Source organism: Neobacillus drentensis (assembly GCF_036965245.1).
Taxonomy (GTDB): Bacteria; Bacillota; Bacilli; order Bacillales; family Cytobacillaceae; genus Neobacillus; species Neobacillus drentensis_G.
On the sequence record NZ_JBALPG010000022.1, the window covers coordinates 42,227 to 92,990 of the forward strand.

The following is a 50,764-nucleotide window of genomic DNA, read 5'->3' on the forward strand; positions in this document are numbered from 1 at the left end:
TTTATACTTTCCTAATAGCTAAAAAAGGTACGGAAATCCGTACCTTTTCAAACGTTTAGCTTTCAGCGTCTAGGGGCTTCCGCTTTTCTTTTTAAAATACTATTTTTTCTTGTAAAAAACTCACCAGTTCTGTAATTGAAATTCGTTTCTGTTCCATTGTATCCCGGTCTCTAACGGTAACCATGTTGTCTTCTTTTGAATCAAAATCATAAGTAATACAGAATGGTGTTCCAATTTCATCATGGCGGCGATAACGTTTACCGATAGAACCAGCTTCATCATAATCAACTGTGAAATATTTTGATAAAGTAGCAAAAACCTCTTTTGCCTCATCAGACAACTTTTTCGATAAAGGAAGTATAGCTGCTTTAAATGGTGCCAGGGCTGGGTGGAAATGCATCACTGTTCTTGTCGTACCATCTTCAAGCTCCTCCTCATCATAGGCATCAATTAAAAAGGCGAGGGTTACTCGGTCAGCACCAAGTGATGGTTCAATACAGAATGGTACATACTTCTCATTCGTTTCAGGATCAAGGTAATGGAAGTCCTCACCTGAAAACTCCATATGCTGCTTCAAATCATAATCCGTTCTCGAAGCAACACCCCATAATTCCCCCCAGCCAAATGGGAACTTAAATTCAAAATCAGTAGTCGCATTACTATAGTGCGAAAGTTCATCTTCGGAGTGATCGCGCAGCCTTAGATTTTCTTTTGTAAGGCCCAATGATAATAACCATTCTTCGGCAAAATGCTTCCAATAGTCAAACCATTTTAGTTCTTCACCTGGCTTACAGAAAAATTCAAGTTCCATTTGTTCGAACTCTCTTGTACGGAAGGTAAAGTTACCAGGTGTAATTTCATTACGGAAGCTTTTTCCGATTTGAGCGATACCAAAAGGCAATTTCTTTCTCATCGTACGCTGCACATTTTTAAAGTTAACGAAAATACCCTGAGCTGTTTCCGGTCGAAGAAAAATTTCATTGGTGCTAGATTCTGTTACGCCTTGGAAAGTTTTAAACATCAAATTGAACTGACGGATTCCAGTAAAGTCATGGCTGCCACAGTCAGGGCAGGCTATATGATGTTCTTCGATCAACTCTTCCATTTTTTCGAATGGCAATCCATCAACAACCATTTCCATCCCTTTTTCATCAAGCGCATTTTCAATTAATTTGTCAGCGCGATGACGTGCTTTACAATTTTTACAGTCAATCATTGGGTCATTAAAGTTACCGATATGCCCGGATGCTTCCCATGTACGGGGGTTCATCAGGATGCTTGCATCCAACCCAACATTGTAAGGGGACTCTTGAACGAATTTCCTCCACCAAGCTGCCTTAATATTGTTTTTAAATTCCACGCCTAACGGACCGTAATCCCAAGTGTTTGCAAGCCCTCCATAAATCTCAGAACCTGGAAAAATAAATCCTCTGTGCTTTGCATGAGAAACAATTTGATCCATAGTTACATTCATCTTTTTTTCTCCTTTTCTAATGAAAATAAAAAACTCTCGTCCCTATGCTTTATAAGCATAGGGACGAGAGTTACCCGCGGTTCCACCCTATTTGCTGCTAGTATTGCAGCCTCCTTAAATCGTGTTCATCAACACGCGATTGCTCAGGAACGCCTTCGTTAGTGCCCTATACCCTAGCTCACACCACCCTAGGTTCGCTTTTATAGAGATGACCAAGTACTACTTTCCGTCACAGCAATTATTATTTTAAACAGAATTTTAACTAAAACTCCAAACATTGTCAACAAGGCAATTATAAGAGGTTGCGAAAATGATCCATGGAATTAAGAAATTTCTTAGTTTTGAGATGAAGCCCTGAATACTCTTCATAGTAGGCAGTAATTACTTTTTTTAATTCTTCCTTCGTTTCGTCTTTAACGGAAATAGTTCCTAACCTTGAAAGATCAAAATAATAAAATAGCCGCAATAAATTAACCGAGGCTGGTGATATTTTAAAATGGTACGGATCCTTATCCAAGCATCGGTGACAAATAAACCCGCCTTCACGAATTGAAAAAGAAAAATGTCCGTCTGTACTGCCGCAAACGGAACATTGATTTAGGATTGGATATAAGCCCATTACATTTAACATTTTCATTTCATAAATATTCATAAGAATATTTGGATCATAGCCCTCATTCATGTAATTCAATGTTTGATAAAGCAATTCAAAATGAAACGGGTTTGGTTTTTTTTCTTCTGTACATTTATCGGTTAATTCAACAATATAACTGGCATAGGCAGTTAAAAAGATGTCTTCACCAATTGAGCGCATGGAGGTATTGATTTCTCCTTGCTGCAGGCTTCCTAAGCCGGAACCTCTTTGTACGAGAAAATATCCATGTGTAAAAAGCTGTGTAATGGAGGAAAGACGGCTGTTAGGCTTTTTAGCTCCCCGTGCCATAATGCCAACCTTTCCCCATTCCCTTGTATATAAGGTTACAATTTTATTAGTTTCACCATAATCTGTTGTTCTAATGACGATGCCTTCGCACTTCTGAAGCATTAAAAGTCACCTTCTTAAATCGCACGCAAGACTTGCTTATGAAACGGGAAAATCGATTTGTGCTAGACCTTCATTCTGATTTCCGGGTATTTCTTGGTTTTCCTTCTCAAGCTCTTTGAAGAGAAGATATGTGTCAATATTACCTGTTTGGAGGAATACTTTCCACGTAAAATCCATCATTGAAAACCCCACCTTTCATTATTTAGACTAGCCTAAAGTTGCATCCCAAGCCTTACAATTATCATAGCCTGCCTTCGCCAAAATCATAAGACGAAATATTTGTTAATGTTGTCCATGCATAATCTTGTCAATAGGGTAATATTTTAATTAGGGTTACTATGTTAGTATTCATCTTCATTGAAGCCATAATCACGAAGCTGGGACATCTTATTACGCCAATCCTTCTGGACTTTAACCCAAAGCTCTAAAAATACTTTTGATCCAAGGAGATTTTCAATATCTACACGAGCTCGTTTTCCAATTTCTTTCAGCATACTTCCTTGTTTCCCAATAATAATCCCCTTTTGTGAATCTCGCTCTACTATCACAGTTGCCATAACATGAATAATATCTTTACCCTCTCGTCGTTCCATTTTGTCCAGCACAACAGCCAATGAATGTGGAATTTCTTCTCTTGTTAAGTGCAGGGCTTTTTCTCTAATCAGCTCAGTAATGATAAACCTTTCTGGATGATCGGTCACCTGGTCAGCAGGATAATATTGCGGCCCCTCTGGTAAGAAGGATTTAATTTGTTCTAATAAACGTTCGACATTATTCCCTTCAAGTGCAGAAATTGGCACAATTTCTTTAAAGGAATATTTTTCTTTATATGATTCAATAATCGGCAACAGATCATCTGGATGGATTTGATCAATTTTATTAATCACGAGAAAGATAGGGGTATCTACTGTTTGAAATTTTTCAAGAATAAATTCTTCCCCACGTCCAAATCCTTCCTCGGCATTTACCATAAATAAAATTAAATCAACTTCTTTTAGCGTATTTTGAGCTACCTTCATCATAAAGTCGCCCAGTTTATGTTTTGGTTTATGGATACCTGGTGTATCAATAAAAATCATTTGAGCGTCCGAAAGTGATAGCACACCTTGAATTTTGTTTCGAGTTGTTTGCGGTTTATCACTCATAATGGCAATTTTCTGACCTATTACTCGATTAAGGAAAGTAGATTTCCCCACATTTGGCCGGCCAATAATGGAGATAAACCCTGATTTATATCCGTTTTCAACCCCATTATTTAACATGTAAATCCTCCGGCGAAAAAGCATTTGGCAATAAATCTTTTACTGTAATTTCTTGAATATCTCCTTGCAGGTTTGTTAAAACCACCTTCATATCGCTCGGACATAATTCTGAAATTACTTGTCGGCATGCGCCACAAGGAGAACACGGACGTTCTGTATCGGCAACAACGGCTAGCATCTGAAAATCCCGATCACCCTCTGAGTAGGCCTTAAAAAGAGCTGTACGTTCTGCACAGTTGCACATACTGTAGGCGGCATTTTCAATATTACAGCCATGATATATTTTTCCATCTGTTGTTAACAATGCTGCTCCTACTCCAAACTTGGAATAAGGAACATAGGCTTTTTCTCTTGCCTTTTTTGCTTCTTCAATTAATTGTTCGATGTTCACAAAACTTCTTCCCTTCCAGCAAGTATCTGCTGTTTCTTTATTTTACCTCAAAAATCAGAGAAAATCATTACTTGTAATAGAAAAATTTAAAAAAGTTAGAATTTTCCCATAAATCAACTTGTCCTCAAATTGAAAGCTGATTAAATCATTTTACCGAATTAACAAATCCTTTTCAAATCAGTGTGAACAATTTCATACCAAATACTAAAACAGATTTAAAACATACGGTAAAAAGATGACAATTCCAATTACAACTGAAAGAGCAGCATAAATTAAGACAGCTCCAGCCGCCAAATCCTTTGCTTGTTTTGCGAGCGGATGATACTCTGCCGTAACAAGATCCACCACTCGTTCGATTGCAGTATTCAATAATTCTAAGGCAAACATCCCCCCAATAGCGAAAAGGATGAATACCCACTCTATTTTTGTAATCGAAAAGTAAAAGGAAACAAGTAACACAATAATCGAGCTTATAAAATGGATCCGCATGTTTCTTTCCTTCCTAAGTGCCAGTAGGATCCCTGAGAAGGCAAACGAAAATGAGCTCATTAATGGGAAAGACTTATCTTGTGAGTCCATACTCATTTAATATTTCCTTTTGAAGTGTGAACATTTCATTTTCCTCATCCTCAGTCATGTGGTCATAACCTAACAAATGCAGAAACCCATGAACTGCCAGAAAACCCAGCTCACGTATAAAGGAATGACCATATTCCATAGCTTGTTCTTTTGTTTTCGGAACAGAAATAATAATATCACCCAGAACACGAGGCATTTGAACTTCAGTTAATTCCATTTCCCCTTCACCAAGCTCTTCCATTGCAAAAGAGATAACATCTGTTGGCATGTCCTTATGTCGATATTCTCGGTTAATCTCCTGAATTCTTTCATTCGAAACAAACGTTATAGAAACTTCACTGCGCTCTTCAATCTCTTGTTTTTTTGCAGCAAAATTGATTAACCTTTCGATTTCAAGTATTTGCTGCTCTGATATTTCATTTGTTTCATCAATACAATCAATAAGTAACGTCATGCTTGATTCACCTTCTTTGTCTTATTCATTTCAGGGTACTCTATTCTCGAGTGAAAGATTCCCTTTAATGTCTCACATAGCGTGTGAGAAACGGTTTCAATTTCCTTGATTGTAATATCACATTCATTTAATTGACCATCCTGTAGTCGGTCAGCCACAATTTTCTTAACCAGAGATTCAATTAATTCTGGTGTTGGCTGAGATAAAGAGCGAACTGCTGCCTCGACACTATCGGAAATCCCAACCACGGCAGACTCCTTTGTCTGTGCCTTCGGGCCGGGATATCGAAACTCCTCGTCCCTTATTTCAGCATCATTTTGAAGTGCTTTATGGTAAAAGAATTTTAGCAATGTTGTCCCATGATGCTGCTCGGCAATATCAATAATTTCTTTAGGCATATGATATTTCTTTAAAATAGCAGACCCGTCTGTGACATGTGCAATAATAATATTCGCACTTTTGTCGGGCGGCAAGCGATCATGGGGATTATCATGATGCATTTGGTTTTCAATAAAAAAGTTTGGTCTTTTAGTTTTCCCAATATCATGATAATAGCTTCCAACTCGAGCCAAAAGCCCATTAGCTCCAATGGCCTCACAGGCAGATTCCGCTAAATTGGCTACCATAACACTATGATGATAGGTTCCTGGAGCTTCCATTAATATTTTTCTAAGAAGCGGATGGTTAGGATTCGAAAGCTCTATAAGCCTCATCGTCGAAAGAATTCCAAAACTAGCCTCAAAGAAAGGAAGTAATCCAATGGTTAAAACAGCAGAACCAATTCCGGAAACAAGGGCGGTAATAAGGTAATACCCATATTCTATCCCTGAAAACTGCCCGTTTGGTAAAAACATTAACGCACATATTGTCAAAACATTGACAATTGCAGCAAATGTTCCAGCTTGTAAAATCTTTGTACGATGATTCTGTGTGTTCAAAAATAGGATAGCTGCTAAGGCACTGAAGAGGATATAAATTCCTTCAGAAAAATTAAGTGTCCCAGTAACCCCTTCGTTAAATAAAATGCTCCCAGAAACCGCCATAATGATCGACATAAGAATTGCAAGCTTTTCATCAACTAAAATCTTAATTAACATTCCTCCCATTGCAGCAGGAAAAATATAACCGATGCCAGCAAAACTAAAAATTTGAAGCACACTAATAATTTTCATAATGGAAATGGTGAGAATGAAAATAATCCCAAACAATAACATGAACGTTTGCCTTTTCTCAGGATGAGATTTCATTTGATAAAAATAATAATAAATCGCTGTAACAATGATGGTGATCAGCACAACCAATCCAATAAATGGTTTAAAAGATTTATCATTATTTAATAGACCGACCAATTTTAATTGCCGATAAATATCTTGATTAATTAACTTACCTTCCTCGACAATAATTTGCCCTTGCAGGATTTTCACTGGTTCTACGCTTTCTGCCGCCTGCTGCCTGAGTTCTTCTGTTGCACTAGGATCATAAAATTCATTTTGAATGACAGCGTATCTGCCTAGGTCAATTGCAGCCAATTTTAAATTATCATTTAAAGTTGTATATTTTAATTCTTCCTCGACCCTTTTTTTAGCATTTTCTACTTCATCAGATGAAATTCTTTTTGTCATAACATTGTTAATCGCTGTAACTGTTAAATCCTTTGCAATCGACAATTCATCATTATTGGCTTGGACTAAAGCAGAAAAAACTTGATTTGAAAGATCCTTCGAAACATTTGCCGTCAATTTAGATTTTAATCTTGTCACTTTATCAGCGACACTCGGTTCCTCTTTAGCAGTTTTACCCTCGATAGATACTTCTTCCTGCTTCTTCATTTCTTCTTTTATTTCATTATTTACCTCTACAGCTGCTTGAAAAATAGATGTGATTAAATCAACGCGATTTTGGGTGTACTCATTTTTCAAGACGTAGACAGGCTGAACCTGGTTAATGGCTTCTTTACGCTTATTTTCAGTACTTTTCTTATCCTCTACTGTCCCAGGGGATCGAATCGTTTTTTCAGCAACCGAAAACAAACTTAAATCCAATTTTTCAGGTTTTACATTACTATACATGGCTCCAAAGAGGACAATTCCTAGTACAAGAAAAAATAATATCTGAAAAAAAGTAATATCGAGTAACTTTCGTATCCGTATGAAATGATGCTGTAGTTTATCCAACTAAATCCCCCCGACCACGGCCCATGAATCATTGTTATTGCGAAAGAATATACAAAATATGCTATATGTAAAATGATAACAGTTTTTTTAAGAAGTTTCACCTTATAATGTGAAACTTCAATCAGGAGAAAGAGTTTTTTCATCCCTCACCGATTGATTGTTGAACCAATCAGGCTTTTACGGGAAGTTGTCCCAACTTTTTCTCATTAGTTCTTTCAAAGTTTTAACTCAGGGGTCTTACTGCCCGTTAATACGGGATAAAAATCAGAAGAACCACGGTAAATGAAAAAGGGATAAACCCTCCGAGGTTTATCCTAGACTTTATTGCTGTATGGCCTTTTTCTCATAGGCTTCGATAATTCTGCCGACAAGTGGGTGACGGACAACATCACTTTGTTCTAAAAAGATAAACGAAATGCCGTTTACATTTTGCAAAATTCCTTCTGCCGCAATAAGACCTGATTTAGCACCCCTTGGCAAATCAATTTGGGTTTGATCGCCTGTTATCACCATTTTCGAGCCAAAGCCGAGTCTTGTCAAAAACATTTTCATTTGCTTATCGGTAGTGTTCTGCGCCTCATCTAAAATAACAAACGCATCTTCCAACGTGCGGCCTCTCATATAGGCAAGAGGAGCAATTTCAATTGTCCCGCGTTCAATTAACCTTTGGGTATGCTCTGCCCCGAGAACATCATGTAATGCATCGTACAAGGGTCTTAAATATGGATCTACCTTTTCTTTTAAATCTCCCGGGAGGAATCCAAGACTCTCGCCTGCCTCGACAGCAGGCCTGGTTAAAATAATTTTATTTACCTGTCCGTTTTTAAGGGCATTCACGGCCATAACTACAGCGAGATAGGTTTTCCCTGTTCCTGCAGGCCCAATTCCAAAAACGAGGTCATTTTTTTTAATGGCCGACACATATTGCCTTTGTCCGAGAGTTTTAATCCGAATTGTTTTTCCTTTTACATTTTTGCCGATTTCTTCGTCGTACAAATTCACAAAATAATCAAGTGTTCCTTTTTGCGCCATTTGGATGGCATATAGGACATCTCTTTGGCCTATGTTTATTCCCTTACGAATCACAAATATTAATCGGTCTAATATTTGTCCAGCGATACTGACCTTATCTTCATCACCTGACAAGCTGAGAGATTCACCTCTTGTGATAATGGAAACACCAAGCTCTTGCTCAATCATTTTTAAATTTTGATCAGAATTTCCCAGCAAGTTAACGGCCTCTGCGGGATTTTCAAGCTGTACATTAATCGTTGTTAATTTCTCTGTCATTCAGGAGTCTCCTTGGAAATCGGTTGTCCGACTGCAATATTTTCAATAATCTTAAAATGAATATCTAATATAACCTTACCATTTTTATACTGTTTGTGTAAAATTTTTTCGTCTATGATCATAGCATCTTCATCTAACTCGCTTTTTATATCTTTTTTCGCCAGCTCAAGCGCATTTTGTTCTGCCTCTTTTTCCGAATAGGTACGCTGGAACTCTTCTCGTTCACGAATTGTTTTATTGATATAGGAAATTGGCAGCTCCCATTTCAGAAAATGAATTTTATGAATATTTTTTTCGGTTTCATATTTCTTGAATGTTGGTTTTCCAAAACCCCAAATAGGTATTTCTACATTCCACAGTGATAGTGAATGCTTTTCCTCTTCTTTGCCAGTAAATACTTTAAAGTTGGTTACTAAAGGGAGCTTAACATGGCTTTTATACCAGGTTTCCCCCCATATCTCACCTTTAGCAGCTATCAATTCGGAAGGCCCTCCTTCTTGCCCGTATACTCCTGAAACAAGTAATTGGCCTTTTTCCACATGGTCATTAATATCAACGACCGGTTGTCCTTTTTCCACGAACCTTTTAAAAATAATAGCTTTCTTTTTGGCAATGAGATTTTGTGGCGCTAATTTCTCCGTTTTTTTCGGCTCATTCTTTTCGACAACCTGCAAATGATAGGTTGTCCCCTTTAATTCCACACCAACCCACGTCAAGGCACCAATATTATCGGTTAATCGTCTCTGAATACCTTCTACATTGTCGACAAAAAATTGTACCTTGCCAATTTTAACGCCCATCTTGTCCAATTCTTTGCGAATTTGATATTCGGTTGCCGGCTTTGCCCCTTTTATTTCAATGCCCCAAATTACATTCGATAAGAAAAAGATGATGAATAAAAAGGCGGCAGCTCCCAACATAACGCCGCTATTTTTCAACAATCTTCGTAGCAAAAATGGCGCCCCGCTTCGTCTTAAAAAGGAAATCTTACAGTTACTTTTTCGTGCATACGGTCTAATTTTCAAGGCATCCTGAACTCTCATTTTAAATGTGATTGTCTCTGTGCCATGCCTTTTTACGTTCCATATATGAAGGCCATTTTTTGTTAACACATTTAAAAAACGCTCAATCCCCTTTCCTAATACTTTCACGGTAACTCTGCCATATAGAAATTCGATCCACTGGTTCTTCATTTTGTTCCTCCCGGATTATCAGTTATATAAATGACCTGATCAATTTTTCCTTCGAGTAATATTTCTTCAGGTAAAATCGTTTTAATAACAAATGTCTTGCCTTTAATTAATAATTGACCTTGCTTTAAAAGTAAACGGAGTTCTTTATCGGTAAATGCCAGCAAGCCGCGGTGATTTTCTATATATACATGGATTTGTCCTATCATGGTAATTCGGGGCAAATCCATCATGACATCTTGAGGAAGATCCATTTTATTAGCCATCCAGTTTCGAACTCGTTGGCCCCATTTTTTTGCCATAAAAAAAGAACCCCCTTTCATCTCATATTTATGAAATGAAAGAGGGTTCTAGCACATCTTTTTCGTTTGATTTCTTAAGACCAAATTAGCCCCTTTTTGCAAAATAAGGTTTTTTAGAGCGTGGCTCTCCAAGAATTTCTGACCAAATAATCCCATTAATTAAAGTTTTTGGATCTGGATCTTTTGAAATAATGATTTCACTTTCGTCCTGTATAGCTTTCATTGTCTGTTCTTTCACCTTTTCACTTTGCAGACGCGATGCGGTCATCACCATACGACTGGATTCAGACTCTTGTCTGACTTGTAGATATTCTTTTTCAAGATTACTATTATTATTTTGCGCCAATACTGCTTTTTGCTCGGTTTTAATGGGGGTGGTTTCAGCTGGTTCATTATTGGTAAGCTCTTTAAATAGTGTTCGAATTTCCTCCATCCCATTTGCTGAAAATGGCTTTTTTTCGGACTGTCCTTGACTGCGTTTTGCTTTTCCAAATATAGTTGAAATGATAGCGACAATAATCATGAATAAAATTGTTTCCAAAATTACACCCTCCTTCTCTACCAAAGTGGGCTTTACTGGTCTTCCTTCTTCTCACCTGTCATTTTCCCAATAGAACCTCTCATATCAGTATCAGCGGAAATGTTTTTAAAGTTCATATAGTCCATCACACCGATATTACCTGATTTAAGCGCTTCAGCCATCGCAAGTGGTACTTCTGCTTCTGCTTCCACTACCTTGGCCCTCATTTCCACTACTTTCGCCTTCATTTCTTGTTCGGAAGCGACTGCCATTGCCCGGCGCTCTTCTGCTTTTGCCTGAGCAATTTTCTTATCGGCTTCTGCTTGTTCTGTTTGCAATTCTGCACCAATGTTCTTACCGATATCCACATCAGCAATATCAATCGATAGGATTTCAAAGGCTGTACCTGCATCAAGTCCTTTTGACAAAACCGTTTGCGAAATTAAATCAGGATTTTCAAGAACTTTACTATGGCTATCCGATGAACCAATTGTTGATACAACCCCCTCACCAACACGGGCGACAACGGTTTCTTCACCGGCACCACCGACGAGGCGTTCAATATTAGCACGAACGGTGATTCTAGCTTTTGCTTTTACTTCAATACCGTTCATCGCGACACCAGCGATAAATGGTGTTTCAATCACTTTTGGATTAACACTCATTTGCACTGCTTCTAAAACATCCCGTCCTGCGAGATCAATAGCGGCACAGCGTTCAAATGATAGTTCAATATTGGCACGGTGGGCGGCAATAAGTGCATTAACGACTCTATCCACATTCCCTCCGGCAAGGTAATGGCTTTCAAGCTGATTGGTAGTGACATTTAAACCAGCCTTATGTGCTTTAATTAACGGATTAACCACCCTGCTTGGTGTTACCCTTCTAAGCCTCATTCCAATTAATGTAAAAATACTAATACGGACTCCTGCAGCAAGTGCCGAAATCCAGAGCATGACCGGTACAAACGTTAATAAGATACCTAAAAAGATTAAGGCAACAACAACTATAGCAATGATAAAAATAGTTCCCCCGGATACAGCATCCATTCACGACAACCCCCTAATGAATTATTTAACTTCTCTAACAACAATTCGGGCACCTTCAACCTTTATTACTTTCACTTTGGTGTTCTGCTCAATAAAGTCCCCTTCACTCACGACATCGATTCGTTCATTATGAATAATTATTGTTCCAGCCGGCCGTAAAATGGTTAATGCGGTTCCTACCTTGCCCAAAAGATCTGTGCGGTTAATATTTGAAACATAGCCATCTTCTTTTCTGGCTGTATCAAATAAAACCATTTTATTAAAAAGAACAAGCTTTCTACCGAAGATCTTAATCATCATAAAGAAAACAAAAATAGAAATCATGATGGCAATAAAGATTGAAACCCCTATTTGCATTGCATCCTCGCCTGCTATAAAAAGGCTTAAAATTAAAGCAGCAACACCAAGCGTTCCAGCAACTGCCCCCGGCAGAAAGAACTCCAGGAAGATAAGCAGGATTCCTACGACAAATAATGTTAATGTCCCATATCCTGCAAGCCCGGCTTGAAAATGCCCATAAAAAAACACAATAAGCGCAAATACACCAATGAATCCTGCTATCCCAAATTTCGTTGAAAAAAGCTCCAACACAATTCCAACTCCCGCAATTGTCAAGAGAACGGTTACAACAATTGGATTAGTAATAAATTCAATCATTCAAGGTCCCCCTTTCTTTCTCTTTCAACTGACCCTATGTATTACGTGAAAAGGGATAAAAAGTTTCATATTTACTAAAAAATAATTTAAAAGACCGCCGGCACTAGGAGCCTGCGGTCTTTATGTCAGAATACTATGAAAGGTGTTGTTGTACAAGTTTATTTACGAGTGACCCATCTGCTTTGCCCTTTACTTTAGGCATAATTGCAGCCATCACTTTTCCCATTTCCGCTTTTGATTTTGCACCGACTTCAGCAATCGTTTCTTTAACGATTTCTGACAGCTCTTCTTCTGAAAGCTGTTTCGGTAAATACAACTCAACAATGGAGAGCTCGGTATGCAATTTATCAACTAGATCTTGACGACCAGCCTTATCAAATTCATGGAGGGAGTCTTTGCGTTGCTTTACTTCGCGAGAAAGGATTGTTAACTCTTCATCCTCGGAAAGCTCTTTTGTTCCAAGCTTGATGGCTTCATTCTGCAATGAAGCTTTTACCATCCGAATGACCGAGAGTTTGTCTTTTTCCTTGTTTTTCATCGCTTGTTTCATATCATTATTTAAACGCTCGAGAAGACTCATGTATTACACCCTCTCTTAAAACTTACGTTTTCTTGCTGCTTCAGACTTTTTCTTACGTTTTACACTTGGCTTTTCATAAAATTCGCGCTTTCTTGCCTCTTGCAAAGTACCAGTTTTTGATACTGTACGTTTGAAGCGACGAAGAGCATCTTCAAGCGATTCGTTTTTACGAACGACGGTTTTAGACATTCTCTTTCCCTCCCTCCGAAACACAACACACTTACATTCAATCCATGTACCTTGCAATTATAATATAACCTTGATACAAGGTCAACTGAATTTCACAATGAGTATCATCCATCCTAAAAAAATTACAGCCAGTCTTAGAAAGTGGCATGTCCCTTCCCTCAATGCCATAGAATGAAGTGAGGGGGGCCTAGACATGCTGTACATATTATTATTTGTACTTTGTATATTATTATTTATTTTTGGAATGACCATTATTAGGTTTGGATTATTTAATTTATCTGCAAATAAATTAAAAACATGGTTGATTAAACTAACAAGCACGCCATTAAAAGGAATGATTACAGGGACGTTCATTACTGCCCTGCTACAAAGCAGCTCAGCTGTTATGGTCATTACAATTGGATTAATTTCAGCTAGAATTATGACCTTTCCACAGTCTATTGGTATTATTCTCGGCACCAATATCGGAACAACGTTTAAAACTGAACTCATTACGTTTGATCTGGATGCTATCCTTGTTCCCCTTGCCATAAGTGGGGCATTTCTCATTTTATTTAATAATAAAAAAACAAGAAGTATCGGAATGCTCCTGTTCGGGATTGCCTCCGTTTTTACAGCTATGAAGGGTTTCGAATTATTAGCACACCCATTAACAACAATGGGTTTTATTAATAAATTTATTTTATCTATTAATGACAATCTTATCTTAAGTCTATTAGCTGGTACTGTTATCACAGCTGTTATCCAATCTAGTACTGCAATGACAGGAATTGCGATGGGATTTTTAACAGCCGGGCTTTTGCAGCTCGATGCCGGCATCGCGATTGTACTTGGAGCTAATATTGGTACATGCATTACAGCAATTATCGCATCAATCGGTGGAGGAAAAGAATCTAAACTAGCCGCATTTGCTCATGTCTGGCTCAATGTAATGGGTGTTTTGCTGTTTATCCCGCTAATTCCGATGCTTACGGAAAACGCACCATTACTTGCCAGTAAAAAGGACGTTCAATTAGCACATATAAGTGTAATATTTAACGTGGCAACCTCATTACTTGTCTTACCATTTGCAACAAAGTTTGGTGAATTGATTTTATATTTACATGATCGCCGGCCTAAACGGCCAGTATCGTGATAAAGACGGCATAATTTGCCGTCTTATTTATAGTATTAGCCTAAGTGGACATTGAGTGACCATTCTACGCTTTTTCCTTCTTCCACGGGCACTGTGATCCTCTCTGAGTGACTGTCCTACGCTTTTTCCTTCTTCCACGGGCGCTGTGACCACTCCATCTATTTAATAATCTGTGGTTACCGTAAGCCCTTTTATGATCGCAACACTTGAACTAGCTCCAATTCTTGTTGCACCGGCTTCAATCATTTTTTGGGCATCCGCTGTACTGCGGACTCCCCCAGAGGCTTTGACCCCAATCTCCGGCCCTACTGTTTGTCTCATGAGGGTAATATCTTCAACAGTCGCTCCGCCTGTTGAAAAACCTGTTGATGTTTTAACATAATCTGCACCAGCTTTTACTGAAAGCTCACAGGCACGGATTTTCTCTTCCTTCGTTAACAGACTTGTTTCAATAATTACTTTCGTAAGTGCCCTGCCTTTCGCCACTTCAACAACGGCACGTATATCTTTTTCAACTAAGTCATCATTTTTATCCTTCAATGCACCTATATTGATGACCATATCCACTTCATCGGCACCATGTTCAATCGCATTATTTGTTTCAAATGCTTTTGTTTCTGAAGTTGTTGCCCCTAACGGAAAACCTATAACCGTACAAATCTTCACACCGCTGCCCTCTAAAAACTCTTTAGCAGAACTTACCCAAGTTGGGTTCACGCATACGGAAAAGAATTTATTCTCATTAGCTTCTTGGCACAAAGTTTTAATTTGTTCCTTCGTTGCCTCTGGCTTAAGTAATGTATGATCAATCATTGCAGCAACATTAGAAGTAGTAGCCATAATTAGCCCCCTTACTTTCCTATTTAATTATCAAAAAAATTTACTGCTGATTTTAGTATGTCCAAAAATAAAAAGGACCTGTGATAGGTCCTTTTTCCTTATATAGCAGCTTCTTCTTTAGTAAAAACTTCTTCCTTAACTAACTCCGTTTCGTCAACAACTCTTACAAATTGGCCTTCATTATACGGGTAGCCTGCTTTTGTTATTTTCACTTTAACAATTTTGCCAACCATATCTTCTGTTGCAGGGAATACAACTTTCAAGTAATTATCTGTATAGCCAACATATTTTCCAGAATTGGCATCTTCCTTGTATTCCTCTTCAGGAATCACTTCTAATACTTCACCTTCAAACAGTGATGCGTATTCTTTTGCAAGCTGATCAGAAAGGGAAATTAAGCGATGAACACGTTCATTTTTCACTTCTTCGTCCACTTGATCTTCCATCCTTGCCGCAGGTGTACCAGTACGCTTAGAATATGGGAAGACATGAAGCTCAGAGAATTTATGGTCTTTAATAAAATTATACGTTTCCATAAACTCTTCTTCTGTTTCCCCTGGGAATCCAACAATTACATCAGAAGTAACAGCAAGACCTGAAAGTACTTCTTTTAGGCGATCAAGTCTTTCTCCAAAGAATTCCATCGTATATTTGCGGCGCATTCTTTTAAGAACCGAATTAGAACCGGATTGGATTGGAATATGCAGATGACGGACAACGATATTGGAGCGGTTAATAACCTCAATTACTTCATCAGTTATTTGGCTGGCTTCAATGGAGGAAATGCGCAATCGCTCCAAACCTTTTACATTTGCTTCTAAATCTCGGAGGAGCATCGCTAAATTATAATCCTTCATGTCTTCTCCATAACCGCCAGTATGAATACCAGTTAACACGATTTCCTTGTATCCCGCATCTACTAGCTGCTGTGCTTGATGGATAACTTCTTTTGGATCACGGGATCTCATAAGTCCGCGGGCCCATGGAATAATACAGAAGGTACAGAAATTATTACACCCCTCTTGGATTTTTAAAGAGGCACGTGTTCTATCCGTAAAGGAAGGGACATCAAGCTCTTCATAAACGCGATTTTTCATGATATTCCCCACACCATTTATCGGCTGGCGTTCCGCTTTATATTGTTCAATGTAGTCAAGCATTTTTACACGATCCTGCGTTCCAACTACAATATCAACACCAGGAATGGCCATTATTTCTGCAGGTGATGTTTGCGCATAACATCCAGTGACACAAATAACGGCATCAGGATTTTTCCTGACAGCCCGTCGGATCACCTGACGGCTTTTTTTATCCCCAGTATTCGTAACCGTACATGTATTGATAATATATACATCGGAATTCGATTCAAAATCAACCCGTTCGTAGCCTTCCTGTTTAAACAACTGCCAGATGGCTTCTGTTTCATAATGGTTCACCTTACATCCAAGTGTATGAAACGCTACTGTTGCCATTTGTAAACTCACCTCAATAGTTCAAAATGATAAGAAATGGCCGCAAGTGCATACAATGGGGCCGTTTCCGTTCTTAATATTCGCGGGCCTAACCCGCATAAGCCAAACCCATGTTCCTTTAAAAGCTGAACCTCTTCATTCGCTAATCCGCCTTCTGGCCCAAAAACCAAAAGTAATGATTCACCTTTGTTTATTTTTTTGAGAGTCGATGAAAAAACAGATGTTTCACCATTTCTGCTCTCGTCTTCAAAGGCTGCTAATTTATAATTAAAATCCTTGCTTTTGGTAAGCAATTCTTTAAAGCTCATCGGACTTACAATTTCAGGCATAAATGCACGATGGGATTGTTCTGCAGCTTCTTTCGCAATCTTTTGCCATCTTTCTATTTTCTTTGCTGCTTTTTTTTCATCCCATTTAACGACTGAGCGTTTTGCTGCAAATGGTAGAAACTGATGTGCACCTAGTTCCGTACCCTTTTGGATAATCCATTCCAGCTTGTCCCCTTTTGGCAGCCCGCTTGCTATCGTAATTGAAATCGGAAGTTCTGTAACCTCATCTTTCCATTGTACAACGTCTGCAACGACACTTTCATCGGTAATTTCTGCAAGCCTGCATACTGCTTGTTTTCCTTCTGGATCAACACAAATGATTTGATCGCCGATTTGCATGCGCATAACCTTCACAATATGATGGCGGTCTTCTTCAACAATAAAAAAACGATCATCATTTGCTTGTTTGTTCACAAAGTAGCGTTGCACACTTTTGCACCCTCTCTAAAACAATTTACTCCTTATTTTACATAAGATAAAACAAGAATAAAAGAAAGAAATAATAAAAAGGGGTCCGCTTTACACCCCTTTTTCATCATTATATCCTTTTAGCAATAATGGCAACCCAATCTTCCATCAGCATCGTTTCGGAAATTTCAAATCCTGCTGCCACAATGGCATCTTTCACCTGATCCTTTTTCTGCTGAATAATTCCAGATGCAATAAACACCCCACCCGGTTTAACTACACCGGCAACATCATCAGTGAATCGTAAAATAACTTCCGCTAAAATATTCGCTACAACCACATCGGCCGAATCTTCTTCTACCCCATCCAGGAGGTTATTTTGGGAAATGGATACTATTTTACTTACCTTATTTAACTTGATATTCAATTTTGCTGATGTTACAGCCACTTCATCAAGATCATAGGCTCTAACATCCTCTGCACCAAGCATAGCTGCAGCAATGGTGAGTACCCCAGAGCCAGTTCCAACATCAATCACTCGGTCACCCGGAAGAACAGTTCTTTCAAGGGCTTGGATACACATAACTGTTGTTGGATGTGTCCCAGTTCCAAAGGCCATACCAGGGTCTAATTCAATGATCAACTCATCACTGCTGACAGGTTCATAAATTTCCCATGTAGGGACAATGGTGAATTTCTCAGAAATTTTAACAGGGTTATAGTATTTCTTCCATGCGGTTGCCCATTCTTCTTCGTGCACTTCACTAATCGTTACATCATTTTTACCTAAATCAATATCATAAATAATGAGGTTATTGATTGATTCCTTAATAGCTTCAACGGTTTCTCCTAAGAAACTGTTAACAGGCAGATAGGCTTTAACAATAACGCCTTCCTCCGGATAATCATCTGGATTAAGTTGGTAGATTTCTCCAAATTGATCTTCCCTTTTCTTTGTCAATTCAAATGGATCTTCAATTACTACACCGCTCGCCCCAGCTTCATGCAATATATGTGAAATAGGTTCGATCGCCTCATTTGTTGTGTGGATACTAATTTCTGACCACTTCATTCTACCAACTCCAATCCTTACTCGCTCTTAAAAGCACGTTTTACTTTTGAGAAGAAACTTTCTTCATGTTCACCAATAGGAGATGAGCCGCTAAGCTCTGCAAATTCCTTGAGAAGCTGCTTTTGTTTATCTGAAAGTTTTGTTGGTGTGATAATCCGGACGATAATGTACTGATCGCCTACGCCATACCCACGTACATTTGGAATCCCTTTTCCTTTCAAACGGAACTTTTTACCCGTTTGTGTACCTGCCGGGATTTTAAGCTTTACTTTTCCGCTTAAAGATGGTACCTCAATTTCATCACCCAATGATGCTTGAACAAACGTGATTGGCATTTCACAATAAATATCATCGCCATCTCTTTCAAAGAACTCATGCGGGCGCACTTGGAAAACAACATAAAGGTCTCCAGCCGGTCCGCCATTAAATCCTGGTTCCCCTTGGCCAGCCATGCGAAGCTGTTGCCCATCATCAATGCCTGCAGGAATTTTAACATGAATTTTCTTTCGCTTTTGCACTTTTCCTTTACCGCCGCAGGTAGAACATTTATGTTTAATTTCTTTCCCTGTGCCATTACAGTGATGGCATGTACGACGATTAACAATTCTTCCAAATGGGGTATTTTGTTCCACATTTAACTGCCCTGTTCCTTGACAATGCTGACACGTCTCCGGTTTCGTTCCAGGCTTTGCACCGGAGCCGCTGCATGTACTGCATGTTTCTTCACGTGGAATTTCAATATCTGTTTCTTTTCCAAATGCTGCTTCTTCAAAAGAAACAGTCATTGTATACTGTAAGTCGGCACCTTGTCTTGGCGCATTTGGATCACGTCTTCGAGACCCGCCACCGCCAAAGAAAGTATTAAAGATATCTTCGAAGCCGCCAAAGCCGCCGCCAAAATCAGCTCCACCACCAAAGCCTTGGTTCGGATCGGTATGGCCGAATTGGTCATAATGAGCCTTCTTTTGATCATCGCTTAACACTTCATAAGCTTCAGCAATTTCCTTAAATTTATCAGCCGCATCCGGCTCTTTATTAATATCTGGATGATATTGTTTAGAGAGCTTACGATATGCTTTTTTTATTTCATCCTTTGAAGCGCCCTTACTTACACCAAGCACTTCATAGTAATCTCGTTTACTCATGATTACCACTCCCGAATCTGTCACATAAAAATTATTCTAACACCGATATTGGTGCTATTGCAATAAAAAAGCCAAAGCAGCTAAACTGACTTTGGCTTTTTCTTTATTTTTCACAGCCTATTATTTATCATCTTTAACTTCTTCAAATTCTGCATCAACAACATTGTCATCATTAGGAGCAGTATTACCGCCCTCTTGACCGCCTTCTTGGGCTTGCTGAGCTTGTGCAGCCTGTTCATAAAGCTTCATAGTTAAAGCTTGAACGATTTCTTGCAAAGCATCCTTTTTAGCACGAATTTCGTTAAGGTCATTTTTCTCAATCGCTTGTTTTAATGCATCTTTCGCATCATTTGCTTTTGTAACCTCAGCAGCATCAACCTTACCTTCTAGGTCTTTTAACGTTTTTTCTGTTGTAAAGACAAGTTGGTCTGCTTCATTGCGAAGCTCCACATCTTCCTTACGCTGCTTATCGGCTTCAGCGTTTTCTTCCGCTTCTCTTACCATTTTTTGAATTTCTTCGTCAGAAAGACCTGTTGATGACTTAATTGTAATTTGTTGTTCCTTATTAGTACCAAGGTCTTTAGCACGGACATTTACGATACCGTTTTTATCAATATCAAAGTTTACTTCAATTTGTGGAATTCCACGTGGTGCCGGTGGAATATCCGTTAATTGGAAGCGTCCTAATGTTTTATTATTTGCTGCCATTGGACGTTCCCCTTGAAGGACATGGATATCAACTGCAGTTTGACTATCTGCAGCAGTTGAGAATACCTGCGACTTAGAAGTTGGGATAGTTGTATTTCGGTCAATTAACTTTGTAAATACACCGCCCATTGTTTCAATACCAAGTGATAATGGAGTTACGTCAAGTAATACGACATCCTTAACATCACCAGTAATAACTCCGCCTTGAATAGCAGCACCCATTGCTACAACCTCATCTGGGTTAACGCCGCGATGCGGCTCTTGGCCTGTTGCCTTTTTAATCGCTTCTTGAACGGCAGGAATACGTGTTGAGCCACCAACAAGGATAACTTTATCGATTTGTGATGGTGATAACCCGGCATCACTTAGCGCTTGACGAGTTGGACCCATTGTCCGTTCCACAAGCTGTGCGGATAGTTCATCAAACTTTGCTCTAGACATAGTTATTTCAAGATGAAGCGGACCAGCAGCACCTGCAGTGATGAATGGCAATGAAATTTGTGTTGAAGTCACACCCGACAAATCTTTTTTCGCTTTTTCAGCAGCATCCTTTAAGCGCTGTAAAGCCATTTTATCTTGTGAAAGGTCAATACCATTTTCTTTTTTGAATTGGTCAACTAAATAATCAATAATCACTTGATCAAAATCGTCTCCGCCTAGGCGATTATCACCGGCAGTTGATTTTACTTCGAATACGCCGTCACCAAGTTCAAGAATAGAGACGTCAAATGTACCGCCGCCAAGGTCATAAACGAGAATCGTTTGATCTTGGTCCGTTTTATCTAAACCGTATGCAAGAGCGGCCGCAGTCGGCTCATTGATGATACGTTCAACTTCAAGACCGGCAATTCTTCCGGCATCCTTTGTTGCTTGACGTTCCGCATCATTAAAGTAAGCAGGTACAGTAATAACTGCTTTTGTTACTGGCTCGCCAAGATAATCCTCAGCATAGGATTTTAAATATTGAAGAATAATGGCAGACAGCTCTTGTGGAGTATAGTCCTTGCCTTCAATATTTTCTTTATAATTTGTACCCATATGGCGTTTAATCGACATAATGGTATTTGGATTTGTAATTGCTTGGCGTTTTGCCACTTCCCCCACTTGACGTTCTCCATTTTTAAATGCAATAACGGATGGAGTTGTACGATTTCCTTCTGGATTAGGAATTACTTTTGGTTCTCCACCTTCTAGTACAGACACACAAGAGTTTGTTGTTCCAAGGTCAATACCAATTATTTTACTCATTGCCTTTTCCTCCTAAAAAAATATGTAGACTTATTGATTTACTTTTACCATCGCCGGGCGAATAACGCGGTCTATTAATAGATAACCCTTTTGAAATTCATCGGTAACAATATTGGATCCATAATTCTCATCCTCACCCTGCATCACGGCATGATGCTGGTGTGGATCAAACTCTTTCCCTACAGATTCAATTTGTTCAACACCTTCTCTTTTCAAGGTATCTAAAATACTGCGGTACACCATATCCATACCATGTAATAACGATTTTGTTTGTTCATTATCAGCTTCTACATTTATGGCTCTTTCAAAATTATCTAATGAAGGAAGTAAATCTGTAATTAATTTTTGTGCTTTATATTTTTCGCTCGCCTCTTGATCTAATCTAGCACGGCGGCGGAAATTATCAAAATCTGCTTGAAGTCGTAGATATCGATTATCTGCTTCTTCCAACTTATCCTTAAGCAGTTGCATTTCTTGCAGCTGTTGATTAGAATCCTGTTGTTCTGTTGATTCCCCCTCATCAAAAACAGGCTCAACCGGTTTTTCTTCAGTAAGTTCAACTTGATCAGTACCTTCGATTTCTACTTCTTCATTTATCGTATTATTTTTCTCATTCGTCAACTTACTCACCTCCCTTAAAGGATTTGTTTACTTTTATATTCATGTCATATCCATGGAAAAAGGGGTGAAACTTTAAAGGCATTTCACCCTTACTCAATATTACCAGTGCTAATTATTTTGATACAGCTTAGTTAATACCGCAGTCAAATCCCTGCTTAAAAATTCGAGCAGGCTAATTACACGTGAATATTCCATTCTCGTTGGACCCAGGATTGCGATAGTACCTAGTTTTTCAGCACCAACTGAATAAGATGCTGTAATTAAGCTGCAATTGTCCATTGCAGTAATATTATTCTCCGTTCCAATTTTGACATGAATGCCTGCTGAATCTTTCCGAATTAAATTATAGATCCATTCTTCTTGGTCAATCATCATCAGCAGGGTACGGATTTTTGAAATATCATGAAATTCTGGCTGACTTAATATATTTGTTTTTCCGCCAAAGAAGAGCTTTTCATGTACTGGCATTTTCAAGGAATCTGCAATCGTATGCAGCATAAGATCATAATTATGAATATGCTGCTTTAAGAGCATTGCCACTTCCTTATAAATCTTATCATTTAGATATTCTAAAGGAACGCCTGCTAACCGGTCGTTTAAAATATTTACTGTCTTTTCTAGATCACTTGGATCCACAGAGGCAGGTAATGAAAACATCCGGTTTTCGACATGGCCAGTATCAGTAACAAATATAGCGACCGCTGTCTCATTGTTTAACGGTATGATTTGGATTTTTTTCAGCTTATTAATACTTACTGCAGGTCCAAGAACAATTGATGTGTAATTGGTTAGTTCCGATAATATTTGTGCAGACCTTTGAATAATCTTTTCAAACTCAAAAATTTTCTCAGCAAAAACCGAGCGAATAATCGATATATCCTGCTTGTTTAAATCCTGAGGCGACAGTAAGTGGTCCACGTAATACCGATAACCTTTTTCTGACGGCACACGCCCTGAAGAGGTATGTGTCTTTTCAATAAACCCCAACTCTTCAAGGTCGGCCATTTCATTGCGAATTGTGGCAGAGCTTAAGGAAATTTCCTCTTTTTTCGACAAACTTCTCGAGCCAACTGGTTGGGCAGATCGAATAAAGTCATCAACAATAACTTGAAGAATTAATAATTGGCGATCTGTTAACAACATTCATCACCTCTGTTAGCACTCATAGTTACCGAGTGCTAATTATACTAATAAATTATCAAAAAAAGGGGGATGGTGTCAATCATTATGTACTAAGAAAAGCGGAAGCGCCTTGAACAGGCGCTACAGCTAGACAACTCCTAAAAATGATTGAAAAACTTCATTACCTAAAAAACAGCCATTTTTAGTTAAATATATGTGATTATTCTTCACTTCTATCCATTGTTTACTGATTAAATCCGTTAGCTCCTGCTCAAATATCTTTTGCGGATCAAAATTAAATTTCTCAATAAAATGAGTAATAGAGACCCCCTCTGTTTTCCGTAATCCGAGGAACATCTCTTCTTCCATTTGTTCTGCTTTCGATACTAAGTGTTCTTCAAAAACAGGCAGGTTTCCGCTGCTTATTTGTTCGATATACTTTTTCAACGGCCCTAAATTTGATCGTCTAATTCCATTCACAAAGCTATGTGCACCCGCTCCAAACCCATAATAATATTCATTATTCCAATAGGTTAGGTTATGCTTGCTTTCATAGCCATGCCTCGAGAAATTGCTGATTTCATATTGATTAAATCCGTGTTTTCCCATTTCTTCCATCAAGATTTCATACATAGTCGCTTCGATATCTTCACCAGGGGTTGGAAGCTTGCCCTTTTTCAATAAGTTATAAAAAACCGTTTTTGGTTCAATGATTAACGAGTATGCCGAGTAATGAGGTATATCGAGAGAAAATGCCTCTGTCAACGATTCTTTAAAGTCATTAACTGTTTGTGTTGGCAAACTGAAAATAAGATCGATACTGATATTTTCAAATCCTACTGTTTTGGCGTTTTCAATTGATTGATATACATCTCTTGCTTGATGAACGCGGCCAATTTTTTTTAGTAAATCCTCATTAAATGTTTGAACACCAAGACTAATTCGATTTACCCCTGCATCTTTTAATATTTGTAATTTTTCTTTTGTTAAATCACCAGGATTGGCTTCAAAGGTAAATTCGCACGTGTTGCTCTTAGGCAAATTTCTATTTATACTTTCACAAAACGACAAGAGCTGTTTTTCATTTAATGAAGTGGGAGTGCCTCCCCCGACAAAAATGGTTTGCAATGAATCTGTCGGAAATTGCTCAAGTGTCACCTTCATCTCTTGATCAAGTGCCTGTAAATAATCATCAACCGGCTGACCCTTTAGAAAAACTTTATTAAAATCACAATAATGACAAATATGCTCACAGAAGGGGATATGAAGGTACGCTGCTTTTATCATGTTTTTCACTTCCTAATAAAAAGAGGCAGGAACTACCTAATATCAGGTAATCCCAAACCCCAGCTAGTTATTATTTTTTTGAATTATTGTCATCCATTTTTAAAACTGCCATAAACGCTTCTTGCGGCACTTCAACGGAACCAACTTGTTTCATCCGTTTCTTACCTTCTTTTTGTTTTTCTAACAATTTACGTTTACGGGAGATATCCCCGCCATAACATTTCGCTAATACATTTTTACGCATCGCTTTAATCGTGGAACGAGCGACAATTTTCTGTCCGATTGCGGCCTGGATTGGTACCTCGAACTGCTGTCTAGGAATAAGCTCCTTCAGCTTCTCAACAATTACTTTTCCGCGATCATAGGCAAAATCCTTATGGACAATGAAGCTTAAGGCATCGACTTTTTCAGCGTTTAATAATATATCCATTTTAACAAGGCTGGATGGTTTATAACCAATGAGCTCATAATCAAAGGAAGCGTAGCCTCTAGTGCTTGATTTCAACTGATCAAAGAAATCATAAACAATTTCAGCCAATGGAATTTCATAGACAATGCTGACTCGATTTTCACCTTGGTATTGCATATCAATAAAGATGCCGCGCTTAAATTGGCACAGCTCCATTATTGCACCAACATAATCATTCGGTGCCATCATCGTAGCTTTTACATATGGCTCTTCAACTCGGTCAATCTTTTGTGGATCAGGCAAATTAGATGGATTATCTACTTTCAACTCTGAGCCGTCTGTCATATGAACATGATAGATAACACTTGGTGCAGTTGTGATTAAATCAATCTTGAATTCCCGTTCAATCCGCTCTTGGATGATTTCCATGTGAAGAAGCCCTAAGAAACCACAGCGGAAACCAAATCCAAGTGCTTGAGAGGTTTCTGGTTCAAATTGAAGAGCAGAATCATTTAATTGAAGCTTTTCAAGTGCTTCACGCAGGTCATTAAATTTTGCCGTATCGATAGGATATAGTCCGCAATAGACCATTGGATTCAGCTTTCGGTACCCCGGAAGCGGCTCTTGTGCCCCATTTTTCGCATTTGTAATTGTATCCCCGACACGCGTATCGCCAACGTTTTTAATAGACGCTGTCAAAAAGCCAACGTCACCGACGTTTAACTCGTCAAGCAGTGTCGCTTTCGGTGAAAAAACACCAACTTCATTTACTTCAAACTCTTTTCCTGTTGCCATCATTTTGATTTTGTCGCCGACTTTAACAGATCCTTCAACAACACGAACATAGGCAACAACCCCTCGGTAAGCATCATATAAGGAGTCAAAAATAAGCGCTTTTAACGGTGCATCCGGATCTCCTGTAGGTGCCGGCACATTTTTTACCACTTGCTCAAGGATTTCTTCAATGCCGATCCCGGCTTTAGCAGAGGCTAAAACCGCTTCAGAGGCATCTAAGCCAATCACTTCTTCAATTTCATTGCGAACCCTTTCAGGCTCAGCACTTGGCAGGTCAATTTTATTGATAACAGGTAAAATTTCAAGGTCGTTATCTAATGCAAGGTAAACGTTCGCTAGTGTCTGTGCTTCAATTCCCTGCGCAGCGTCCACGACTAAAATAGCCCCTTCGCAGGCAGCAAGGCTCCTTGATACCTCATACGTAAAATCGACGTGCCCTGGTGTATCAATCAAATGGAAAATATAATCTTCTCCATCTTTTGCTTTATATTTTAACTGTACAGCATTTAACTTGATGGTAATCCCGCGCTCTCTTTCAAGATCCATTGAATCTAAAAGCTGATCTTTCATTTCACGAGAGGTTAGTGCATTCGTTTTTTCCAAAATACGGTCAGCCAATGTTGATTTTCCATGATCAATATGGGCAATAATCGAAAAATTCCTTATTTTTGCTTGGCGTTTCAGTCTATCTTCTCTATTCATGGTAGTTCACTCCTACTATTCTCGCACATGTACACTATTTTTGATTATATCAGCAGGAAAATCAAGATTCAATATGAAAAAGCGGAAGCACCTGTTTAGTAATGTACACCAGTCACCAGTGCGCTGAAGCTAAACTTTGATATAATTTCAAAGAACGTAAAAATGAGCGGTACCACTACGGTACCGCTAAACTATTTACTCTGTTATCAGTTTAATCAATTTTTTGGAGGCTCCGGAAATTCCATCTGACATTTTCTTTCCCATCGATGAGAAGAAATTAAATGCGCCTATTTCCTCAAGCTTCTTCTTTTTCGCCTCGATATCATGACTGGAAATATCATTACCAAGAAAGGTAGAGCTTATATTATTTCCCGATTCTTGGATGGAGACAGCATTTTGAAAATTTGGGTCGTCATAGCCCTTCATTTTATGAATCCCATTATTGGCCAGTTGCATTCCAGTTAATACAGAGATAAGCATGAGAGCCGCAACGCATATGCTTTTTACCATAAACATTTTCATAGAAATGCTCCCTTACTGCTATTGTTTATCAGTGGATTGATCCACATCCTGATTCACTTTTTCTGCCTGCCAGTAATATTCACTAAACACATCGGCAAGGGCGTCCGCAGAATTATTTAATTCTTCAAACGTATTATCAACGCCGCCAAATTCAATTAAAATCGCTTTATCAGATAAATTCTGATTGTAAACACCATTAAAGCCACTTTTATTTTGGATAGAAACTCCCCAGCTTATTCCTTTATATTTGGTTTCTAAAAGATTATGGAGGTCAGAAGCTAATTTTGCATTTTTTTCATAATCTGGATTTTTACCACCGATGACAAATGAAAGTTTTGCATATTGTTTTCCATTAATAGTAACTGTTGTTTGATCCTTCCGTTTTGCGTCTCTATGAATATCAATAAGATAGGTTAAATCACGATTAGATGCCATTGCAGCTTGAATGACACTTCCAGATTCCTTGTAAGCACTTGGCATTTTTAATCCTTTTTTTGTTAAATTCCCCATTACATCAGTTTTATCGATAACTGTTCCTATTCCCCTGTCTTCCAAGCTTGTTTTTAGCTGATCACCAATTTTAGTGACGTTAATTTGAGAATGGTAAGATAGATTCGGGTTCGTCACACCTTTCAGATATGGTAAATAGGATTCCCGATTATGAGTGAAATAAACATAAACAACCTTTCGATCACCTGTTGTTTGTCCCGGAGATGGGGACGGTTTTTCATTTGACGGTTTATCTAAACCTTCTAAATTCTGCAATGCTGCCTCGCGCTCAGCCTTCATGATTTCTATCGGCGGTGATGACTCAATCGGCATGTTCGTATAATTCGTACCCTCACCAGCAACAAGAATTTTTCCATCAAATTGAAAGAAACCAGGGAGTTCCCTGCCAAGAAGGCTTCTGGGATCATTCAAATTAATATTGCTTGATAGTTTAAACACTAAACCGGTAAGTTTTGGGGTCGATGCCCAATTATTCTCCGCCTTTAAAAAATGATGATTTTCCCAGCCCATTAATTGATAAAGCAATTCTCCATTGACATTCGTAGCAGCTTGATTCACAGAAGATGACATAATTCTATATTGTGGCTTCAACGAGGTTAAGAGCCCGCTAATAGAAAAGACCAGGATCAAAAATAATGATAGAGCCGCGAAAATTTTAAGTAAGCTTGTCCCTTGGACAATCAAAAACATACCAGATGTTCTAGCATTTTTCATTGTTCCACCTCGCATTAACGATTCTAGTAAATCTTATGACATTACTAGAATTGGTAGAACTAATTAATTGGAGGAAATAAGAAAAGCGCAAGAGCCCGTTTTGCGGCGTATAGACTGGAGCGCTTCGACTGAGATAAAGGAAACACGGAGAGCGATAGCGATTCGATGTTAACTTATCGTAGGAGAAGAGCGAAGTCTACTAGCCGCTGGGCGCAGGAGCTGGACAATTCTCAATGTTGATATTTATACTATCTTATCTTTTTAAAAAGGAGCCTTTGCTTAAAAAAGCTGGCTCCTTTTAAATATTATTTTGTATAGTATCCGGCATTCCCTTGGTCGACTGCATGGTGGAGTGAGGCATTCAACCCGTTCGCTATTAGGTTTGCCATATCTTCGATGAAGACATCCACTTCCTTTGGCGTGACCATTAAATTATGTCCAAGTGGAGACAACACCTCATAAATTAGCCTTCTTTTCTCCTCATCTGATAAATTGCCAATCATACCAAGAAATGTCTTCCGGTGCTCTTCTTCTGGTAAATCCTCGTCGGTTAGCTTTCTCTTTTCACCAAAGCTCATACCTGCTGGTGCAAGCGCTCTGGAAGGACGATTTCCTTCCTTCAGTTCCTTTCCAAAATGCTTTAGGATAAAATCAATCGTATCACTTGTAATCGAGACAGCGTCTACAACTGTTGGGACTCCAATCGCAATAACAGGTATCCCTAATGTTTCCTTACTAAGTTCCTTTCTTTTATTCCCAACCCCTGAGCCAGGGTGAATACCTGTATCGGAAATTTGTATAGTGGAATTGACCCTTTCTATCGACCGTGATGCTAATGCATCGATGGCAATCACAAAATCAGGTTTTGTTTTTTCGACAATCCCAAAAATGATATCGCTTGTTTCAATCCCAGTCAGCCCCATAACCCCTGGTGACAGTGCACTAACTGAACGATAACCTTCTTCAACATTTTCCGGCTGAAGCTGAAAAAGATGGCGGGTAATTAAAAGATTTTCACAAACCATTGGTCCTAATGCATCTGGGGTAACATTCCAATTTCCCAGTCCTACAACAAGACACGAATCTGTTTTTTTTATGCCTGAGCCTTCTAAAAAATATGCAAATTCCCTGGCAAAAATCTCTTCTACCTTTTGCTGTACCTCGGTGTTTTGCTGCCTAATCCCTTGAACCTCTATCGTTAAATACCGGCCGGCTTTCTTACCAAGCTGCTGTTCACCTTGTTTTGTTACTTCAACCAATGAGATTTTTGTATCGTTAACATCTTTTTCCTTAATAATGACGCCTTCAATTTGTGAAAGGTTTTCTTCTTGTCCAACAGACCTTCCTGCAAGCACCATTTCCCTTGCTTCAATGGCCAAATCTGTTCGAACAGAGTACTTACTTAAGTCAATCGACTCACCCATTTTCATTCACTCCTAACCCTGTAAATATTAACTACTTCCTATTTTTGCCCCTTTGCACTTAAAACATGCAAATTAGAAACAAGTATTGCAATATAGGCTCCTGTTTGATAAAATACTTCTTGTTCTGAATTATTATGGATGAATGTATGTCGAGTTCATATAGTCTCGATTCTTTGTAGGAGGTGAATGGAATGCCTAACATTAAATCTGCTATTAAGCGTGTTAAAACAACTGAAGCTAAAAATGCTCAAAATACAACTGCTAAATCTGCAATGCGTACAGCTGTTAAGAAAGTAGAAGCTGCTGTTACAGTTAATGACGCTGCTGCTGCAAAAGAAGCATTAGTTGCTGCTGCTAGTAAATTAGACAAGGCTGCTGCAAAAGGTCTTATCCACAAAAATGCTGCTGCTCGTAAAAAATCCCGTCTAATGAAGAAATCAAACGCTCTATAATAAATAAAAGCGTAAAATAAAAAAACGATTCCCTTAAAGGGGAATCGTTTTTTTATTTTTTCAACTGGAACAATAACATCTCAATCAGTAATGATTTATTCATTCCGCCAGTTTTCATCTGATAGTCTGCTTCAGCTAGGAGCACCATTAGGTGTGATAATTCTTCATCGGAAAATTTATTGGCCTGTCCGAGTGCAAGCTTGACCCGGAACGGGTGCGTTTTCAAGTAACCTGCAATTTGCTGTTGTCCATAGCCTCTTCTTGAAAGCTCCTTCACTTGATAGATAAGTCTAAACTGCCCTGCCAGCAAGGCCAAAATTTTAATTGGTTCTTCATTTTGCTTTAATAAATCATAATAAATACGTAACGCTTCATCGAGCCTTCGCTGCACTACTTTTTCAATCAGGGTAAAAATATTTTGTTCAAGCGACCTGGCCACCAGCTTTTCTACTAAGTGAACATCAACCTGCTTTTGCTCGGCAGCATATAATGCCAATTTATCGACTTCACTGGCGATCATAAACATATTTGTGCCCACGAGTGCAAGCAGTTGGTCAATCGCATTTGATTCAAATTCAATCCCAATGCTTTTTGCTCGTTCCTTTACCCAATTTTTTAATTCATGTTCATTTAATTTTTTTGCCTCAACCAATTCAGCGTTTCTTTTCAATTCCTTGGTTATTTTTTTTCGTTCGTCTAATTTTTCATACGGTGCTGATAAAACCATCACTGTATATGGAGCGGGTTCCTTCAGATATGCTTCAAATTTTACTAAATTATGGTCAACCTTCTCTTTTGATTTTTCTGCAGTTAAAAAAATCGGATTATGTAAAAACACAACTTTTCGCTCCCCTAAAAATGGGAAGGTTTCGGCATCCTCTAATGCCACATCGATGGGTGTTTCCTCTAAATCATACGCGGAAAAATTAAAATCCTTCTCTTCTTCGTCTAATATATGGTTTAGCAGTAATTGTTTCGTTTCATTGATTAAAAATGCTTCTGTTCCATATAATAAATAAATAGGAGCAAATTCTTTTTGTTTAATTTTCCGCCAAATTTCTACTACCATTTTGTCCAGCGCTCCCCTTCATCTCACTCACATCTTATCGTAATGAAGCTTGGACGATTTGACAAGTACTTAATGAGAATTGGCACTTGCCTAATAAGTGCCAATTCCCGATCTATAATGAACGCCTGCAATAAGAAAGCCCTAGGAACCTTTATTGCCTGGCGGAGTTCCTTTTGTAATCATAGTGTAGCCCTTAGCGAGTCTAACTATTTTGACAACTCTTGTCATTACAGGAAGCAGTTAAAGGGGTGCTGGATTTTTTTAGACAAATAGCTTATACTATAATTTGAAAATAGGAGGGGTGGACTGTGAACGAATTTGAAAAAAATCCGCAATGTACTCGTAACGATGCGATTGATTCTGGAATAGGATTTGGGGTTTCCTTCGGTTTCTTTGCTTCAATGTTTATTATCGCAACAGTCATTAAGCTAATCGGCTCTTAATGACCGGCTACATACGTTTTATAAAAGAGGCTGCTTAAGAATGCAGTCTCTTTTTTTAGAATTGCTATATCCTATGGTAAATAGGTTGAAAAGGTTCCTGTTCCACGATAAAAACGGAAGGTAATGGCCCCTTGTAAATCAGTTCGATAAATGATGGTATTTGTTGCATTTAACCTATTTAGTACTTCTTGATGCGGATGTCCGAAGCGATTTTTTTCACCCACCGAAATTAAAGCAACTTGGGGTTTTATTTGTTGGATGAAACCCTCGGCACTTGATGTTTTGCTGCCATGATGACCTGCCTTAAGAACATCAATCTTCAAATTAGGAAATTTATTCCTTATTTTCTCCTCCCCTTCTTGATCAAGATCCCCGCCAAAAAACCAACTGACTCCCCCTATATAGGCAATAAAAGCTATCGACCCGCTATTACGTTCACCGGTATAATTCTTTTCAGGCGAGAGGATAAAAAATTCATTTTCATTCATTTTCCATTGATCCCCCGCTGACACTTTAATGACAGGAATTCCTTGTTTCTTTGCCACCTGTATGATAGCTAGTTCTGTTTCAGATGGTTCTGTAACGGAAGGCAATAAAATTTGCTTTACCTCAATCTCAGTTAATATCGATAAAGCCCCGCCAATATGATCCATATCCCCATGTGTAAGGATGAGTTTGTCAATCCGGGTAATTCCTTTTCCTTTTAAGTAAGGAACAACTACGTCCCGCCCCACTTCAAACGGTTTCGTACGCTCTTTCCACTTTTCTTCAGTAAAGCCAATCCTCCCTCCTGTATCGATGAGATAGTTACCTTTTCCATGAGGAAGATGGATCAATATACTATCACCTTGTCCAACATCAATCATTGTCACTTCACCGTACGGGTTTAACCAATTCCAACAAGATTGAAAGGTAAATATCGTGACAGCCAAAACAAGCAGATGAAATCTTTTCTTCGAATAATCCCCAACCTCCCATATGATAAAAATTGCAACAATAAGAAAAAGGTAGACGATCAACATTATCATGTTAGGTTTTCCAGGAATAAAACGTGTAAATGAAAAATCAGCTAAATACTCGATAAGGTGATTGGAAAATTTAATGATCTTTAATAAAAGGTCAATAAGCATTTGAGGAGTTTTTCCAAACAAAAGTTGAATGAAAAACAATACATATAATCCTGGAAGATAGACAAACGAAAAAAGGGGAATATAAAACAAATTGGCTAGAATACCAACCATCGATACTTCAAAAAAATGATAAAGCAATAATGGCAGTGCTGCAAGCTGTGCCGTCACGGATGTAATCAACATCCGTATCCCATTATTCTGATATCCTTTTAGTATATATGGGGCAGACAGAATTATAGCAAAGCTGACGGAGAAGGAGAGCTGAAAGCCAACATCAAAAAGCACCAAAGGAGAAAAAAATAAAAAGAGGATAAACGCCAAGCTAATGGTATCAAGCAGTAAAAGCTTTACATGACTGTTCCATTTTACTGTGATTAAGACAAGGAAAATCATTAGTGCTGCCCGGATCACAGAAGGTGAACCTCCCGTAAGGATGACATAAATAGGCAGCAGAAACAGAAGAAAATTTGTCATGAACTGTCTCGTAAGCCCGAATCGAATCCCAATATAAAAAACCATTCCAATTAACAAGGAAACATGCAGACCGGAAATGGCTAATAAATGGACAATCCCGGTTTTTTGATAATCCCCAAGTAATTCGGGATCAAGCATACTTCTGTCACCAAAAATTAAAGCAGCAGATAGTGAAGCCAATTCAGGAGGGAAATTTTTTTCAAGGTAGCGAATACCAGAAAAACGAAGTTGTTTAATTAACACTAGTGGTGAGGGTTTCAATGTTGAACAATGTTGAAGTGGATTATCCTGAATTTCAACAATCCAATATATTTCCTTTGAAGCTAGATAATTACGATAATCAAAACTATTTGGATTTTTAGCAGCCGATGGTTTTTTCATGGTGCCTGACACCGTGCACAAACAACGATAAAAGCTTTTATTCTTTAATCTATCTTTTTCTATTTCGGATTTGATTTTGTAACGGATGAGGAGTTTTTCTTTGAATTGTTTATCGATTGCCTGCACCTGGAGTATATCACCGTCAATTTTCGGATCTTGGCTATATTCGATCATAAATTTTGTATTTGATTCAGGAATGACAGATTTATTTTTTGTTTTTGACTGTCCTCCTACAAGGAAAAAGCCCGCAAATATTACCATAACCAAGTATATTTGAGCATTCCGGAATCGTTTATATTCAGATAAAACATAAAGATAAATAAAAGTTAAAAGAAAAAAGGGGAGAAACGTAACAATAGAACATAGAACACCCAATAATGCAGCAAAAGCAAAAAAAACATATTTTCCATTCATTTTTTTCTCCATTTTGTGGTTATAGTTTATAAGAGGCTAATTCGAAGTTAGGCAAACGCCGGAGTAAACCGGCGTCTTTCAGTGGAATATTTATTGATTAATTTTGCGGAAATCAATAACTGATTCCGTCAATTCAACCTTTTCAACTTTTATATTTGCCTGCTCAAAAAGTTCGAGCGCGTATGGATGATTTTTATAATCCTCCGCGTAATAGACAGTTTTTATGCCAGCCTGGATAATTGCTTTACAGCATTGAAGGCAAGGAAAATGAGTAACATAAATTTCAGCTTCGGCTGTTGGCACCCCAAACTTTGCACATTGCAGCAGTGCATTCATTTCAGCGTGGATGGTCCTTACACAATGATGATCGATCACATAGCATCCCTTATCAATACAATGGTCGCCACCGGCAATGGAGCCATTGTAACCTCCAGCAATGATACGCTTATCTCTAACAATGGTAGCCCCCACTGTCAAACGTGTACAGGTGCTTCTTAGTGCGAGCAAATGGCTTTGTGCCATAAAATATTGATTCCAAGAAATTCGCTCCATTTATCCCACTCCCTTGAAAATACTTTTCTTTTAAGTTTACTGGTGTTTGTCCATTTCGGTCAATGAAAGATTCAATTCACTACAATCAAATCTTTTAATTTCTCAAACGTCTTTTCTCCGATGCCGCTAATGCTTTTTAAATCTTCAACCACTTTAAGTGGGCCGCTTGCATTCCGATATTCAATAATAGCCGCAGCCTTGGCCGGACCAATACCGGGAAGGTTTTGTAACTCCTGCTCATTCGCTTTATTTATATTTATTTTTCCTTGATTCTGACTAGTCCCGCCAGATGCCGTCATGCTTCCTCCCGATTGGCCTTGTGTAGTGACACCTACCTCCCCCTTCGCAGGTATGTATATCACCATTTCATCCTGTACATGTTCGGCAAAATTTACTTGAGTTTGGTCCGCTTGATCCGTTAGGCCTCCCGCTCGGCCAATGACATCAATTACACGTTCACCTGTATTTGATTGATATACTCCGGGCAGTTTTACCTGCCCCTTCACATCGACCATAATTTTTTCTGGCTGGACATCAGCTTTATTCGGTTGTTTGTTATTTTCTGTTTCCACGCCTTCAGCTTGAAGCTTATTTTCACCAATAATTGAATTCATTGGAGCAGGCTCTTCTTTATCATTGACATAAAAATAATAAGAGCCGCCAAAAACAATAAAAACAACAGCAATAACGGTAAACTTATGTTCAATCAACCAGTCTTTCAAGAGAATCCATCCTTTCTAAAGGTATATTTCAATTCCGATTTTCATATGGTTATAAAAGAATATTGCATGCGAAGGAGGGTCGGAAAAATGAATATAGGTATCATCGGTACCGGTAATATGGGGACAATGTTGGTTGAGGCTTTGATTGATGGAAAAGCCATTTCCCCTTCTTCAATGATGATTACTAACAGAACAAAATCAAAAGCCATTCTGCTTAAAGATAAATATAATGAAATTAGGGTTGGGGCAAATGCGGAAGAAGTAGCGGCTCAATCCGATTTGTTATTTCTTTGTGTGAAACCATTAGACATATATAAAATGTTAGAAATGATCTGTCCATATTTAAGCCCTGAAAAATGTCTCATTTCGATAACGAGTCCTGTCAGTACAAGCCAAATTGAAAAAAAGGTATCTTGTTCAATAGTCCGGGTAATCCCAAGCATCACCAATCGTGCGTTAGCCGGTGTGTCATTGATTACCTATGGAGAAAACTGCAGTGACCTTTGGAAGACAAAAGTAGCGAAATTAATTTCGAAGATTTCGGTGCCAGTTTGTATCGATGAAAAAATAACGAGGGTTGCCTCTGATATCGTAAGCTGCGGACCAGCGTTCTTCAGCTATCTTCTTCAGAGTTTCATACAAGCAGCAGTAAAAGAGACTGAAATTGATAATAAGACAGCAACTATCTTTGCTAGTGAAATGATAGTCGGTCTTGGCGCATTATTAAAGCAAGGGCATTACACCCTTCCGTCATTACAAGAAAAAGTTAGTGTAAAGGGCGGCATAACTGGTGAAGGAATTAAAGTGCTTGATAATGAACTTGGGGATGTATTTGAACACATATTTCAAGCGACGCATGCAAAGTTCAAAGAGGATCTGGATAAGGTAGAGATTCAATTCTCTAATCAATAATTCGAGTTTCTTTTACAAATTCCTGCAACTTTTTTAAAAAAAGCCATCTTTTTAAATTTTATTAAAAGTCAAGATATTTTATAAATAACATGATTATTAAAAGCCCAATTTCTCAGTGTTTACAAACGAGAAATTGGGCTTTCTTCTTCACAAGTGTTCCCGTTTACGTAATAAAGTCGAGTGTTAAGAGCTGGTCTGACCGACTTAACGTTGATTGAGGCTATCTGTCTGTTTATTTTGGACAACACCTAGCAATCTTTTTCCCAATAGGAATATCGCCAAACCAGTACCCCACAAGATCAGGGCAGAGCCAAAACCTACTACAGACATAAATGCATTTATTTGATATTCCCCCAGCGTGACCTTCTCAGGTACAAACAGCAATGTAATAATAGCGAGTAAACAAAGCAGTGTGCCTGTAAAATAATAGAGTCTAACCTGGAAAAGATGGGCCAATGGGAGAAAATGAACACCGACAATAATAGCGATTATGAGAGGTATAAGTTCAGAATGACGAGTAGCGTTACATACAGTGATAGTGATTACTATAGCCAAACCCTCTGCTGCGAAAATAATGTTAAACCAGAATCTCCTACTCTTCCCGCGCTTTAAATCTGCTTTTGAAACCTGATTCTTTAATTCTCGCGATGCACGTATTAATAAAACACCGCCGAAGAACAGTGCTATACCTATGATAACAACAGCAACTAACAACAATGGAACACCCCAGCCATGCAATCCCATAACTCCCGTGTACGCCCAAAGAGTACCGAAAAACGCCATGAAAAATACGCCAGATGCCGTGTCGCGTACTGCGGCTCCAGGAATAGTGCTTGATGTTTGCGCCATATATTTCCTCCTTCAACTATTATATTTATGTAATTATATACGAATTCTCATAAACTATGTTACATTTTCCCTGCCCGTTATCTCAATAAGCCTTATTCCAATTATTGAAGGCTAATTCTCATATAAATGGTTCTTTAGTGACAGGGGTCTTATTATAGAACGTAAAGTAAATTGGGGCTAAAATCACTTAACAATAATTTCCAAATGATGTAATATGACAGAGGATTTCAAATTTTTTGAAAGAGGTGTTTTTGGGTGAAAGCATTGAAAAGAAGAGTGTCGTATATTTCATTGACTTTTGTTGCTTTTTTTGTTCTTTTTGGTACCTTTAGTTTCTCTAACACCAAGGTCTCTGCAGAAACACACAACTATGATGGCAAAAGTCCTTATTATGATGATTGTGCTGCTAGCGGTGTGACGAAAAAAAGTTTGAGAATTAATAATTCTGACGGTTCTTATGCCAATTTAGAGTTAAAATTTAGTACGAAATGCAAAACTGCGTGGGCAAAGATCACTTTAAGTAGACCAGCCAAAACGAATGGAGAGGCTACCGCATTAGTTGTGCGGAACACCGATAATAAGCAATATCATTGTGGGTCCACTGGAGGTAATGGAGAGATTAATATAGGGCAAACCTCATGTTATACACCCATGGTATATGATTTAGATCCTCGTAAATCGAAGGCTGTTGGATTCTGGCCATTTACAAGAGGCGAGACAGACTGGTATTAAAGGAAATATATTTTAATTGACTTATGAGTAAAGAAAGGAAGGATTTCTTGAAAATAAAACTTAATCGGATGACTCAGTCAATGCTACTTATTTTGTCGGCTATAATCGTTACTTTTGGACTTTGGAATAATCAGGTATATGCGGAATCTCTTTCGTATGATGGCAAAAGTCCTTATTACAATGGTTGTGCAAACTCAGCTGTAACGAAGGACAAAAAATGGATTGATTCTGTTTCATATGTAGAATTGAAATTCAGTACTACATGTAAAACTGCATGGGCTAAAGTTACAATCACCCAACCCGCAATATATAATCACGAAGCAGACGCTAGAATCGTTCGAGAGACAGACGGCAAAAGCCTATACGTGTGATAGTTCTGAAGGAAATGGAGTCGTTAACAAGGGGCAAACCTCATGTTATACGCCAATGATTTATGACTTAGACCCGCGTAGAGCACAAGCTCAGGGCATACATGCTATCCCCAATAGTGACGCCTATAAGAAAGCAGTAACTTTTTGGTATTAGTGGAAAGTGACAATAAAGTTAATTAATATTAAAACATCGAACACTCATAACCCCGTTCTGATTTTAGGACGGGGTTACGAGTGTTTAATTTTTGATTTATAATACTTCACAGCATATAAAAATATGAAGTCTTTTATTTTCTCTTAGCAACAAAAAAAATTCGTTCTGAATGTGTTTGCGGTTTGGTATGTTCGAAATCTGCGGCAACTTCCAGCACCTCAAAGCCGGCAGCCTCCAGCCAGTTTATATATTGCTGTATAGGATATGTCCGCTGGAAATGAAGTTCATCAAACCGGTCATACTTTCCTGTCCGTTCATCCAAAACAAAAAAGCTTAGCTCATGTTCGACACTATTAGGATGTTCACCAGGAAAGCTATTCCAAATATAAGAGACATCTTCCTCATTTAAAGAAAAAGTTTGGTTGATGAAAACCTGAGTGATTTTATAGATAGAATGAACATCAAAAATGAAAATCCCATTATCGTCCAAATGTTCAATAACATTTGCAAAAGTAGCGATAACTTCTTCATCGGTTCGCAGGTAGTTTAATGAATCACAAAAAATACCGATGACATCAAATTGTCCCTGTCCTTCCAAATCAACCATATTTTGCAGAAAAAAAGGAATTCTGATCCCTTCATCCTCAGCCTTTGCTTGTGCTACAGCCAGCATATCTTCTGACAAATCAACCCCGGATACTTGGAATCCTTCTTTCGCAAAACGGACGGAGAGTTCACCAGTGCCGCAGGCTAAATCTAGCAGGCGCGGGGCTCCTTTGATGTCATATTTCACAAGTATTTCTTTGACAAACTGTACCCACTCATCATATGGAGCATCCTTCATCAGCTCATCATACAAATAGGCAAACTGTTCATAACTCATGAATTCAGTTCACTGCGGATATCTTCAATAGGTGCATCGCCCCATAACCGTTCTAAATTGTAATAGCTTCTTTCTTCACGATGGAAAACATGGGCAACTACATCACCTAAATCAATTAAAACCCATCTTGCTTCATCCAAACCCTCGATTCTTTTAATATCATAGCCCTTTTCCTGCGCTTTTTCTTTCATTTCTCTTGCAATTGCCTGTACCTGTTTATCTGAATTTCCATGGCAAATGATAAAGTAATCCGCAATTAAGGAAATACCTTTCATATTAAGGGCAAGAATGTCTTCAGCCCGTTTATCGTCTGCAGCTTTAACGGCAATTTTTAAAAGTTCTTGATTATCCATTCATCAATCCTCCAATTTGTTAATAAGGTCATTGTAAGTAAAAAACGTTTCAGGATATACAGTTTGATTCTTTTTCATTAAAAATAGAATGGTGTTTTGAACCGCTTTAATTAAGGCTCGATCTAAGTTTTCCTTGGCCATTTCTCTTACTTCATCGACTCCAGGAAAATGTCTTCCAGGTTCAATATAATCAGCTAAATAGATTACTTTTTCCAGCAAGGTCATGTTGGCCCTGCCCGAGGTGTGGTAGCGAATGGCATTCAATACTTCACGATCGGTAATGCCGGCTTCTTTCTCCACCAGGTAAGCTCCAACAGGGGCATGCCACAATTCTGTATTAAATTCGAGCAAATCCTCCGGGAATCCCTGGGCGACAATAATTTCTTTCATTTCATCCTTTGGTCGAAATTTCGCATAATCATGAAAAATAGCGGCCACTTCCGCTTTCTTTTCATCCGCCCCATATTGTCCGGCTAGGGTAATGGCCGTTTCCATTACCCCTAACGTATGCTGATAACGGTGCTCTGTTAATTGTTTTTTGACCAATTCTAACGCCTTTTCACGTTCCATATAAATGTTTCTCCTCAATATAATCGATTACCGGATCGGGTAATAAATAACGAACTGTCCTTCCTCTTTTCATTCTATCCCTAATCATACTAGATGACACATCAATTGCTGGAACATTAACATAAAGCACAGGAAAGTCTGTTTGATGGCTATAAGACGTCCTTTCAACTCCAACAAATTGGACCAGGTTTATGAGCTCATCAATTTTATGCCATTTCGGTAAATATTCAATCATATCCGCCCCGATTATAAAGAAAAATTGATGGTCAGAGTACTCCATATTGAGCATTTTCATCGTATCAACTGTATAGGAAGGTCCTTCGCGTTTAAGCTCAATCAGTTGAATCATAAAAGCGGGATTTCCTGCGATTGCCAGCTTTAGCATTTGCAAACGATCCACATCTTTGACTGATTCCGATTTTTTCTTATGCGGCGGCTCATGATTTGGCATAAACCAAATCTCATCAAGCTGAAGTGCAAAATGAACTTCATTGGCAATCAAAAGATGTCCATAATGCGGCGGATCAAACGTTCCACCTAATATTCCAACCTTTTTCATGCGTTCGCCATCCTTTGCTCCGTTAATTAAGGAAGAGTAATTGTTTTCTTTTCAACAGACTCTTTATAAAGAACAATAGTGCTGCCAATGATTTGCACGATTTCTGCACCGGTTCCTTCTGCCAAATGCTCGGCAATTACTGTTTTATCTTCTTCACAGTTTTGCAAAACACTAACTTTAAAAAGTTCTCTTGCTTCCAGTGCATCTGAAATTTGTTTAATCATATTTTCATTTACGCCGCCCTTACCTACTTGAAAAATAGGATCTAAGTGGTGTGCCTTTGAACGTAAAAATCTTTTTTGTTTACCTGTTAACATGGATTTCCTCCTAGTTGAACTAACACATTATTTCTCATTCTTTGCACATCAGGGAAAATTCCTGTCCATTTTTCAAAGGCAAGGGCCCCCTGATACACAAACATGTCGACACCATTTTGAATTCTTGCACCATCTAAAGCTGCAGCATGTAAAAATTGCGTTTCTAACGGATTATAAATTATATCACAAACGATTGACTGTTTACGTAAATTACCCAAATTAATGGGCTGTTCAGCCATTTTCGGAGACATACCGATCATCGTGGTTTGAATAATTAAATCATATTCCCCAATATTTTCGCTCGCCTCATTTAAGGATAATGCCCTTGATAAACTATCATAAGGACAATCCTCGATGAGTTTCGCGGCTGTCTCTAAAGTACGGTTCGCAATGTCTAGTACAATCGGTTTTTCCTTGGCCATGGTAAAATAAATTGCTCTAGCCGCTCCCCCTGCACCAATCAGCAATATCCTTTGTTCCGAAACCCTAGGTACGATGGTATTTATCCCTTTTAAAAAACCAGGGCCATCTGTGTTATAGCCAATCAGACTGCCATCTTCATTGACAACCGTATTTACAGCACCAATACTTGCGGCTAATTCATCTACCCCATCGAGAAAGGGAATGATATTACTTTTATGTGGTATGGTTACATTAAACCCGCCGGCACCAATTGCTTTTAATCCTTTAACCGCCGAGCCAAGATCTTCTGCCTTTACTTGAAAAGGGAGATAGTGGGCATCTATCTGATAAAATGAAAATAAATCATTCAACATAACAGGTGACATGGAATGTCCAATCGGATCCCCCAAAACAGCATATAACTTTTTCACTTGCTTCTCCCCACCCATTTTACGACTTCTAAATTATATTAAAGATTTCCTGATCAGCGTTTGCACACCCTTTGGAACGTAAGCAGCCACTTTTGCCCCTGGCTCGTTTACTGTGATCCAGCCGAGTCCGGAAAAAACAATATCCGTTTTCGCTTCTTTTATGATAAAGTCTTGTTTCACAAGCTCTGGAAACGTCTCTATTTGCTCTGGCCCTGGTGGTGTCAGCATTTCCCCGACATGCTTTTCATAAAGCTCGGAAGCATTTTCTGTTTTGGTTCGGTGAATATTCAATTCATTGGAAACGTAACAAACAAATGATCTTCTGCCGCCGCTAATATAATCGAACCGTGCTAAACCACCAAAGAATAATGTTTGCCCTTCGTTCAATTGAAACACCTTTGGCTTGATTTCTTTTTTAGGGGTAATAATTTTTAAGTCCTTCTTATCTACAAAATGCGCCATTTGATGATGGTTGATAATCCCCGGTGAATCAATTAATGATTTCTCATCATCGAGCGGGATTTTGATAATATCGAGCGTCGTCCCTGGAAAGTGGGAGGTGGTAATAACGTCCGCTTCTCCTGATACTTCTTTAATGATTCTATTAATAAAAGTAGATTTTCCAACATTTGTACAGCCCACGACATAAACGTCTTTCCCGTTTCGCAATTCGTCAATGGCCACTGCTGTTTCCTTCACATTTAAACCTTTTGCGGCACTGACAAGGAACACCTCTTCAGGTCTTAGCCCCAGGTCCTTTGCTTCCTGCTTCATCCAGTTAATCATTTTAGTATGCTTCACAGACTTCGGCAGCAAATCAACCTTATTTCCAACAAGTACGACCTTGTTTTGTCCGACAAACCGGTGTAATCCTGGAAGCCAGCTGCCGTTAAAGTCAAAAATGTCGACAATCATGACAATCAGAGCATCAGTCCTGCCCATTTCATTTAAGATTTTTAAAAAGTCATCGTCAGTTAAATTTACATCCTGAACCTCGTTGTAATGTTTAAGACGGAAACATCTTTGGCAAATAATCATCTCCTTTTCCAAGGCAGATGCTGGCGCATATCCTAGTATTTCTGGGTTATCCGTTTGTACTTTAACACCGCAGCCCATGCAAATATATTGTTGTTCACTCACAAGTTAATCCTCCCACTGTAACATGCCTTTTTTTCGGAACCAATTTAGAATTCTTCGTTCCACAAAGCGATTAAATTTTGTCCAGAATCCGTCCGTTTGGGCAACAGGAACAACGAGGATGGTATGAAAACCACTTCGGTTTCCGCCTAGAACATCCGTTAATAATTGATCCCCGATGACAACGGCTTCTTCCTTTTTAATGCCCATTTGTGAGATGGCTTTATAAAACGCCGGTCCCATCGGCTTTCTCGCCCGAAAAATAAATGGGATATTAAGTGGGTCAGAAAAAGCCTTTACTCTCTCTTCATTGTTGTTGGAAACAATCGTTACGAGGATATTATGTTTTTTTATTTCATCAAACCATTTAATCAATTGCGGAGTGGCAAGTGGTCGATCCCATTCCACTAACGTATTATCCAAATCCGTAATAATCCCTTTAACCCCTCTTGATTTTAACTCTTCAGGAGATATATCCAAAATGCTTTTCACATGTTCATCTGGTAAAAATTGTTTTAACACTAAGCTTACACCTCATTAAATTCTAAATAAAATTACTTTTTAAAGATATTGTGCTTCTGCATTCATCTTTTCTTGTACCATCATAACCAATTTTAACCTTTGTTTCAAAAGAAAAGCGAAAGCGCCGCTGACTGAAAATGGAGTAGAACAAATTATTATTTTATCTTATTTTTCTTCAAATCTCGACAATACATGATATTAAATTACGAAACCTTTACATATAAAACGAATTTACTTCAGAAATATGACATTTTAAAGAAAATAAATAAATATTTTTCGACAAACACTAGCTTTTCCAAGACCTGTGGATAACCTTATTAACATTATACCCATTGAATCATTTACATTTCGCTGATTTATAAACAAATTAATCACAAGTTATCCACTAGAACCTGTGGAAAAACAGGACGATTGTTGTATAAGAATAAATTTGGTAGATTTAGGGTACAACAATTGAACATACCATTATATGATTACAGTTCTACGATATAGAACAAAAATTTTTTCCGGAGGTGGATTCTGACGTGCGGAGACTGTCAGATGAATTGTTAATTGAGTCATATTTTAAAGCAAGAGAATTAAACTTAAGTCCAGATTTTATCGGGCTCATTGAGTCCGAAATTAACCGGCGTTCTTTATTCAAAAAAATTAAAAGATCTTCGTAATTTTCCAACCTGCCCTTTAGGGCTTTTCTTTTTTGTCTGAAAAAGGGTCGGAGCGCTGCAAAAATGAATCATTGTATCCAATCGAAGTGATACATATTCATTTCTTTTTTTAATTGTGAAGCCAAGCTCTGCTTACTGCCTTTATTATGTTAGGCTGGATATTTCAATGGGTTCCATCGTAAATGGTGGCGTGGTACGCTCAATTCTTTTTTAGGAAAAAGAATAACGGCGCCCTAAACGCCGTCAAACTGCATCCTATACAGATTTGGTCAAAATCCCGATTTTCTCCCCAACCTTTATATCTTTTGGAGACTGTAGCGTGGGATCAATTTGAAAGATATTCTTTTCAAATAACAGGACAACGGTTGAGCCGAAACTAAAATAGGCCATTTCTTCTCCCTTTACTAACTCGGACCCCTTATGGGTGGTTTCAATCGAATTAACAAACATGGCTCCAACCTTTACAACTGCAACATGCCCAAATTCCGTTTTAACTTCCGTGAGTACCCTGAAATTTTTGGCAAGTGTTCGAACACCATACTTTAATCCTAATTTATTTACGGGATATGATTTCGCCCCCAGTGTCCATTGCTTCGTTACGATTCCATCCACCGGACTATGAATGCGATGGTAATGACTAGGGCTTAAATACAGAATCATGTATGTACCATTTAAATATTTTGCTAAGAGCTCACGATCTCCCAGCATTTCTTCGATTGAATATGTCTTTCCTTTCACGATAATGTCACTTGTCTCATTAATCAGCCCAACATCCTCAATAACGGCGTCAACAGGACTGACAACAGCATCATTACTTTTATCAATTCTCCTTGCATCTTGTTTCAATGTCCTCACAAATAAATCGTGAAGAGTGGGATATTCAGATAAGCCTTTCTCCATTTCTTCCAGATTCAATTGATAAACCTTGGCGAAGGATGGTACAACATAACGACTAATTCTTGAACGGGAAAACCGTTTCAAAATGCCGGAAGTCAACCTCCCATTCGTTAACTCAATCATAAAACGATATAACCCTTGTAACATGAAACTACCCCCAAATAGTGTAAAAATACTCTTTACGAAAAGACATAAAACGCTTAGAATTAAATAATATAGAATAAAATAAAGAAATTGATTCCCTTCTGGCTTGAGGAAAGGAGTGCTGTGAAGAATGTTTTTATTGGACGTACTGGATCAGACTTTAAAAAAGCTAAAATCCCAAACAGCAAATGTCATCACTTTAACAAATTTATCACTGGGCGGATTTGCGATCATATTCGGGCTACATGGAAATTTAAGATTAAGCCTGCTTCTCATTTTCATCGCAGCATTAGCAGATCGGTTTGACGGCATGATTGCCCGGAAATTTAATATTGAATCAGAGCTTGGGAAACAATTGGATTCCATGAGTGATATTATATCATTTGGAGTGGCACCTGCACTATTACTATTCCAAGGAATTTTACATGAATTTGGTGGACCTGGTTCATTTTTCACTGTATTCTACATCGGATGCGGTGCATTCAGATTGGCACGTTTCAATATTACGGAAAGCAATGGATATTTTACCGGATTACCTATTACGGCAGCAGGCTGCTTGGTAACCTTAAGTTTCTTGGCCATTCCCTACCTTCCATCCCAAACGTTTTTATTTATTATCATCATTCTATCATTCCTAATGGTAAGTTCATTTAAACTGAAAAAAGTATAATTACTAACAAATTTGACCTCCTTTAGCGGCTGGCTAAGAGAGGTCATTTTTTATTTTTCAGTAAAAAAAATTTCAGGACAGACACATTTTCCCGTTTTTTTCATAGGAATTATTAATAGGCTTTAGTCTAAATAAAACTGATAGGAAAGTTTACTTCCTTATTATTGGTAAAAAAGCATGGGGGTGGATGTGGATGTCTGGAATCTTAACAGCTCTCGGTTATTTAATGAAGGAATTTTTATTTCTTGTTTCCTATGTAAAAAATAATGCCTTTCCGCAGCCCCTATCTGCTGCAGATGAACGAAAGTACCTGCGATTAATGGCAGAAGGGGACCCGTATGCACGGAATATGCTAATTGAACATAATTTACGGCTTGTCGCGCATATCGTAAAAAAATTCGAAAATACCGGCGAGGATTCGGAAGATTTAATCTCAATCGGAACAATTGGTTTAATTAAAGCGATCGAGAGCTACTCTGAAGGGAAAGGAACAAAGCTTGCTACGTATGCCGCAAGATGTATTGAAAATGAAATTCTGATGCATTTACGTGCACTCAAGAAGACGAAAAAGGATGTTTCCCTGCATGACCCGATTGGCCAGGATAAAGAGGGAAATGAAATTTCATTAATTGATGTCCTGAAATCAGAATCTGAAGATGTTATTGATACGATTCAGTTAAACATGGAGCTTGAGAAAATCAAAAAATATATCGAAGTGCTCGATAAACGAGAAAAGGAAGTTATCATTGGCCGATTTGGTCTTGATTTGCAGAAGGAAAAAACACAGCGGGAGATTGCTAAGGAATTAGGTATCTCAAGAAGTTATGTCTCACGAATTGAAAAGCGTGCACTGATGAAAATGTTCCATGAATTTTATCGGGCTGAGAAGGAAAGAAAGAAAAAGAATTAGCAATGGAAAATAAAAACTCGCCAATAAGCGAGTTTTTATTTTTCATCCAAAAGTTTTTTCCAATTTTGACCACCATCGATTGATTCATATAAATCATTCTTATAGGTGGTAAAGGCGATTTGGTTATTATTTTTTGGATTAACTGCCAAATATGTAATCGGATTATCATAATCAAGGAAAGGAGAGGCTATGACGGTTTGTTCACCAGATACAGGATTTAGTGACTTTAAGAGAATTTTCTCGTTTTCGACACTAGAAAATAAAATGGATTCCCCGCTAAATGTAAGGGCAGTAACCATAAATGGATCTGTTAGCAGCTTCATCGTATTTCCATAATCATTGGAAAAATAAATCCCTGATCTTGTGGCCATTGCCATTGTTTCACCATTATTCGGGTGAACTGCGATCATTCCATACGAATCAGCGTTAAAATCCTTTAAGGTACTTTCTTTCCAAGTGTTACCGTTATCAGTTGAATAGTTCACACCTAAACTTAAATCATCGTTTTGTTTCTCATTTATTACATAAATACTATTCCCTGAAAAGCTCGCTGCTGTGAAATGAAAATTAGCTTTATCATAAAAGGCTAATTTTTGCAGTGTTTCCCCTTTATCAACACTTTTTACTAATCCAAGAGGATCCCTTAAGTCCGTTCCTTTTTCTGGATGACCACTCGCGATAAAGCCTGTTTCTACCGCTTGAAAGCCGATATAGTCATGTTGATTAGCTGTTGTTTCATACCAAGTTGCATCTCTGTACATCTTTAAGCCATCATTTGCAGCTACATATAGGGCATTGTCATTCCCCGGATAGCCAATCCCGCGTATATTTTTCAAGGTAACCTTTTTTGACTCGGCAATTTCAAACTTCTTTATTGTTTGAGCCCTATTTTCCTGCTCATTCTTCTTTGGTTCCTGACTCTTGTTAGTGCAGCCAGCAGCAACAAGTAATACTCCCATAAGTAGGGCAAAAATCACTTTTATTTGAATCTTCATTTTTTCCCTCCTGAAAATCTTCATATTAAACTATGAGTTATTCGTTTATGAATCCTTATCCATCCACTTATACTCCAGTCCCCATACAGTTGTCAAATAATTGGCCATATTAAAACAGAATATATAACTCTCACTCTATTCACCTTTTTCAGTTATTTTTTTTAGGTATTTCATGGACATACACTTTTGCCTATACAGTTAATAATGAGGGCTCATACGCTAATTTAAAAGACTAAAGGGGGGAATGTTGATGCCTTATGGATATCCTTCATCTTATAGTTACCCAGCGCCCTATCCTGCTAGCTGCGCTCCTTATGGCCTTAGCGCTGGTATATGGATTGCAGTCATTATCGTTCTCTTTATTCTATTGTTTATTTTTGGGGCTTGGTGGTGGTATACCTGTTTTTGTTAAGAGGTGATAAAGGCTTATGCACATTTGCATAAGTCATTTTTCTTGCGACAGGTGTAAAATATAGAATTTTTTGAAAAGTAGACATATAATGGTTAGGAACATATATAAAGGGGGTACTTAGTATGACAGCCACTACATATTCAGAAGTTTGGAATCTTGACGTCTTTTTTAAAGGAGGCAGCGATTCCTCTGAATTACAAGAACACTTAACTCAAACCGAAAATCAAATCAAACATTTCGAAACAAAAGTAAACAACTGGACACCGATTAATTCACTTGAGGATTCCAATTACTTGCAAGAATTACTTGCCGATTTAGAAGGAGCCGCAAAAAATCTAATTCAGGCTGGAGCCTTTGTTGGATGTTTACTCGCGCAAAATACTGAAGATAAAAAAGCATATTCGCTTGATGCGAAAATAACAAGCCTAAACGCAACTTTCCAAACAGCACTCAGTTCATTAGATAACCTGCTGACATCAATTGATGATGTGGTATGGAAGCAGCTTGTGAGCGCTGAACCTTTAAGGGAGCTCGCCTTTGTGTTAACGGAAAGCCGTGAAAAAGCGAAGGAGAAGCTGTCAAAAGAAGAGGAAGCCTTAATTAGCACTCTTGAAGTAGACGGCTATCACAGCTGGGGACAGCTATATGACTTAATTGTTAGTAAAATCAAAGTCTCTTTTAACGAGCAGGGTGAGGATAAACAGCTTTCTGTGGGTCAAGCCTTCAACAAATTCTCCAGCCCTGATCGCGAAGTCCGCTCAGCAGTCTTTAAAAATTGGGAAAGGTCATGGGGGGAACAGGCAGATTTCCTCGCGAAAACGTTAAACCATCTCTCAGGGTTCCGGTTAAATGTGTATAAAAAGAGAGGCTGGGAAGATGTCTTGAAGGAATCGCTCAGCATTAACCGGATGAAAAAAGAAACTCTGGAAACGATGTGGGCAGTCATTTCGGAAAATAAACAGAAGCTTGTTCAATATTTAGAGCGTAAAGCAAAGCTCTTAGGTCTTGAAAAGTTGAGCTGGTTTGATTTAGATGCACCATATGGCAAAACAGGATCAAAGGTTTCTTATCAAGAAGGGGCTGAATTTATTGAACGGAATTTTGCCATTTTTGGTGAAAAAATGGCTGCTTTTACGGAGAATGCGTTCGAGGAGCAATGGATTGAGGCTGAGGATCGTCCTGTAAAAGCACCTGGCGGTTTCTGCACCGATTTACCTAAGAGTGAACAATCCCGAATCTTTATGACCTACTCTGGGACACCATCAAATGTATCTACACTGGCACATGAACTTGGTCATGCGTTTCATACTTTTGCAATGAGAGATATCCCGTTTCTTAACTGTAATTATGCGATGAACGTGGCTGAAACCGCTTCGACCTTTGCTGAAATGATTGTTGCTGATGCATCAGTGAAAAACGCAAAGGATGAAGAAGAAAAACTCGTTCTTTTAGATGACAAAATCCAAAGAACAGTCGCCCTTCTAATGAATATTCATGCTCGTTTCTTGTTTGAAACACGTTTTTATGAAGAAAGAAAACTAGGAATAGTATCGGTAGAAAAATTGAATGAGTTAATGCTTGAAGCACAGAAGGAAGCATATTGTGGTGCCTTAGAGGAGTATCATCCATTATTCTGGGCATCGAAGCTGCATTTCTTCATTACCGGGGTTCCATTCTATAACTTCCCATACACTTTCGGCTACTTGTTCTCTCTCGGCATTTATGCTGAGGCACTTGAGGAAGGGAAAGGGTATGAAGAAAAATATATTGCCCTCTTAAGAGACACTGCATCCATGACAGTAGAGGAACTTGCACGGAAACATCTACAAGTAGACCTTACTCAGAAAGACTTCTGGGAAAAAGCTGTTCGCATCTGTCTTGATGATATTGACGAGTTTCTAGAGCTTACAAAATAAATAATAAAAAAAAGCATCAGACTATTAATTAGCCGATGCTTTTTTATCCCCATTAACGGGTAATAAAACTCACACTGATTGAAGTTTCACTTTATTCTACACTTATTTCAGCTGAGATTACGCAGCCAATCGCCCCAGTAATAATTAATGCCATCACAACCATGAACATATACTCCACCCCTTAGATAGATCATGCTTTTCTTTTCTTAAATTTATCATGTTTTCACAGTAATTATCTTAGGGAAAAGTGAACATTTTGTTAACAAAGGATCGATAATTTGAGATAACTGATTATCATTTAGATTCTTTTTTCTTTGGTTTAAATATAAGCGACAAAAATAATATATGCAGCGGCATTTTTGTTACCTCCTATTTAATATTCGGCTAGGTGGTATCCTTCATATCCCATAAGCTAGCCCCACGTCCTTGCATTAGAAAAAACAACATTATAAAAACCACCTTTCTTCACATTGAATTTTTTTACTGCTTACATAACCCGGTACATGGATGCTTGACGATCCTTATTTTTTTCATAAAGCCTTTCAACCATTTCTTGATGAGCAGCTTCATTAAGGCTAATTTTACGTTTATTAATGGAAATCGTTAAAAAGAAAATATTAAGAGTCATTTTGATTCACTTCCTTTTTAAAGGATTTTTAAACGAAATGATGCATGGATATTTGGCGGTCCTTGTTTTGATTGTAAAG

The 50,764-nt window shown here is 38.3% G+C and carries 53 protein-coding genes and 2 pseudogenes; 10 read left to right on the forward strand and 45 right to left on the reverse strand.

Annotated features, from left to right (window positions below):
* Positions 1-91 precede the first annotated feature (91 nt).
* The 16 genes from V7150_RS06410 to rpsU all read right to left on the reverse strand — a co-directional run bounded on the left by V7150_RS06410 (position 92) and on the right by rpsU (position 13,156).
* Positions 92-1,474 (reverse strand): glycine--tRNA ligase, encoded by a 1,383-nt coding sequence (locus tag V7150_RS06410; RefSeq protein WP_335515075.1) that lies wholly within the window; start codon positions 1,472-1,474, stop codon positions 92-94.
* 292 nt (positions 1,475-1,766) lie between these two features.
* Positions 1,767-2,519, reverse strand: a complete 753-nt coding sequence (gene recO, locus V7150_RS06415) for a DNA repair protein RecO (protein ID WP_283919506.1) — start codon at positions 2,517-2,519, stop codon at positions 1,767-1,769.
* A gap of 36 nt (positions 2,520-2,555) precedes the next feature.
* Positions 2,556-2,699: a YqzL family protein gene (locus V7150_RS06420; RefSeq protein ID WP_149871020.1), complete on the reverse strand. Its 144-nt coding sequence runs from the start codon at positions 2,697-2,699 to the stop codon at positions 2,556-2,558.
* 161 nt (positions 2,700-2,860) lie between these two features.
* Positions 2,861-3,781 carry a GTPase Era gene (era, locus tag V7150_RS06425; protein WP_335515083.1) on the reverse strand — a complete coding sequence of 307 codons (921 nt, stop codon included), beginning with the start codon at positions 3,779-3,781 and terminating at the stop codon, positions 2,861-2,863.
* Positions 3,771-4,172: a cytidine deaminase gene (locus V7150_RS06430; RefSeq protein ID WP_335515085.1), complete on the reverse strand. Its 402-nt coding sequence runs from the start codon at positions 4,170-4,172 to the stop codon at positions 3,771-3,773. Before V7150_RS06430 ends, era begins: the two co-directional genes overlap by 11 nt.
* Positions 4,173-4,376: 204 nt before the next feature.
* Positions 4,377-4,757, reverse strand: a complete 381-nt coding sequence (locus V7150_RS06435) for a diacylglycerol kinase family protein (protein ID WP_335515087.1) — start codon at positions 4,755-4,757, stop codon at positions 4,377-4,379.
* Positions 4,735-5,205 carry an rRNA maturation RNase YbeY gene (gene ybeY, locus V7150_RS06440; RefSeq protein ID WP_335515090.1) on the reverse strand — a complete coding sequence of 157 codons (471 nt, stop codon included), beginning with the start codon at positions 5,203-5,205 and terminating at the stop codon, positions 4,735-4,737. Before ybeY ends, V7150_RS06435 begins: the two co-directional genes overlap by 23 nt.
* Positions 5,202-7,379, reverse strand: a complete 2,178-nt coding sequence (locus V7150_RS06445) for an HD family phosphohydrolase (protein ID WP_335515093.1) — start codon at positions 7,377-7,379, stop codon at positions 5,202-5,204. The genes ybeY and V7150_RS06445 overlap by 4 nt, the downstream gene beginning before the upstream one ends.
* A 321-nt stretch (positions 7,380-7,700) precedes the next feature.
* Positions 7,701-8,669 (reverse strand): PhoH family protein, encoded by a 969-nt coding sequence (locus V7150_RS06450; protein WP_335515096.1) that lies wholly within the window; start codon positions 8,667-8,669, stop codon positions 7,701-7,703.
* On the reverse strand, positions 8,666-9,862 hold the full coding sequence (gene yqfD / locus V7150_RS06455; RefSeq protein ID WP_335515099.1) for a sporulation protein YqfD: 1,197 nt from the start codon (positions 9,860-9,862) through the stop codon (positions 8,666-8,668). Before yqfD ends, V7150_RS06450 begins: the two co-directional genes overlap by 4 nt.
* Positions 9,859-10,161 (reverse strand): sporulation protein YqfC, encoded by a 303-nt coding sequence (gene yqfC / locus V7150_RS06460; RefSeq protein ID WP_335515101.1) that lies wholly within the window; start codon positions 10,159-10,161, stop codon positions 9,859-9,861. The genes yqfD and yqfC overlap by 4 nt, the downstream gene beginning before the upstream one ends.
* Positions 10,162-10,246: 85 nt before the next feature.
* Positions 10,247-10,702, reverse strand: coding sequence for a hypothetical protein (locus tag V7150_RS06465; RefSeq protein ID WP_335515103.1), 456 nt, complete (start codon positions 10,700-10,702; stop codon positions 10,247-10,249).
* A 32-nt stretch (positions 10,703-10,734) separates the two neighbouring features.
* Complete coding sequence (floA, locus tag V7150_RS06470; protein ID WP_335515106.1) at positions 10,735-11,730, reverse strand: flotillin-like protein FloA; 996 nt, start codon at positions 11,728-11,730, stop codon at positions 10,735-10,737.
* Positions 11,731-11,751: 21 nt separating this feature from the next.
* Entirely contained in the window at positions 11,752-12,387 is a 636-nt protein-coding gene (locus V7150_RS06475; protein ID WP_335515109.1) for an NfeD family protein, read from the reverse strand.
* 133 nt (positions 12,388-12,520) lie between these two features.
* A complete protein-coding gene (locus tag V7150_RS06480; protein ID WP_335515111.1) occupies positions 12,521-12,967 on the reverse strand; it encodes a GatB/YqeY domain-containing protein in 447 nt (148 codons plus the stop codon).
* 15 nt (positions 12,968-12,982) lie between these two features.
* Positions 12,983-13,156: a 30S ribosomal protein S21 gene (gene rpsU, locus V7150_RS06485; protein WP_007087607.1), complete on the reverse strand. Its 174-nt coding sequence runs from the start codon at positions 13,154-13,156 to the stop codon at positions 12,983-12,985.
* Between the two features lie 193 nt (positions 13,157-13,349).
* On the opposite strand from rpsU, the gene V7150_RS06490 reads away from it, so the two are divergent.
* Positions 13,350-14,291 carry a Na/Pi symporter gene (locus tag V7150_RS06490; RefSeq protein ID WP_335515114.1) on the forward strand — a complete coding sequence of 314 codons (942 nt, stop codon included), beginning with the start codon at positions 13,350-13,352 and terminating at the stop codon, positions 14,289-14,291.
* Between the two features lie 162 nt (positions 14,292-14,453).
* Here the strand turns inward: V7150_RS06490 and deoC are convergent, their stop codons facing one another.
* The 13 genes from deoC to gpr form a co-directional block, all read right to left on the reverse strand.
* Positions 14,454-15,131 carry a deoxyribose-phosphate aldolase gene (gene deoC / locus V7150_RS06495; protein ID WP_335515117.1) on the reverse strand — a complete coding sequence of 226 codons (678 nt, stop codon included), beginning with the start codon at positions 15,129-15,131 and terminating at the stop codon, positions 14,454-14,456.
* 98 nt (positions 15,132-15,229) lie between these two features.
* Positions 15,230-16,603: a tRNA (N(6)-L-threonylcarbamoyladenosine(37)-C(2))-methylthiotransferase MtaB gene (gene mtaB, locus V7150_RS06500; RefSeq protein ID WP_335515120.1), complete on the reverse strand. Its 1,374-nt coding sequence runs from the start codon at positions 16,601-16,603 to the stop codon at positions 15,230-15,232.
* A gap of 8 nt (positions 16,604-16,611) precedes the next feature.
* Entirely contained in the window at positions 16,612-17,361 is a 750-nt protein-coding gene (locus tag V7150_RS06505) for a 16S rRNA (uracil(1498)-N(3))-methyltransferase (protein WP_335515123.1), read from the reverse strand.
* Positions 17,362-17,470: 109 nt separating this feature from the next.
* Positions 17,471-18,412: a 50S ribosomal protein L11 methyltransferase gene (prmA, locus tag V7150_RS06510; RefSeq protein ID WP_335515125.1), complete on the reverse strand. Its 942-nt coding sequence runs from the start codon at positions 18,410-18,412 to the stop codon at positions 17,471-17,473.
* Positions 18,413-18,429: 17 nt separating this feature from the next.
* Complete coding sequence (gene dnaJ / locus V7150_RS06515; RefSeq protein ID WP_335515128.1) at positions 18,430-19,557, reverse strand: molecular chaperone DnaJ; 1,128 nt, start codon at positions 19,555-19,557, stop codon at positions 18,430-18,432.
* Positions 19,558-19,677: 120 nt separating this feature from the next.
* Positions 19,678-21,513 (reverse strand): molecular chaperone DnaK, encoded by a 1,836-nt coding sequence (dnaK, locus tag V7150_RS06520; RefSeq protein ID WP_335515131.1) that lies wholly within the window; start codon positions 21,511-21,513, stop codon positions 19,678-19,680.
* A 30-nt stretch (positions 21,514-21,543) separates the two neighbouring features.
* On the reverse strand, positions 21,544-22,143 hold the full coding sequence (gene grpE, locus V7150_RS06525; RefSeq protein WP_420490261.1) for a nucleotide exchange factor GrpE: 600 nt from the start codon (positions 22,141-22,143) through the stop codon (positions 21,544-21,546).
* 99 nt (positions 22,144-22,242) lie between these two features.
* The gene (gene hrcA, locus V7150_RS06530; RefSeq protein WP_335515230.1) at positions 22,243-23,274 is read right to left on the reverse strand and encodes a heat-inducible transcriptional repressor HrcA; all 1,032 of its coding nucleotides are present in this window, start codon (positions 23,272-23,274) and stop codon (positions 22,243-22,245) included.
* 129 nt (positions 23,275-23,403) lie between these two features.
* Positions 23,404-24,543, reverse strand: coding sequence for a radical SAM family heme chaperone HemW (gene hemW / locus V7150_RS06535; RefSeq protein WP_335515138.1), 1,140 nt, complete (start codon positions 24,541-24,543; stop codon positions 23,404-23,406).
* A gap of 70 nt (positions 24,544-24,613) precedes the next feature.
* On the reverse strand, positions 24,614-26,449 hold the full coding sequence (gene lepA, locus V7150_RS06540; RefSeq protein ID WP_335515140.1) for a translation elongation factor 4: 1,836 nt from the start codon (positions 26,447-26,449) through the stop codon (positions 24,614-24,616).
* Between the two features lie 195 nt (positions 26,450-26,644).
* Positions 26,645-26,971, reverse strand: a complete 327-nt coding sequence (locus V7150_RS06545) for a DUF3679 domain-containing protein (RefSeq protein WP_335515143.1) — start codon at positions 26,969-26,971, stop codon at positions 26,645-26,647.
* Between the two features lie 18 nt (positions 26,972-26,989).
* Positions 26,990-28,195 carry a stage II sporulation protein P gene (spoIIP, locus tag V7150_RS06550; protein WP_335515145.1) on the reverse strand — a complete coding sequence of 402 codons (1,206 nt, stop codon included), beginning with the start codon at positions 28,193-28,195 and terminating at the stop codon, positions 26,990-26,992.
* A gap of 305 nt (positions 28,196-28,500) precedes the next feature.
* Positions 28,501-29,619 (reverse strand): GPR endopeptidase, encoded by a 1,119-nt coding sequence (gene gpr, locus V7150_RS06555; protein ID WP_335515148.1) that lies wholly within the window; start codon positions 29,617-29,619, stop codon positions 28,501-28,503.
* A 191-nt stretch (positions 29,620-29,810) separates the two neighbouring features.
* On the opposite strand from gpr, the gene rpsT reads away from it, so the two are divergent.
* Positions 29,811-30,071 (forward strand): 30S ribosomal protein S20, encoded by a 261-nt coding sequence (gene rpsT / locus V7150_RS06560; protein WP_283919531.1) that lies wholly within the window; start codon positions 29,811-29,813, stop codon positions 30,069-30,071.
* A 52-nt stretch (positions 30,072-30,123) separates the two neighbouring features.
* On the opposite strand, the gene holA is transcribed toward rpsT, so the two are convergent.
* Entirely contained in the window at positions 30,124-31,140 is a 1,017-nt protein-coding gene (holA, locus tag V7150_RS06565; RefSeq protein WP_335515151.1) for a DNA polymerase III subunit delta, read from the reverse strand.
* Between the two features lie 308 nt (positions 31,141-31,448).
* Between holA and V7150_RS06570 the strand changes: the two genes are divergently transcribed.
* On the forward strand, positions 31,449-31,583 hold the full coding sequence (locus tag V7150_RS06570; RefSeq protein ID WP_335515154.1) for a YqzM family protein: 135 nt from the start codon (positions 31,449-31,451) through the stop codon (positions 31,581-31,583).
* 71 nt (positions 31,584-31,654) lie between these two features.
* On the opposite strand, the gene V7150_RS06575 is transcribed toward V7150_RS06570, so the two are convergent.
* The 3 genes and pseudogenes from V7150_RS06575 to V7150_RS06585 all read right to left on the reverse strand — a co-directional run bounded on the left by V7150_RS06575 (position 31,655) and on the right by V7150_RS06585 (position 35,256).
* The gene (locus V7150_RS06575; protein ID WP_335515156.1) at positions 31,655-33,994 is read right to left on the reverse strand and encodes a DNA internalization-related competence protein ComEC/Rec2; all 2,340 of its coding nucleotides are present in this window, start codon (positions 33,992-33,994) and stop codon (positions 31,655-31,657) included.
* A gap of 93 nt (positions 33,995-34,087) precedes the next feature.
* A pseudogene (locus tag V7150_RS06580) lies at positions 34,088-34,534 on the reverse strand (ComE operon protein 2); the annotation flags it as partial.
* Between the two features lie 71 nt (positions 34,535-34,605).
* Entirely contained in the window at positions 34,606-35,256 is a 651-nt protein-coding gene (locus tag V7150_RS06585) for a helix-hairpin-helix domain-containing protein (protein ID WP_335515163.1), read from the reverse strand.
* An 87-nt stretch (positions 35,257-35,343) separates the two neighbouring features.
* Here V7150_RS06585 and comER point away from each other — a divergent pair, with 87 nt between their 5' ends.
* Positions 35,344-36,168 (forward strand): late competence protein ComER, encoded by an 825-nt coding sequence (gene comER, locus V7150_RS06590; RefSeq protein WP_335515166.1) that lies wholly within the window; start codon positions 35,344-35,346, stop codon positions 36,166-36,168.
* Positions 36,169-36,372: 204 nt separating this feature from the next.
* Here comER and V7150_RS06595 read toward each other — a convergent pair whose 3' ends face one another.
* The gene (locus V7150_RS06595) at positions 36,373-37,017 is read right to left on the reverse strand and encodes a DUF7010 family protein (protein ID WP_335515170.1); all 645 of its coding nucleotides are present in this window, start codon (positions 37,015-37,017) and stop codon (positions 36,373-36,375) included.
* Positions 37,018-37,272: 255 nt separating this feature from the next.
* On the opposite strand from V7150_RS06595, the gene V7150_RS06600 reads away from it, so the two are divergent.
* Together V7150_RS06600 and V7150_RS06605 are read left to right on the forward strand one after the other, a co-directional pair.
* Positions 37,273-37,749 (forward strand): YjfA family protein, encoded by a 477-nt coding sequence (locus V7150_RS06600; protein WP_420490262.1) that lies wholly within the window; start codon positions 37,273-37,275, stop codon positions 37,747-37,749.
* A gap of 47 nt (positions 37,750-37,796) precedes the next feature.
* Positions 37,797-38,274, forward strand: a pseudogene (locus V7150_RS06605) (YjfA family protein).
* A 133-nt stretch (positions 38,275-38,407) separates the two neighbouring features.
* Here V7150_RS06605 and V7150_RS06610 read toward each other — a convergent pair.
* From V7150_RS06610 to V7150_RS06645, 8 genes are read right to left on the reverse strand one after another with little or no spacing between them, the layout of a single operon-like run.
* Positions 38,408-39,157 carry a class I SAM-dependent DNA methyltransferase gene (locus V7150_RS06610; protein WP_335515173.1) on the reverse strand — a complete coding sequence of 250 codons (750 nt, stop codon included), beginning with the start codon at positions 39,155-39,157 and terminating at the stop codon, positions 38,408-38,410.
* On the reverse strand, positions 39,154-39,510 hold the full coding sequence (gene rsfS, locus V7150_RS06615; protein ID WP_335515176.1) for a ribosome silencing factor: 357 nt from the start codon (positions 39,508-39,510) through the stop codon (positions 39,154-39,156). Before rsfS ends, V7150_RS06610 begins: the two co-directional genes overlap by 4 nt.
* A gap of 3 nt (positions 39,511-39,513) precedes the next feature.
* Positions 39,514-40,080: a bis(5'-nucleosyl)-tetraphosphatase (symmetrical) YqeK gene (yqeK, locus tag V7150_RS06620; protein ID WP_335515179.1), complete on the reverse strand. Its 567-nt coding sequence runs from the start codon at positions 40,078-40,080 to the stop codon at positions 39,514-39,516.
* Positions 40,070-40,639 (reverse strand): nicotinate-nucleotide adenylyltransferase, encoded by a 570-nt coding sequence (locus tag V7150_RS06625; protein WP_335515182.1) that lies wholly within the window; start codon positions 40,637-40,639, stop codon positions 40,070-40,072. The genes yqeK and V7150_RS06625 overlap by 11 nt, the downstream gene beginning before the upstream one ends.
* Before the next feature lie 26 nt (positions 40,640-40,665).
* Positions 40,666-40,956, reverse strand: a complete 291-nt coding sequence (yhbY, locus tag V7150_RS06630; RefSeq protein ID WP_335515184.1) for a ribosome assembly RNA-binding protein YhbY — start codon at positions 40,954-40,956, stop codon at positions 40,666-40,668.
* Entirely contained in the window at positions 40,950-41,789 is an 840-nt protein-coding gene (aroE, locus tag V7150_RS06635; protein ID WP_335515187.1) for a shikimate dehydrogenase, read from the reverse strand. The genes yhbY and aroE overlap by 7 nt, the downstream gene beginning before the upstream one ends.
* Before the next feature lie 33 nt (positions 41,790-41,822).
* A complete protein-coding gene (gene yqeH / locus V7150_RS06640; protein WP_420490264.1) occupies positions 41,823-42,905 on the reverse strand; it encodes a ribosome biogenesis GTPase YqeH in 1,083 nt (360 codons plus the stop codon).
* Positions 42,906-42,932: 27 nt separating this feature from the next.
* The gene (locus tag V7150_RS06645) at positions 42,933-43,448 is read right to left on the reverse strand and encodes a YqeG family HAD IIIA-type phosphatase (protein WP_335515192.1); all 516 of its coding nucleotides are present in this window, start codon (positions 43,446-43,448) and stop codon (positions 42,933-42,935) included.
* 524 nt (positions 43,449-43,972) lie between these two features.
* On the opposite strand from V7150_RS06645, the gene V7150_RS06650 reads away from it, so the two are divergent.
* Positions 43,973-44,113 carry a sporulation histidine kinase inhibitor Sda gene (locus V7150_RS06650; protein ID WP_335515196.1) on the forward strand — a complete coding sequence of 47 codons (141 nt, stop codon included), beginning with the start codon at positions 43,973-43,975 and terminating at the stop codon, positions 44,111-44,113.
* A 255-nt stretch (positions 44,114-44,368) separates the two neighbouring features.
* Here the strand turns inward: V7150_RS06650 and V7150_RS06655 are convergent, their stop codons facing one another.
* Positions 44,369-45,157, reverse strand: a complete 789-nt coding sequence (locus tag V7150_RS06655; protein WP_335515199.1) for a phosphatidylserine decarboxylase — start codon at positions 45,155-45,157, stop codon at positions 44,369-44,371.
* 127 nt (positions 45,158-45,284) lie between these two features.
* On the opposite strand from V7150_RS06655, the gene pssA reads away from it, so the two are divergent.
* The gene (pssA, locus tag V7150_RS06660) at positions 45,285-45,824 is read left to right on the forward strand and encodes a CDP-diacylglycerol--serine O-phosphatidyltransferase (protein WP_335515202.1); all 540 of its coding nucleotides are present in this window, start codon (positions 45,285-45,287) and stop codon (positions 45,822-45,824) included.
* 193 nt (positions 45,825-46,017) lie between these two features.
* Entirely contained in the window at positions 46,018-46,734 is a 717-nt protein-coding gene (gene sigK, locus V7150_RS06665) for an RNA polymerase sporulation sigma factor SigK (protein ID WP_335515203.1), read from the forward strand.
* Between the two features lie 35 nt (positions 46,735-46,769).
* Here sigK and V7150_RS06670 read toward each other — a convergent pair whose 3' ends face one another.
* Positions 46,770-47,729 carry a F510_1955 family glycosylhydrolase gene (locus V7150_RS06670; protein ID WP_335515206.1) on the reverse strand — a complete coding sequence of 320 codons (960 nt, stop codon included), beginning with the start codon at positions 47,727-47,729 and terminating at the stop codon, positions 46,770-46,772.
* 534 nt (positions 47,730-48,263) lie between these two features.
* Here V7150_RS06670 and V7150_RS06675 point away from each other — a divergent pair.
* Positions 48,264-50,057: a M3 family oligoendopeptidase gene (locus V7150_RS06675; RefSeq protein ID WP_335515209.1), complete on the forward strand. Its 1,794-nt coding sequence runs from the start codon at positions 48,264-48,266 to the stop codon at positions 50,055-50,057.
* Between the two features lie 487 nt (positions 50,058-50,544).
* On the opposite strand, the gene V7150_RS06680 is transcribed toward V7150_RS06675, so the two are convergent.
* Positions 50,545-50,685 (reverse strand): YrzI family small protein, encoded by a 141-nt coding sequence (locus tag V7150_RS06680; protein ID WP_335515212.1) that lies wholly within the window; start codon positions 50,683-50,685, stop codon positions 50,545-50,547.
* Positions 50,686-50,764: the final 79 nt, after the last annotated feature.

Excerpts from the sequence above, each read along its gene's own strand:
- V7150_RS06680 (WP_335515212.1), bottom strand. The coding sequence starts at position 50,685 with ATGACTCTTAATATTTTCTTTTTAACGATTTCCATTAATAAACGTAAA.
- floA (WP_335515106.1), bottom strand. The coding sequence starts at position 11,730 with ATGGATGCTGTATCCGGGGGAACTATTTTTATCATTGCTATAGTTGTT.
- holA (WP_335515151.1), bottom strand. The coding sequence starts at position 31,140 with ATGGTAGTAGAAATTTGGCGGAAAATTAAACAAAAAGAATTTGCTCCT.
- era (WP_335515083.1), bottom strand. The coding sequence starts at position 3,781 with ATGTTAAATAATGGGGTTGAAAACGGATATAAATCAGGGTTTATCTCC.
- V7150_RS06480 (WP_335515111.1), bottom strand. The coding sequence starts at position 12,967 with ATGAGTCTTCTCGAGCGTTTAAATAATGATATGAAACAAGCGATGAAA.
- V7150_RS06490 (WP_335515114.1), top strand. The coding sequence starts at position 13,350 with ATGCTGTACATATTATTATTTGTACTTTGTATATTATTATTTATTTTT.
- sigK (WP_335515203.1), top strand. The coding sequence starts at position 46,018 with ATGTCTGGAATCTTAACAGCTCTCGGTTATTTAATGAAGGAATTTTTA.
- lepA (WP_335515140.1), bottom strand. The coding sequence starts at position 26,449 with ATGAATAGAGAAGATAGACTGAAACGCCAAGCAAAAATAAGGAATTTT.
- V7150_RS06575 (WP_335515156.1), bottom strand. The coding sequence starts at position 33,994 with ATGGAGAAAAAAATGAATGGAAAATATGTTTTTTTTGCTTTTGCTGCA.
- spoIIP (WP_335515145.1), bottom strand. The coding sequence starts at position 28,195 with ATGAAAAATGCTAGAACATCTGGTATGTTTTTGATTGTCCAAGGGACA.
- deoC (WP_335515117.1), bottom strand. The coding sequence starts at position 15,131 with ATGGCTACTACTTCTAATGTTGCTGCAATGATTGATCATACATTACTT.
- recO (WP_283919506.1), bottom strand. The coding sequence starts at position 2,519 with ATGCTTCAGAAGTGCGAAGGCATCGTCATTAGAACAACAGATTATGGT.
- rpsU (WP_007087607.1), bottom strand. The coding sequence starts at position 13,156 with ATGTCTAAAACCGTCGTTCGTAAAAACGAATCGCTTGAAGATGCTCTT.
- V7150_RS06410 (WP_335515075.1), bottom strand. The coding sequence starts at position 1,474 with ATGAATGTAACTATGGATCAAATTGTTTCTCATGCAAAGCACAGAGGA.
- dnaJ (WP_335515128.1), bottom strand. The coding sequence starts at position 19,557 with ATGAGTAAACGAGATTACTATGAAGTGCTTGGTGTAAGTAAGGGCGCT.
- prmA (WP_335515125.1), bottom strand. The coding sequence starts at position 18,412 with ATGAAGTGGTCAGAAATTAGTATCCACACAACAAATGAGGCGATCGAA.
- V7150_RS06545 (WP_335515143.1), bottom strand. The coding sequence starts at position 26,971 with ATGAAAATGTTTATGGTAAAAAGCATATGCGTTGCGGCTCTCATGCTT.
- mtaB (WP_335515120.1), bottom strand. The coding sequence starts at position 16,603 with ATGGCAACAGTAGCGTTTCATACACTTGGATGTAAGGTGAACCATTAT.
- V7150_RS06450 (WP_335515096.1), bottom strand. The coding sequence starts at position 8,669 with ATGACAGAGAAATTAACAACGATTAATGTACAGCTTGAAAATCCCGCA.
- V7150_RS06610 (WP_335515173.1), bottom strand. The coding sequence starts at position 39,157 with ATGAGTTATGAACAGTTTGCCTATTTGTATGATGAGCTGATGAAGGAT.
- yqfC (WP_335515101.1), bottom strand. The coding sequence starts at position 10,161 with ATGGCAAAAAAATGGGGCCAACGAGTTCGAAACTGGATGGCTAATAAA.
- rsfS (WP_335515176.1), bottom strand. The coding sequence starts at position 39,510 with ATGGATAATCAAGAACTTTTAAAAATTGCCGTTAAAGCTGCAGACGAT.
- V7150_RS06655 (WP_335515199.1), bottom strand. The coding sequence starts at position 45,157 with ATGTTACAAGGGTTATATCGTTTTATGATTGAGTTAACGAATGGGAGG.
- yqeH (WP_420490264.1), bottom strand. The coding sequence starts at position 42,905 with ATGGGCTGCGGTGTTAAAGTACAAACGGATAACCCAGAAATACTAGGA.
- dnaK (WP_335515131.1), bottom strand. The coding sequence starts at position 21,513 with ATGAGTAAAATAATTGGTATTGACCTTGGAACAACAAACTCTTGTGTG.
- V7150_RS06625 (WP_335515182.1), bottom strand. The coding sequence starts at position 40,639 with ATGAAAAAGGTTGGAATATTAGGTGGAACGTTTGATCCGCCGCATTAT.
- ybeY (WP_335515090.1), bottom strand. The coding sequence starts at position 5,205 with ATGACGTTACTTATTGATTGTATTGATGAAACAAATGAAATATCAGAG.
- V7150_RS06595 (WP_335515170.1), bottom strand. The coding sequence starts at position 37,017 with ATGGCGCAAACATCAAGCACTATTCCTGGAGCCGCAGTACGCGACACG.
- V7150_RS06675 (WP_335515209.1), top strand. The coding sequence starts at position 48,264 with ATGACAGCCACTACATATTCAGAAGTTTGGAATCTTGACGTCTTTTTT.
- yqeK (WP_335515179.1), bottom strand. The coding sequence starts at position 40,080 with ATGGAACGTGAAAAGGCGTTAGAATTGGTCAAAAAACAATTAACAGAG.
- yqfD (WP_335515099.1), bottom strand. The coding sequence starts at position 9,862 with ATGAAGAACCAGTGGATCGAATTTCTATATGGCAGAGTTACCGTGAAA.
- pssA (WP_335515202.1), top strand. The coding sequence starts at position 45,285 with ATGTTTTTATTGGACGTACTGGATCAGACTTTAAAAAAGCTAAAATCC.
- yhbY (WP_335515184.1), bottom strand. The coding sequence starts at position 40,956 with ATGTTAACAGGTAAACAAAAAAGATTTTTACGTTCAAAGGCACACCAC.
- V7150_RS06420 (WP_149871020.1), bottom strand. The coding sequence starts at position 2,699 with ATGATGGATTTTACGTGGAAAGTATTCCTCCAAACAGGTAATATTGAC.
- gpr (WP_335515148.1), bottom strand. The coding sequence starts at position 29,619 with ATGGGTGAGTCGATTGACTTAAGTAAGTACTCTGTTCGAACAGATTTG.
- rpsT (WP_283919531.1), top strand. The coding sequence starts at position 29,811 with ATGCCTAACATTAAATCTGCTATTAAGCGTGTTAAAACAACTGAAGCT.
- V7150_RS06670 (WP_335515206.1), bottom strand. The coding sequence starts at position 47,729 with ATGAAGATTCAAATAAAAGTGATTTTTGCCCTACTTATGGGAGTATTA.
- hemW (WP_335515138.1), bottom strand. The coding sequence starts at position 24,543 with ATGATAAAAGCAGCGTACCTTCATATCCCCTTCTGTGAGCATATTTGT.
- V7150_RS06435 (WP_335515087.1), bottom strand. The coding sequence starts at position 4,757 with ATGAGTATGGACTCACAAGATAAGTCTTTCCCATTAATGAGCTCATTT.
- V7150_RS06475 (WP_335515109.1), bottom strand. The coding sequence starts at position 12,387 with ATGATTGAATTTATTACTAATCCAATTGTTGTAACCGTTCTCTTGACA.
- comER (WP_335515166.1), top strand. The coding sequence starts at position 35,344 with ATGAATATAGGTATCATCGGTACCGGTAATATGGGGACAATGTTGGTT.